Source organism: Pseudomonas sp. IT-P395, assembly GCF_949767675.1.
GTDB lineage: Bacteria > Pseudomonadota > Gammaproteobacteria > Pseudomonadales > Pseudomonadaceae > Aquipseudomonas.
This window is the reverse complement of record NZ_CATKPW010000044.1, coordinates 169,514-227,184: the sequence shown is the minus strand read 5'-3', so window position 1 is coordinate 227,184 and position 57,671 is coordinate 169,514. Positions and strand designations below refer to the sequence as shown.

At 59.7% G+C, this 57,671-nt stretch carries 44 protein-coding genes and 2 tRNA genes (1 of these 46 cut by a window edge); 30 read left to right on the top strand and 16 right to left on the bottom strand.

Annotated elements, in window-relative coordinates; genetic code table 11:
* From ACM6IN_RS21470 to ACM6IN_RS21455, 4 genes are all read left to right on the top strand, one after another.
* Positions 1-57 carry the final stretch of an esterase-like activity of phytase family protein gene (locus ACM6IN_RS21470; RefSeq protein ID WP_007915773.1) on the top strand. 933 nt of this gene lie to the left of the window's left edge, so the window shows 57 of its 990 coding nt (coding positions 934-990); its start codon lies beyond the left edge, outside the window; its stop codon occupies positions 55-57.
* Positions 54-578 carry a TIGR02281 family clan AA aspartic protease gene (locus ACM6IN_RS21465; RefSeq protein ID WP_007915776.1) on the top strand — a complete coding sequence of 175 codons (525 nt, stop codon included), beginning with the start codon at positions 54-56 and terminating at the stop codon, positions 576-578. Before ACM6IN_RS21470 ends, ACM6IN_RS21465 begins: the two co-directional genes overlap by 4 nt.
* A gap of 7 nt (positions 579-585) precedes the next feature.
* Positions 586-2,850 carry a DNA topoisomerase IV subunit A gene (gene parC, locus ACM6IN_RS21460; RefSeq protein ID WP_123376891.1) on the top strand — a complete coding sequence of 755 codons (2,265 nt, stop codon included), beginning with the start codon at positions 586-588 and terminating at the stop codon, positions 2,848-2,850.
* 177 nt (positions 2,851-3,027) lie between these two features.
* Positions 3,028-3,738 (top strand): membrane integrity-associated transporter subunit PqiC, encoded by a 711-nt coding sequence (locus tag ACM6IN_RS21455; protein ID WP_007915780.1) that lies wholly within the window; start codon positions 3,028-3,030, stop codon positions 3,736-3,738.
* Positions 3,739-4,160: 422 nt separating this feature from the next.
* Here the strand turns inward: ACM6IN_RS21455 and ACM6IN_RS21450 are convergent, their stop codons facing one another.
* Positions 4,161-5,666: an AhpA/YtjB family protein gene (locus ACM6IN_RS21450; protein ID WP_007915782.1), complete on the bottom strand. Its 1,506-nt coding sequence runs from the start codon at positions 5,664-5,666 to the stop codon at positions 4,161-4,163.
* 134 nt (positions 5,667-5,800) lie between these two features.
* On the opposite strand from ACM6IN_RS21450, the gene serB reads away from it, so the two are divergent.
* The gene (gene serB / locus ACM6IN_RS21445; protein ID WP_008079219.1) at positions 5,801-7,015 is read left to right on the top strand and encodes a phosphoserine phosphatase SerB; all 1,215 of its coding nucleotides are present in this window, start codon (positions 5,801-5,803) and stop codon (positions 7,013-7,015) included.
* An 89-nt stretch (positions 7,016-7,104) separates the two neighbouring features.
* On the opposite strand, the gene ACM6IN_RS21440 is transcribed toward serB, so the two are convergent.
* From ACM6IN_RS21440 to ACM6IN_RS21425, 4 genes are all read right to left on the bottom strand, one after another.
* A complete protein-coding gene (locus tag ACM6IN_RS21440; RefSeq protein WP_414916669.1) occupies positions 7,105-8,859 on the bottom strand; it encodes a molecular chaperone in 1,755 nt (584 codons plus the stop codon).
* Positions 8,860-8,928: 69 nt separating this feature from the next.
* Complete coding sequence (gene asd / locus ACM6IN_RS21435; protein WP_007915786.1) at positions 8,929-9,789, bottom strand: archaetidylserine decarboxylase; 861 nt, start codon at positions 9,787-9,789, stop codon at positions 8,929-8,931.
* Positions 9,790-9,807: 18 nt separating this feature from the next.
* Entirely contained in the window at positions 9,808-10,623 is an 816-nt protein-coding gene (gene rhdA / locus ACM6IN_RS21430; RefSeq protein WP_007915787.1) for a thiosulfate sulfurtransferase, read from the bottom strand.
* Positions 10,624-10,665: 42 nt separating this feature from the next.
* Complete coding sequence (locus ACM6IN_RS21425) at positions 10,666-12,204, bottom strand: HDOD domain-containing protein (RefSeq protein WP_414916668.1); 1,539 nt, start codon at positions 12,202-12,204, stop codon at positions 10,666-10,668.
* A 166-nt stretch (positions 12,205-12,370) separates the two neighbouring features.
* On the opposite strand from ACM6IN_RS21425, the gene motA reads away from it, so the two are divergent.
* Positions 12,371-13,222 carry a flagellar motor stator protein MotA gene (motA, locus tag ACM6IN_RS21420; protein WP_007915795.1) on the top strand — a complete coding sequence of 284 codons (852 nt, stop codon included), beginning with the start codon at positions 12,371-12,373 and terminating at the stop codon, positions 13,220-13,222.
* Between the two features lie 3 nt (positions 13,223-13,225).
* A complete protein-coding gene (gene motB / locus ACM6IN_RS21415) occupies positions 13,226-14,278 on the top strand; it encodes a flagellar motor protein MotB (protein ID WP_123376894.1) in 1,053 nt (350 codons plus the stop codon).
* Positions 14,279-14,630: 352 nt separating this feature from the next.
* Here the strand turns inward: motB and ACM6IN_RS21410 are convergent, their stop codons facing one another.
* The 4 genes from ACM6IN_RS21410 to rsgA all read right to left on the bottom strand — a co-directional run bounded on the left by ACM6IN_RS21410 (position 14,631) and on the right by rsgA (position 17,728).
* Positions 14,631-15,116 carry a toll/interleukin-1 receptor domain-containing protein gene (locus ACM6IN_RS21410; protein WP_053116761.1) on the bottom strand — a complete coding sequence of 162 codons (486 nt, stop codon included), beginning with the start codon at positions 15,114-15,116 and terminating at the stop codon, positions 14,631-14,633.
* On the bottom strand, positions 15,116-16,075 hold the full coding sequence (locus tag ACM6IN_RS21405) for a caspase family protein (protein ID WP_053116762.1): 960 nt from the start codon (positions 16,073-16,075) through the stop codon (positions 15,116-15,118). The genes ACM6IN_RS21410 and ACM6IN_RS21405 overlap by 1 nt, the downstream gene beginning before the upstream one ends.
* 2 nt (positions 16,076-16,077) lie before the next feature.
* A complete protein-coding gene (locus tag ACM6IN_RS21400) occupies positions 16,078-16,485 on the bottom strand; it encodes a TIR domain-containing protein (protein ID WP_123376895.1) in 408 nt (135 codons plus the stop codon).
* A gap of 211 nt (positions 16,486-16,696) precedes the next feature.
* A complete protein-coding gene (rsgA, locus tag ACM6IN_RS21395) occupies positions 16,697-17,728 on the bottom strand; it encodes a small ribosomal subunit biogenesis GTPase RsgA (protein WP_007915800.1) in 1,032 nt (343 codons plus the stop codon).
* A gap of 107 nt (positions 17,729-17,835) precedes the next feature.
* On the opposite strand from rsgA, the gene orn reads away from it, so the two are divergent.
* From orn to ACM6IN_RS21380, 3 genes are all read left to right on the top strand, one after another.
* Positions 17,836-18,378: an oligoribonuclease gene (gene orn / locus ACM6IN_RS21390; RefSeq protein WP_007915801.1), complete on the top strand. Its 543-nt coding sequence runs from the start codon at positions 17,836-17,838 to the stop codon at positions 18,376-18,378.
* Positions 18,379-18,560: 182 nt separating this feature from the next.
* The gene (locus ACM6IN_RS21385) at positions 18,561-19,172 is read left to right on the top strand and encodes a trimeric intracellular cation channel family protein (protein WP_007915802.1); all 612 of its coding nucleotides are present in this window, start codon (positions 18,561-18,563) and stop codon (positions 19,170-19,172) included.
* Positions 19,173-19,323: 151 nt separating this feature from the next.
* On the top strand, positions 19,324-20,382 hold the full coding sequence (locus ACM6IN_RS21380) for a Fic family protein (protein ID WP_007915803.1): 1,059 nt from the start codon (positions 19,324-19,326) through the stop codon (positions 20,380-20,382).
* Positions 20,383-20,384: 2 nt separating this feature from the next.
* Here the strand turns inward: ACM6IN_RS21380 and queG are convergent, their stop codons facing one another.
* A complete protein-coding gene (gene queG / locus ACM6IN_RS21375; protein ID WP_007915804.1) occupies positions 20,385-21,455 on the bottom strand; it encodes a tRNA epoxyqueuosine(34) reductase QueG in 1,071 nt (356 codons plus the stop codon).
* Positions 21,456-21,518: 63 nt separating this feature from the next.
* Here queG and ACM6IN_RS21370 point away from each other — a divergent pair, with 63 nt between their 5' ends.
* The 12 genes from ACM6IN_RS21370 to ACM6IN_RS21315 all read left to right on the top strand — a co-directional run bounded on the left by ACM6IN_RS21370 (position 21,519) and on the right by ACM6IN_RS21315 (position 36,516).
* A complete protein-coding gene (locus tag ACM6IN_RS21370; RefSeq protein ID WP_414916667.1) occupies positions 21,519-23,018 on the top strand; it encodes an NAD(P)H-hydrate dehydratase in 1,500 nt (499 codons plus the stop codon).
* Positions 23,006-23,476: a tRNA (adenosine(37)-N6)-threonylcarbamoyltransferase complex ATPase subunit type 1 TsaE gene (gene tsaE, locus ACM6IN_RS21365; RefSeq protein ID WP_007915806.1), complete on the top strand. Its 471-nt coding sequence runs from the start codon at positions 23,006-23,008 to the stop codon at positions 23,474-23,476. Before ACM6IN_RS21370 ends, tsaE begins: the two co-directional genes overlap by 13 nt.
* Positions 23,477-23,533: 57 nt before the next feature.
* Positions 23,534-24,907, top strand: coding sequence for an N-acetylmuramoyl-L-alanine amidase (locus ACM6IN_RS21360; protein ID WP_401044867.1), 1,374 nt, complete (start codon positions 23,534-23,536; stop codon positions 24,905-24,907).
* Positions 24,908-24,915: 8 nt separating this feature from the next.
* Positions 24,916-26,817 carry a DNA mismatch repair endonuclease MutL gene (gene mutL / locus ACM6IN_RS21355; protein ID WP_414916703.1) on the top strand — a complete coding sequence of 634 codons (1,902 nt, stop codon included), beginning with the start codon at positions 24,916-24,918 and terminating at the stop codon, positions 26,815-26,817.
* Complete coding sequence (gene miaA / locus ACM6IN_RS21350; RefSeq protein ID WP_007915817.1) at positions 26,817-27,788, top strand: tRNA (adenosine(37)-N6)-dimethylallyltransferase MiaA; 972 nt, start codon at positions 26,817-26,819, stop codon at positions 27,786-27,788. The genes mutL and miaA overlap by 1 nt, the downstream gene beginning before the upstream one ends.
* A gap of 95 nt (positions 27,789-27,883) precedes the next feature.
* Entirely contained in the window at positions 27,884-28,144 is a 261-nt protein-coding gene (hfq, locus tag ACM6IN_RS21345; RefSeq protein WP_007902656.1) for an RNA chaperone Hfq, read from the top strand.
* A gap of 12 nt (positions 28,145-28,156) precedes the next feature.
* Positions 28,157-29,458 carry a ribosome rescue GTPase HflX gene (gene hflX / locus ACM6IN_RS21340; RefSeq protein WP_123376900.1) on the top strand — a complete coding sequence of 434 codons (1,302 nt, stop codon included), beginning with the start codon at positions 28,157-28,159 and terminating at the stop codon, positions 29,456-29,458.
* A gap of 96 nt (positions 29,459-29,554) precedes the next feature.
* Positions 29,555-30,727, top strand: a complete 1,173-nt coding sequence (gene hflK, locus ACM6IN_RS21335; protein WP_007915828.1) for an FtsH protease activity modulator HflK — start codon at positions 29,555-29,557, stop codon at positions 30,725-30,727.
* Positions 30,727-31,596: a protease modulator HflC gene (hflC, locus tag ACM6IN_RS21330; protein ID WP_007915830.1), complete on the top strand. Its 870-nt coding sequence runs from the start codon at positions 30,727-30,729 to the stop codon at positions 31,594-31,596. Before hflK ends, hflC begins: the two co-directional genes overlap by 1 nt.
* Before the next feature lie 313 nt (positions 31,597-31,909).
* Positions 31,910-33,097, top strand: a complete 1,188-nt coding sequence (locus ACM6IN_RS21325; RefSeq protein ID WP_007915833.1) for an ATP phosphoribosyltransferase regulatory subunit — start codon at positions 31,910-31,912, stop codon at positions 33,095-33,097.
* Positions 33,098-33,151: 54 nt separating this feature from the next.
* On the top strand, positions 33,152-34,441 hold the full coding sequence (locus ACM6IN_RS21320) for an adenylosuccinate synthase (protein WP_007915835.1): 1,290 nt from the start codon (positions 33,152-33,154) through the stop codon (positions 34,439-34,441).
* A gap of 140 nt (positions 34,442-34,581) precedes the next feature.
* Positions 34,582-36,516 (top strand): methyl-accepting chemotaxis protein, encoded by a 1,935-nt coding sequence (locus ACM6IN_RS21315; RefSeq protein ID WP_414916666.1) that lies wholly within the window; start codon positions 34,582-34,584, stop codon positions 36,514-36,516.
* Positions 36,517-36,625: 109 nt separating this feature from the next.
* Here ACM6IN_RS21315 and ACM6IN_RS21310 read toward each other — a convergent pair whose 3' ends face one another.
* From ACM6IN_RS21310 to ACM6IN_RS21295, 4 genes are all read right to left on the bottom strand, one after another.
* The gene (locus tag ACM6IN_RS21310; protein WP_095113499.1) at positions 36,626-38,191 is read right to left on the bottom strand and encodes an ABC transporter permease; all 1,566 of its coding nucleotides are present in this window, start codon (positions 38,189-38,191) and stop codon (positions 36,626-36,628) included.
* Positions 38,191-39,201 (bottom strand): extracellular solute-binding protein, encoded by a 1,011-nt coding sequence (locus ACM6IN_RS21305; RefSeq protein WP_007915841.1) that lies wholly within the window; start codon positions 39,199-39,201, stop codon positions 38,191-38,193. Before ACM6IN_RS21305 ends, ACM6IN_RS21310 begins: the two co-directional genes overlap by 1 nt.
* A 288-nt stretch (positions 39,202-39,489) precedes the next feature.
* Positions 39,490-39,576 (bottom strand) — tRNA-Leu (locus ACM6IN_RS21300).
* Positions 39,577-39,756: 180 nt separating this feature from the next.
* Positions 39,757-39,843 (bottom strand) — tRNA-Leu (locus ACM6IN_RS21295).
* Between the two features lie 226 nt (positions 39,844-40,069).
* Here ACM6IN_RS21295 and rnr point away from each other — a divergent pair.
* The 7 genes from rnr to dnaB all read left to right on the top strand — a co-directional run bounded on the left by rnr (position 40,070) and on the right by dnaB (position 47,363).
* Positions 40,070-42,700, top strand: coding sequence for a ribonuclease R (gene rnr / locus ACM6IN_RS21290; RefSeq protein WP_414916665.1), 2,631 nt, complete (start codon positions 40,070-40,072; stop codon positions 42,698-42,700).
* Positions 42,697-43,464, top strand: coding sequence for a 23S rRNA (guanosine(2251)-2'-O)-methyltransferase RlmB (gene rlmB / locus ACM6IN_RS21285; protein ID WP_414916664.1), 768 nt, complete (start codon positions 42,697-42,699; stop codon positions 43,462-43,464). The genes rnr and rlmB overlap by 4 nt, the downstream gene beginning before the upstream one ends.
* Positions 43,465-43,770: 306 nt before the next feature.
* Positions 43,771-44,190, top strand: coding sequence for a 30S ribosomal protein S6 (rpsF, locus tag ACM6IN_RS21280; protein ID WP_007915844.1), 420 nt, complete (start codon positions 43,771-43,773; stop codon positions 44,188-44,190).
* Positions 44,191-44,219: 29 nt separating this feature from the next.
* Positions 44,220-44,450, top strand: coding sequence for a 30S ribosomal protein S18 (gene rpsR, locus ACM6IN_RS21275; protein WP_002551829.1), 231 nt, complete (start codon positions 44,220-44,222; stop codon positions 44,448-44,450).
* 36 nt (positions 44,451-44,486) lie between these two features.
* Positions 44,487-45,380, top strand: coding sequence for a hypothetical protein (locus ACM6IN_RS21270; RefSeq protein ID WP_007915845.1), 894 nt, complete (start codon positions 44,487-44,489; stop codon positions 45,378-45,380).
* A gap of 18 nt (positions 45,381-45,398) precedes the next feature.
* The gene (gene rplI / locus ACM6IN_RS21265) at positions 45,399-45,845 is read left to right on the top strand and encodes a 50S ribosomal protein L9 (RefSeq protein WP_003186385.1); all 447 of its coding nucleotides are present in this window, start codon (positions 45,399-45,401) and stop codon (positions 45,843-45,845) included.
* Between the two features lie 120 nt (positions 45,846-45,965).
* The gene (dnaB, locus tag ACM6IN_RS21260) at positions 45,966-47,363 is read left to right on the top strand and encodes a replicative DNA helicase (RefSeq protein ID WP_007915846.1); all 1,398 of its coding nucleotides are present in this window, start codon (positions 45,966-45,968) and stop codon (positions 47,361-47,363) included.
* Between the two features lie 39 nt (positions 47,364-47,402).
* On the opposite strand, the gene ACM6IN_RS21255 is transcribed toward dnaB, so the two are convergent.
* On the bottom strand, positions 47,403-51,704 hold the full coding sequence (locus ACM6IN_RS21255; RefSeq protein WP_414916663.1) for an NEL-type E3 ubiquitin ligase domain-containing protein: 4,302 nt from the start codon (positions 51,702-51,704) through the stop codon (positions 47,403-47,405).
* Positions 51,705-52,169: 465 nt separating this feature from the next.
* Positions 52,170-54,791 carry a hypothetical protein gene (locus ACM6IN_RS21250; protein WP_414916662.1) on the bottom strand — a complete coding sequence of 874 codons (2,622 nt, stop codon included), beginning with the start codon at positions 54,789-54,791 and terminating at the stop codon, positions 52,170-52,172.
* A gap of 208 nt (positions 54,792-54,999) precedes the next feature.
* On the opposite strand from ACM6IN_RS21250, the gene ACM6IN_RS21245 reads away from it, so the two are divergent.
* Positions 55,000-57,312 (top strand): YgiQ family radical SAM protein, encoded by a 2,313-nt coding sequence (locus ACM6IN_RS21245; RefSeq protein ID WP_007915855.1) that lies wholly within the window; start codon positions 55,000-55,002, stop codon positions 57,310-57,312.
* The last annotated feature ends 359 nt before the right edge of the window (positions 57,313-57,671 follow it).

The window sequence follows — 57,671 nt, the reverse complement described above, 5'->3', positions numbered from 1 at the left end:
CGGCCGATCGTCTGGCGCTTCGCCGCACCTGATGGCGGCTGGAGCGCCAAGCCATGAGTCAACAGCCGCCGGGCAAGCGCGCCGGTCGGGTGCTGATGATTCTGGCGTGGTGCGCGGCGCTGTTTCTGGCCACGCGGTTTTTCGGCCAGTGGGAGCAACGTCAGCAGAATCCGAACGTCGTCGTCAGTTCGGAGCAGGGCGAAGGTTTTATCGAGGTGAAGCTGGCCGGCAACGCCCAAGGGCATTTTGTCGCCAGCGGTCAGATCAACGGTGAGCCGGTGGAGTTCATGCTCGACACCGGCGCGACCGATGTGGCGATCCCGGCGGATCTGGCCAAGCGTTTGAAACTGGAAGAAGGTTTCGGTGTGACCCTGAGCACGGCCAACGGCCTGAGCCAGGGCTACCGGACCAAAATCGACCGCCTGCAACTGGGCGACATCGTGCTGCGCGACGTCCGCGCACTGGTGGCGCCGGGGCTGCATGGCGATCAGGTGTTGCTCGGCATGAGCGCCCTGAACAAACTTGAATTTACTCAGCGCGGTGGCACCATGCTGCTGCGCCAGACAACGAACCGATGAGGCCTGCATGAGCAACCCCCTTGATCTCAGCCTGGACGGTGTAGAACGCCGCTCGCTGGCCGACTTCACCGAAAGTGCCTACCTCAACTACTCCATGTACGTGATCATGGACCGTGCCTTGCCGCATATCGGCGACGGCCTGAAACCGGTGCAGCGGCGCATCATTTATGCGATGAGCGAGTTGGGCCTGGACGCCGATTCCAAGCACAAGAAGTCGGCGCGTACCGTCGGCGACGTGCTCGGTAAATTCCACCCGCACGGTGACTCGGCGTGCTACGAAGCGATGGTGCTGATGGCCCAGCCATTCAGCTATCGCTACACGCTGGTCGACGGTCAAGGTAACTGGGGTGCGCCGGACGATCCGAAGTCCTTCGCCGCCATGCGTTACACCGAAGCGCGTCTGTCGCGTTATTCCGAAGTGCTGCTCAGCGAACTCGGCCAGGGCACTGCCGACTGGGGCCCGAACTTCGACGGCACCCTGCAGGAGCCGCTGGTGCTGCCGGCGCGCCTGCCGAACATTCTGCTCAACGGCACCACCGGTATCGCCGTGGGCATGGCCACCGACGTGCCGCCGCACAACCTGCGCGAAGTCGCCACCGCGTGCGTGCGCCTGCTCGATGAGCCGAAAGCCACGGTCGAGCAACTCTGCGAACACATTCAAGGCCCGGACTATCCGACCGAAGCAGAAATCATCACCCCGCGCGCCGACCTGCTGAAGATGTACGAAACCGGCAAGGGCTCGGTGCGCATGCGCGCCGTCTACCACGTCGAGGACGGCGACATCATCGTCACCGCGCTGCCGCACCAGGTGTCCGGTGCCAAGGTGCTGGAGCAGATCGCCGCGCTGATGCAGGCCAAGCCGTCAAAAGCCCCGCAGATCGCTGACCTGCGCGACGAATCCGACCACGAAAACCCGTGCCGCATCGTGATCATTCCGGTCAACAGCCGCGTCGATCACGAAGCGCTGATGCAGCACCTGTTCGCCAGCACCGAGCTGGAGTCGACCTACCGGGTCAACGTCAACATCATCGGTCTGGACGGCAAGCCGCAGTTGAAAAACCTCCGAGCCTTGCTGGTCGAGTGGCTGGAATTCCGCGTGCTGACCGTGCGTCGCCGCCTGCAATTCCGCCTCGACAAGGTCGAGCGTCGTCTGCACCTGTTGGACGGTTTGTTGATTGCCTACCTCAACCTCGATGAAGTGATCCACATCATCCGCACCGAGGAGCATCCGAAGGCCAAGCTGATCGAGCGTTTCGCCCTCAGCGAAATTCAGGCCGACTACATCCTCGACACCCGTCTACGGCAGTTGGCGCGACTGGAAGAGATGAAGTTGCGCGACGAGCAGGACGAACTGCTCAAGGAACAAGCCAAGCTGCAAGCGCTGCTGGGCAGCGAAGCCAAGCTGAAGAAACTGGTGCGTACCGAGCTGATCAAGGACGCCGAAACCTATGGCGATGACCGCCGTTCGCCAATCGTCGAACGTACCGAAGCCAAAGCGTTGACCGAGCACGATCTGCTGCCGAACGAGAAAGTCACCGTCGTCCTCTCGGAAAAAGGCTGGATCCGTTCGGCCAAAGGTCATGACATTGATGCTACCGGCCTGTCGTACAAGGCCGGCGACGGCTTCAAGACCTCGGCGGCGGGGCGCTCCAACCAGTCTGCCGTGGTGATTGACTCTACCGGCCGCAGCTATTCGGTCGCCGCGCACACGTTGCCGTCGGCGCGTGGTCAGGGTGAACCGTTGACCGGTCGTCTGACGCCGCCGCCGGGCGCCTCGTTCGAGTGTGTGCTGATGCCGGAAGACGATGCGTTGTACGTGATCGCCTCCGACGCCGGTTACGGCTTCGTGGTCAAAGGCGAAGACCTGCAAGCCAAGAACAAGGCCGGTAAAGCCCTGTTGAGCCTGCCGAACAACGCCAAAGTCATCGCGCCGCGTCCGGTAGCTGATCGTGAGCAAAACTGGCTGGCCTCGGTCACGACCGAAGGTCGCCTGCTGATCTTCAAAATCAGCGATCTGCCACAATTAGGTAAGGGCAAAGGCAACAAGATCATCGGTATTTCCGGTGAGCGCGTGGCCAGTCGCGAAGAATATGTCACGGACATCGCGGTCATTCCGGAAGGCGCCACGTTGGTGCTGCAGGCCGGAAAACGCACCCTGTCGCTGAAGGCCGACGACCTCGAACACTACAAAGGTGAACGTGGACGTCGTGGCAACAAGCTTCCAAGGGGCTTCCAGAGAGTGGATGCGCTGCTCGTCGAAAACCTCAATTAGGCGTCCTAGAGGCGTCGATCCACGATTTAACGCGTAGATCGACGCTTTGGCGCTGGAGTCGGAACGCATATTCACGGATGATATGGCCTTTCCAAGCGCCGGCGTGGCTGAGCGTTCTTCATATTTATTGAGTATTTTCACTGTGGTCAGCCTTGTGGCGGCCACCTGGACGGGATGATGACAGCTCTGCGCCCCCTTATTTTCCTGCTCGCCGGCGTTTTGGGCCTGGCGGGTTGCAGCGTTCACCAGCCGGTGTCGCTGTATCAACTGGACAGCGGAAGTCCGGTTCAGCCTGCGCAAAGCGCAGGCATGGCGGTTTTGTTAGGCCCGGTAGTCGTAGCCGATTACCTGCAACGTGAAACATTACTGCAACGTCAACCAGACGGCAGTCTGCAAGCGGCGACCGACGGTCGTTGGGCTGGCAGCCTTTCGTCGGATATCGATCAGTTGCTGATGCGTCAGGTCGCTGGCCATCTGGACAGCCAACGTGTGGTGCTGGCACCGGCCACAACGGGGTTCACTCCGGATGTGCAGGTGTTGTTGACCATTACGCGTCTGGACTCTGGCCAGAAACAACCGGCGATACTTGATGCGCAATGGCGTTTGATCGACCGTCGTGGTCAGGTGCGCGATAACCGCATCGTTCACCTGCAAGAGCTGCATGCCGGCAGTACGGCTTCGCAGGTGCAGGCACAGGGTATTTTGCTGCAGCGTCTGGCCGAGCAATTGTCGGTGGCGCTGAAGCCGTTGGCCAATCAGCCGCCGGTGGCCGAGGCGCCGCGTAAATCGGCACCGAAGCCGGCGGCGCCAGCAGCGGAAGCCGAGAAGCAGCCGAAGATTCCGATGGCCTCGCCGATTCGGACAGATATGGAAGTGTTCCGCTTCTAAGCCTGGACCGAGTCAGAACAGAGCCCGCCTTGTGCGGGCTTTGTTGTGTCTGGGGTTTGGTAGGCAAGATCAAAAGCCCCTCACCCCAGCCCTCTCCCAGAGGGAGAGGGAGCCGACCGAGGTGTCTGGCGCTATGCATCGACCTGAAAGAGCTTGGCGATTATGGATTCGGTAGAGCAGGGGCGACCGTGGTGTCTGGCGTTATATATCGACCTGAAAGATCTTGGCGATTATGGATTCACCGCTGGGCGTTCAAGTCGCTGTAGGTCTTCAGTATTCCCGGATCGGTTCCCTCTCCCTCCGGGAGAGGGCTAGGGTGAGGGGCTTTTCTATTACCTACAAAAAAGCCCGCAGACTATCACTCGTCTGCGAGCCTTATGTTTAGCAGCGAAAAGATCGCAGCCTTCGGCAGCTCCTACAACTTAAGCCCGACGCTCATGCATCCGCGCCAGTTGCCGTTCCAGCATCGACGGATAAGGCTCCATCAACCGCTCTACACAGCAGGCACCCTCAGGGCTGGCAATCGGGCGGATCCGCGCACGCTGGCGAATCAGCGCGTCATCACTGATCTTGCGCTCAACCAGCAGCAGGTTGCGGCTGTGCTGCGACAAGGCCAGTGCGTCCTGCGCCGAATCGGTCAGCAGCAGATCGATCTGGCTCAGGCCGAACAATTCATCGCCCAAGGTCAGACCCAGTTGCAATTGCAGGGTGATGCCGCTGTCCGCGACCTCAATCTGCAGCTGATGGCCCAGCGCGCGCAGCAGCTCGCCGCAGCAGATCGCGTTGGTCAGGTAATCATCGCCACTGTCTTCGGTGTGAAACAGCATCAGCGTGCTGCCGTCGTTCAGGGTTTCGATTTCGCCCTGATACAGCGAAGCGGCTTGGTCGAGGCAGTCGCGATAGCGCTCCTGCAACTCTTCCAGACGTGCCCGTGGCAAGCGGCGCAGTTGCTCCTGCGAGCCCAGTTGCACGGCCAGCACGGCGGTGTGCTGCGGCACGCTTGGCGACGGTTGGCGGACGACAGGTTGCGGCGCGCCATTGAGCGACTCGTCGCGCAGGTCGGCGAATGCGTCATCGTCATCATCGTCTTCGACGGTGCTGACCAGATGTCGCGGTGCAGGCTTCTGCGCGGCCATCGGACGGGTTTCGTCGAAACTCGGATCACGCAAGTTGCGCACCTCGAATTCCGGCTCGTCTTCTTCGTCCTCGAATTCCGGCTCCGGTTCAGGTGCAGGCTCCGGCGCGTAGTTGGCGTGCAGCTGACGCGCCAGATCGCCGATTTCATCCTGACGGTCGATGCCCGGCGTGTGTTCGTCGATGCGGCGCAACCAGACGCGCAGTTGCAGCAACGGCGTCGACAGGTAGCGGCCCATGCGCAGGCTCAGGGCCAGCGACAGCGCCAACAGGATCCCGCTGAGAATGCCCATACTTTGCAGGCTGATGGTCATCGGCTGCTGAAACTGATCCATGTCCAGACTGATGCGCAGTTGCCCGGCAGTGACGTCCTGGAAAGTGATCTTGCTCTCGTACATGCCCTCGGCTTCGCCCAGCAGGCTGTGCTTGGGGCGCTGACCGGACTCGGCGAGGATGCGGTTATCCACGCTGTAGATCGCCGCGTGGGCCACCAGTTTGTTCTTGGTCAGGTTGTTGAGCAGCACGTTGAGGCTGAGGATGTCGTTGGACACCAACAGCTCCGTGGCAGAGGTCGCGGTCTGCGTAGTCAGGCTTTCGCCCAGCGCATCGGCCTGCTGGTGCATGGCCTGCTTGAATTGCAAACCCATCACGCCGGCATAGATCACCAGGGCCAGAGCGACCAGGATCACGTTATGGCTGGCAATGCGCAATGCAATCGGTACACGGCGGTGGCGCAGTGCACGGAAGATCAGCAGGAAGAAGTTATCGGTTTTAACTGGCGTTGGCCGGTTCACTGAGCTCGGCTCTTTTGTCCGTGAAGTTGACGCGCAGTATAGCGACAGGCCCTAGACCGGCAAAGCGCTCGCGGTGCCCGATGGTCACTGAAAGTGGGTAGAATGCGGTTTTTTTCCAGTTGCGGGGGTGCGCGTTGCGCGAAATCGTCCTGATTAACATCACGGGAGTCGACCGTCCGGGTCTGACTGCGGCCATTACCGGCGTTCTGGCACAAGGTGGTGTGAACATTCTCGACATCGGTCAGGCGGTGATCCACGACACCCTGTCGTTCGGCATCCTGGTCGAAATCCCCGATTCCGAGCAGGGTAAATCCGTGCTCAAGGACATCCTGTTCAAGGGCTATGAGCTCGACCAGCAGGTGCGCTTCACCCCGGTGTCCGAAGAGGATTACCAGCAATGGGTGGGCAATCAGGGCAAGAAACGCCACATCGTTACCTTGCTGACCCGCAAAGTCACCGCCGGCCAGTTGCAGGCCGTCAGCTCGATCACCGCCAAATATGGCTTGAACATCGATCACATCGACCGTCTGTCGGGTCGCATGCCGCTGGACACCCCGGCTGATAAGGGCAAGGGCTGCATCGAGTTTTCCGTGCGTGGCGAAGCGGCTGATCCGCAGGCGCTGCGTGCCGAATTCCTCAGCGTTGCCCAAGAGCTGAACGTCGACATCGCCTTCCAGGAAGATTCGCTGTTCCGTCGCAATCGTCGTCTGGCGGTGTTCGACATGGACTCGACGCTGATCGAAGCCGAGGTCATCGACGAGCTGGCCAAGGCCGCCGGCGTGGGCGAGCAGGTGTCCGAAATCACTGAGCGGGCGATGGCCGGCGAGCTGGATTTTCGCGCCAGTTTCAAAGAACGTCTGGCTTTGCTTAAAGGTCTGGATGTCAGCGTGCTCGACTCGATCGGCGCTTCCCTGCGCCTGACCGAGGGCGCCGAAACACTGTTCGCCGAACTCAAGCGTCTGGGCTACAAGACCGCCATCCTGTCCGGTGGCTTCACTTATTTCGCCAAGCAATTGCAAGCCAAACTCGGCATCGACTACGTGTTCGCTAACGAGCTGGAAGTGGTCGACGGCAAGTGCACCGGCGTGGCGATCGAGCCGATTGTCGATGCGCAGCGCAAGGCTGATTTGCTCAAAGAGCTGGCGCACAAGGAAGGTTTGCGTCTGGAGCAGACCATCGCGGTCGGCGACGGCGCGAATGATTTGCCGATGCTGGCGATTGCCGGGCTGGGCGTGGCGTTCCGCGCCAAGCCGCTGGTGAAACAATCGGCGAAGCAGGCAATCTCGACGTTGGGTCTGGATGGCGTGCTGTATCTGCTGGGTTTCCGCGATCGCGACGGGCAGTTGTAATTAAGATCAAAAGATCGCAGCCTGCGGCAGTTCCTACAGAGGAATATGCGTTTTTCTGTAGGAGCTGCCGCAGGCTGCGATCTTTTGCTTCAAAGTGACTTCCACAACGAATCAAAATCCTCCTCGCTCCCGCCATTGCGCGCAGTCTCCAGCGAGCGATAAGCGAACTGATTGAAGCTGTGCGTACTCGCCAACCGCCGATCCAGCCCGGCACGGTGCTCTTCGCCGTGGGTGTTGATCAGCACTTTGCTGCCTTCCTGAAACGGCAATCGCGGCGCCAGCAAGGTTGCCGGTAGATCGATCGCGCTGATCTCCGGTAACAATAATCCGCGCAAATACTGACTGTGATCGTCCCGCGAGCGCACCAGTTGCAGGCCGCAAGGCTGGGCATGTGGCGCCACCAGTTCAATACCCATTTGCGTGCCGCCGCCGCGTACCTGGCGGATCCAGCGAATGACCGCGATGCTCCAGCCCAGACTGACACTGTCCTGGATGCCGAGCATTTCTCCGGCCTGTAACTCGGCGGGCACTTCATTTGGCCACGCCAGACAGTAACCGCCGGGGCTGTGATTGATCACCGGCAGGACATGGGTCGGGTAGTGCGGCGTACTGTCCGTGCCGTTTTCATCCTCGGGCAAATGGTCGTACTGGATTTCCTCGTACGGCAAAAACTCATCAGCCTTGCTCTGCGGTGCCGCGTCGAAGGCCTGGCTCCAACTGTCTTTTTCACCCTTGATCACGGCGCTGCTGAAGTTCGCCGAGCGCGTTCCGGGATGTTTGAGCAGTTCGCTGAAGCTGCGCTCGCCACCGAGATAGAAGTGCAGAGCGCTCATGCCCACACACACGGTCAGATGGCCCTGGCCGACGGTGCGCTGAAAGCTGCGCTCGGCGGCCTGTCCCCAAGTGGCATGCAGGTGCTGCAGGGTATCGAGGCTCAGTCCGGTCGGCACTGGCAGGGGGGGTGAGGTGTGCTGATGCTGCAAATGCGCTTCGATGGCGTTCACCAGCGGCTGCGGATCGAAGCCGAGCAATCCGGCCTGTTCTTCGTTGCGAAACATGTTGCGGTAGCGCGGGCCGGCATCGATTGTCGGGCTGATCGCAAACAGGCCTTCGCTCGTACGGCCGGGATGCAATTTGAGCAGGGCACTCCACGGCTCGATTACTTCGGCCAATCGGGCGATCTGGTTTTGCCGCAATTGATTGCAGCGTGCGCTGCCCAGCAGCAGAGCGGCGATGTAAGTCTGTTCGAAACTGAGTTCGGTGGTGAGGCTGGCGAGGTCGTCATGGACCCGGCGCTGTTGGAGCTGCAGTTCGCAGGCGGTGCGATACAGCTGATGCAGTTCGAACCACACATGCTCCGGCGGCGAGCTATACAGCTGCGTGGCGCGCAGCAACTGGCCTTTGAGTGCATGGGCCGCCCGTTGCAGGGCCGTGCTGACCAATGCCGCGCGATCCTTGCTGTACTTCGGCGCAATCCGCAGCACGATCTGTTTATAGCCGATGGCCAGATGGCTTTGCAGCGCTTGGCACAGATTGCTGATTTTGCGCGAACGTTCGTCGAGCATGATCGCTTGATGCAGGAAGTGTCGTTCCAGATGCTGGCAGACGAAATAAACCTCGGGGCGCAACAGCTCCAGCAGGTTGAGGCGGTTGTCGCTGGGTGTGAGCAATTGGTTGAGTTCGCCCAGGCCTTGATACAGCAGGCGAGCGGTTTCGCCGATGTTGGCCTTGGGCAGGCCGGCGATCCAGCGCTTGAGGTCGCGCGGGGTGGCTTCGCAAAACGACAGGCGCGATTGCGTCGGGATCGAGGCGCGCAACGGTGGGGGAGAGATGGTCTGGCTCATGCCAAAAACCATAGCAGCAAATAGTGGAATCTGCGGGACCAGCACAACGCTGCTCCCGCAAAATCTGCATCAGGCTTTTGGCAGCGCCAGGCCTTGGCCCATCTGCACCGGCGAACCTGCCGCCAGCTCTTCAGCCCATTTCACCTGATCCGGCCCAAACAGCACGATGGCGGTCGAACCCAGTTTGAAGCGCCCCAGTTCCGCGCCTTTTTCCAGATGAATAGGCGCACGCGCAGCTTCGTCGTAGCGGAAGGTTTTCAGTTCGCGCTTCGGTGGCGTGACCAGACCGGCCCACACGGTTTCAATCGAAGCGACAATCATCGCGCCCACCAGCACCACGGCCATCGGCCCGCGCTCGGTGTCGAAGATGCACGCCACACGCTCGTTACGGGCGAACAGTTCCGGGACGTTTTCGGCGGTGGTCTGGTTGACCGAGAAAATCCGGCCCGGGATGTAGACCATTTCGCGCAGGGTGCCGGCCAGCGGCATGTGCACGCGGTGGTAGTCCTTTGGCGACAGGTAGATGGTGGCGAAGTCGCCGCCCATGAACGGCGCCGCATTGGCCGCATCACCGCCGAGCAGTTCCAGCACGCTGAAGCTGTGGCCCTTGGCCTGGAACACGCGACCGTGCTCGATCGGGCCGAGCTGGCTGACCGCACCGTCGGCCGGGCTGAGGATCGCGCCCGGGGTTTCGTCCAGCGGACGCGCGCCGTCTTTCAGAGCGCGGGTGAAGAAGGCATTGAAGTGCTCGTAAGCGGTCAGGTCTTCGACCAGTGCTTGCGACATGTCCACCTGGTAACGCTTGGCGAACCACTGGGTAAAGGCATTCTTGAACCAGCGCACGCGGCACTCGGCAACGCAGCCGGCCAGGCGCGACAGCAGGTGATGAGGCAGCAGGTACTGGCTGAGGATAAACAGACGCTCTTTCATTAGTTGTCCTTAAAAACCTTAAATCTCGACGGGCGTGTCAGGGTGGTTGCCCCATTCGCCCCAGGAACCGGCGTAGCCCTTGACCCGCGGATAACCGAGGGATTTGGCCACCAGATAAGTGAAGCCCGACCGGTGATGGGTCTGGCAGTGGGTAATGATTTCTTTGTCCTTGGTGATCCCGAGGTCTTCGAGGATCTGCGGCATGTCGGTGCGAATGCGCAGCTGACGGGCCTTGTCCATGCCGGCAGTCCATTCGAAATTGACCGCGCCGGGGATGTGCCCAGCCTTGGCGGCCAGCACTTTCTCACCGGAATACTCCAGCGGCCCGCGCGCATCCCAGATCGCCAGATCAGCAGCACCGAGACGGCTTTGCAAATATTCGCGCGTGGCAGTCGGCCCGTCGTGCAAGGTCAACGGCAGCGGGCCACCGACGGCTGCAGGCACCTGGATCGACATCGGCATGCCATCTGCCAGCCATGCCGGCAGACCACCGTCTATATAGTGGTACTTGTCGTGACCGATCACGTCGAGCAACCAGATGAAGCGCCCGGCCCAGCCGCCGCCCTCGTCGTCATAGACCACGTAGACCGCATCTTTGCGGTGGCCCAGTTCACCGAACAGAGCTTCCAGATCGGCTTTGGCCGGCAGCAGACCCGGCGCCGGCGGCTGGCCGAGCTGGGTGCGTTTCGGGTCGACAAAGCGTGCGCCGGGCAGATGACCTTCGGTGTAGCGGGCAGCGCTGGTCAGATCCACCAGAATCAGTTCAGGGGAATCGAGGCGCGGGAGCAGGTCGCTCGGCTCGATGACGAGCGGCAAGCCAGAGAAGTCAGACATGTGAGGTCTCCAGAGCACAAAGGGGGGAATTGTAGCGCAGCCTCATCGGCCACGGCTGCTAAAGCTGTGCAGGGCTTTTTCGATGCACTGCGCGGTTTTGCCAAAGGCCTGCACGGTGATGTCGGCGAACGGCCCGCCGCCCTGATCGGCGACGACGATCATGATCACCCGCCCGTTGTTGACCAGTGAACGCAGGAACAGATGCTCGCCGCGAAACAGCGTGCGCAGGCTCGCTGGCAGCAGGGCGGAGAATTGCGCATCGTTCTCTGGAGTGATGCGTACCTGCGCCTGTTGCGCAAGCAGCCGTTGCAGGACCTTGCTCTGACCGACGACAAAATTCAGCGCCGCCGCTTCTTTCGGCAGCCCGGCGGTTTGATGCACGCGCAGATTGGACTGCGTGCGGTCGGCCATCAGGATCATTACGCGGCGCATGCCGCTGGCGACCAATGCGTCGCGAGCGGCGACCGTCAGGCTCATGGCATTGGTGAAGCGGCTCGGTTCGGCGAGCAGTTCGGCGCATTGCTTGCGCCACTGGCCCAGGTCTTCAGCGGTGGGCGCGGCGGCCGGCAACATGCCGGCCGGCAAACGACGGGTGCCCCACGGCCACAGCAACGAAACCGCCGGGTGCCACAAGTCCGGCATCGCATGATGACGCGCGCTGTTGGCGGCTTGCTGGTGCAACTGTTGTTGTACCTCGTCCATGGAAATCTGCAGATACAGGCTGGTCAGGTACTGCCAGCGTTCGCTGTGCGGACTGTCCCAGGCCTGTTGCGCCGACAGTGCCAGACCGTTGGCCAGCAGCACGGTGTTGGCCGGCTGATTGAGCCAGCGGCGCAGGGTCGGATCATCGTCGAGGCGGTTTTGCTGGCGCAGCGGATGTTCGCTGTCGCGGGCGATGCGCAGGACTTTGACCAGTTCGCGCTGTTCGCTGAGCAGCAGTTTATAGCCCTGCTGCACCCAGATCGGCAGGTGCCAGGTTTGCACCAGTGCCTCGGCGATCTTCAGCAGGCGCACGCCGAACAATTGCTTCTCGACCACGCGCGCCGATTCGCCCTTGTGGATAACCCGCAGTTCCCATTCTTCAAGCAATTGCGGATAGGTCAGCGCCAACGGCCACAGCGGCGACAGAAACAGCAGGCTGCCCCAATGAATGTCCTGCCACAGCCGCGCCAGGCGACTGGCGAAAAAACCGTTGGCCTGTTGCGTCGCGTGCTGGCTGATCATCTGCAATTGGCGCAGGGCCTTGGGGATTTGCATCTGCGGTTCAGCGGGCAGGCGCGCCAGTAGTTCTTCGGTCCGTGCCAGGCCCAGACGATTGATCGCCACCTCGAGATTTTCCGCTGGTGTGGCCATGGTGCCGTGGGTGTGACGATTCGCCTCACGGATGATGCTCAAGGCCAGTGCCGGGCTGTCCTGCATCAGGTCGGCGATGTCGCGCAGCGAGCTGCGATTGTCACGGATCGCCCGGCAGACTTTGTCGTGAGCCTCTTGCGGCACGGGCAGTCGCACGCCATCGAGCAACTTTACCCAGCCGTCGAGCGTGGTCGGTTTTGCGTGTGGGACGTTCGTTTCATTAGCCATGTCTGGACGGGATCTTCACTGACTGTAGACGCGCCCGGCATGGGCTAAATTGGCTTTTCGCCTGAACTGGCTATAGTCTGGCGCAGTTTTGCCGATAAGTAGAAGAAGAGATTTTTTAACTTCCGAATATGACCTTGAACCCGACTTAAGTAAGTACTTTCTACCTATGGCTAAAATTATCGGCATCATCGTCGTATTCGCGAGCGTGCTCGGCGGATACGTGCTCTCCCACGGCAAGATTGCCGCCCTGATCCAGCCCTTTGAGGTGTTGATCATCGGTGGTGCGGCACTGGGTGCATTCCTGCAGGCCAACCCCGGCTACATGACGATGCACGTGCTCAAGAAATCCCTGAGCATGTTCAGTTCGCGCTTCAGCCACACGTTCTATCTGGAAGTGCTCGGGCTGATCTACGAGATCCTCAACAAGAGCCGCCGCGAAGGCATGATGGCCATCGAAGGCGACATCGAAGACGCCGCTGCGAGCCCGATCTTCGCCAAGTACCCGGCGGTGCTCAAAGACGAGCGCATGACCGCGTTCATTTGCGATTACCTGCGCATCATGTCGTCCGGCAACATGGCCCCGCACGAGCTGGAAGGCTTGTTCGACATGGAACTGTACAGCCTCAAGGAAGACCTTGAGCATCCATCCCACGCGGTGAACGGCATCGCCGACGCCATGCCCGGTTTCGGTATCGTCGCGGCGGTACTCGGTATCGTGGTGACCATGGCCTCGCTGGGTGAAGGTGACCAGAAGTCCATCGGTCTGCACGTCGGTGCGGCATTGGTTGGTACCTTCTTCGGTATTCTCGCGGCCTACGGTTTCTTCGGCCCGCTGGCGCATTCGCTGGCGCACGATGCCAAGGAAGAGCTGAACGTCTACGAAGCCATCAAGGCCTCGTTGGTGGCTTCGGCTTCCGGCATGCCGCCATCGCTGGCGGTCGAGTTCGGTCGCAAGGTGCTGTACCCGGCTCACCGTCCAAGCTTTGCCGAGCTGGAACAAGCCGTTCGCGGTCGCTAAGAAATGGAAAATAATCAGCCGATTATCATCAAGCGCGTCAAGCGCATAGCCGGCGGGCATCACGGCGGGGCGTGGAAAATCGCCTTCGCCGACTTCGCCACGGCGATGATGGCGTTCTTCCTGGTGTTGTGGCTGCTGTCTACCGCAACGCCGGAGCAGAAGATCGCCATCGCCGGTTACTTCAAAGACCCGGTCGGCTTCTCTGAAAGCGGTACGCCGTACATCATTGACCTGGGCGGCACGCCGACCCTGGCGCCGGAAAACACCCTCAACCCGGAAGTGAAGTCGCAGCCGCAACCCGACAAGGTCACGGTCGACACCGAGCAGGTTGAAGGCATGGCCGAGCAGGTCGAGAAGGAACGTCTGGAGCTGCTCCTGCAAGAACTGCAGAACAAGGTCGACGAGAACCCGCAACTGCAGAAGTTCAAGGATCAGATTCTCTTCGAGATCACGCCGAACGGCTTGCGCATCCAGATCATGGACGCCGAGAACCGGCCGATGTTCGACTCCGGTTCTGCACGCCTGAAGCCGTACTTCGAAGACATCCTGCTGGCCATGGCTGACACCATCAAAGCCGTGCCGAACAAGATCAGCATCAGCGGCCACACCGATGCCAAGCCGTACACTGGCACTGGCGATTTCGGTAACTGGGAGCTGTCGGCCAACCGCGCCAACGCTGCACGTCGTGCACTGGTGGCGGGGAGCTATCCGGATGCGCAAGTGGCGCGGGTCGTCGGTTATGCCTCGTCGGCGTTGTTCGACCGGGAAAATCCGTTCAACCCGGTCAACCGCCGCATCGACATCGTCGTCTTGACCAAAAAGGCCCAGGAAGCGATCGAGGGTGCGCAAGGTGCGGACGCGGCGAAACCAGTCGATGAAAGCCACAACGGCGCCACCCCGACAACGCCGGTTGATCCGAATGCTTTGCCGGCGGATCAGCAACCGGTGCCGCCGCATGAGTTGCGTGAGCGGCTGAACTTGTTTGATGACGCCGCGCCGAAACCGGCGGAACCGGGGAGTGCGGTGCCAGCGCCGGCTCCTGCGCCGAAGCAGTAAGAGACGAAAAAGCCGACAGAGATGTCGGCTTTTTTTGTGGCTGGCGGTTTGAGATTTGGTGTGGCGCCAAGAGCACCCCCTCACCCCAACCCTCTCCCCCAAGGGGTAGAGGGGAAAGGGAGCCGATCTTCGTGGTTGTCAAAATTTGCGTTTGACTGAAGGAGGGGAGCCGATCTTCATGCTGTTCAGAATTTGCGTTTGACTGCGGAAATGGAGCAGATCTTTGTGCAGTTCAAAACCTGAGTACGACTCAGGAATTTCAGGTCGGCGTACCTCGCACAATCACCGCTGTCAGTCCCCTCTCCCTCCGGGAGAGGGCTAGGGTGAGGGGCTATCAAGCCAAGCCGAACAATCAAAACCCCCGCCGAATCCTGCCCTTCAACTGATCATGAAACTGCTCAGCATTCCTCTTGTAAGTCCCCTTCATCGACTCACTCATCGAATCCAGCATCACCGAACGCTTATTCGTCACTTCCTCACGATAAGCATCAATAAAGAAATCCAGATCTTTATCCGTACTCAATTTCGGCCATTTATCCAGATACAGCGGCAGCTCCGCCGGCCCGGTCTTGAACGAGCAGATCCGCCGGTTGCTGATGGTCGCCTCACCAATCTCGAACGGCACCCACCACGACGAAGCCGTCCGCTCCGACACCACCGCCAGCAAGTGCGTGCACTCGGTGATGTTGCGGGTGATGACGCCGGTGATGTCGTCGGTGGTCTGTGATTCCGGATCGAGCACATCCAGGTAGGTCTTGATGTTCGCCTGTTTCAGGCGACTGTTGATCGCCATGGCCTGCATACGATCCATGTGGCGGTAGCTGATAAACACAGGCATCAGAAGTGTCCTTTGATTGCGAGTTCGCGGTAGTAGGCGCCGAGCGCGGTGAGGCGGCAGCCGGTGGAGTGGAGGGCGGCGTAGTACATGTGCTCGGCGTCGACCGGTTCGATCAGGCTGTGGCGATTGCACTTCTGCAGTTGCGCGAAGACCTCGCCGTGTTCCGGATTGAAGCTGGCCTCGGTCGGTTCGTAGCTGGGGTCGAGCGGGTAGGTCGATTCGGCTTCGGCAAACCATTCGGGCAATTTGCGCAGGATCTCTTTGGGGATCAGCGGCGAGACTTCGCGCAGGGAAATGAACTGCGACACATTGGTCTTGAACACCGGGCGTTGTTCCCAAGCGTCGAGCGCGTTATCGACAAAGGAATAGAGGCTGCCGGGCGTGATCTTGCCGAGAATGTTCGCCGCGCCACCGTGCAAAGCCTGCAGCAGTAAACCGGTAAACACGCCGTGTTGCGCGCCTTCCATGGCCGGTTCTTCCTTTTTGCACGCGGTCAGAATGGTCATGCCTTCGCCGACCACACTGCTTTCGCTGCGCAAGGCGCGCACTTCACCGGCGGCGCCGCTTTGGCAGCAATCGAGGATGATCACTTTGTTCTTGATGCGCGTGGCTTTGCTCGCCCAGTTGAGGATGTCGCTGATGCGGATGCCGTCCTTGGCGTTGCGATAATCCTGGGGCAGCAACATGCCTTCGTCATTGTCGGTATCGAAACCGCCATGCCCGGCGAAATACAGCAGGGCGACATTGCAGTCGCCGGAAAACAGCTCGCGGATCTGGTCTTCGAGCATCTCCCGGCCCAGGTAATCCTCAGCCGACGTCAGCACGACATTCTTGAAGTTGGGGTCGCCGTCGGCGTCGGTTTTCAGCACCGAGGCCATGGCCATGGCGTCATTGCTGCACCCGCTCAGGCGCGAAATATGCGTGTAGTCGTTGATGCCGATAAACAGTCCCTTGCGCATGATCAGGCCGCCGTGTGCAGGCGGATCGCGCCGACGATGCTGTTGGTGTTCCACGCGCATTCGGCGTGTGCGGCGTTACGCACCACCGTGGAAATGCGCTCGGCGCCGAACGGTTTCACCGCGATGATCACCTTGCCCATGCGCTTGGCGATCTCGATTTCCTTGTTGATCCACTTGCTGTAGGTCGAATACATGCCGGCCATGATCAGCACCGCCGAGCACGGACGAATCTTGTTTTCGATGGCTTCTTCGAGCTGTTTTTCGGTCTGCGCGCCCATGATCGGGTTGTGCGGCGGCACCGAAAAATTCTTGTAGGTGAAGTCGGGGTGGGCACTGAGCAGGCGCACCAGATTGTCGTGGGCGTGGGAGTAGTTCCACGAGTGGCTGATGAACAAATGGTAGGTTTGCATGGGGGTTCCTCAGGGGCGCGAACGTGCGACGAGGAACTCAATGTAGGCTCATGAAACGTGCCCACAAGGCTTGGGCGAAGAAAGAGAAATGTCCTGCAAACAGGCGTGCAAAAGTCCTACAGAAAAGACCGGTGTTTAAAAAAGGGAGGAGGGTGTCAGGGGAAAACCGACATCCGGCAGCCCTTGGGGAAAGGGCTGCCGGTGCGACTGTTTAATAGCCGTTTTCGGGCAGGCTGGCGATGATCGAGCGGTAGCTGTTCATGCGCTGCTGCTGCACGCGGCCATCTTCCAGCGCCTTGAGCAACGCACAGCCCGGTTCGCGATCATGCTTGCAGTCGCGGAAACGGCAAGTGCCGAGCAGGTCGTCGAACTCGATGAAACCGGCTTCAACATCGGCGCGGCTGACGTGGCCGAGGCCGAATTCACGGATACCCGGGGAGTCGATCAGCTCACCGCCGCCGGGGAAGTGGAACAGGCGCGCGGTGGTCGTCGTGTGCGTGCCCTGACCGGACAACTCGGACAGCGGCCCGACGCGGGTTTCGACTTCAGGCAGCAAGCTGTTGACCAGCGACGACTTGCCGACACCGGACTGACCGACGAACACGCTGATGCGTCCGTCGAGCTGCTTTTGCAGCTGTTCCATGCCGTCACCGTGGTGCGCCGACACTTCCAGCACCGGATAACCCAGCGTGCGGTACACCGCCAGCAGCGCATTGAGCGCCGGTGCGTTGTGCTCGTCGATCAGGTCGAATTTGTTCAGCAACAGCAACGGGCGGATGCCGGCGTGTTCGGCGGCGACCAGATAGCGGTCGATCAGGTTGGCATGCGGCTCGGGCAGCGGGGCGAAGACGATGACGATCATGTCGACGTTGGCCGCGACCGGCTTCAACTGGCCTCGGCTGTCCGGACGGCAGAGTTCGGTGGTACGCGGCAGTTGCGCGACGATCACACCGATGCCCTGATTGCCGGCACGCCAGACAACCGTGTCGCCGGTCACCAGCGCAGGCAGGTTGGCGCGCAAGTGGCAGCGGAAAACCTGGCCAGCCTGTTCGCCGTCAATGGCCTCGACTTCGACTTGCACGCCGAAGTGAGCGATCACCAGGCCGGTCTGTTCCGGGCCCAGGTCGCCGCCCTCCAGGGCTTCGACAGCCGAGGACTCGCGTTTGGCGGCGCGTGCGGCGCGTTCGCCCTGAATCTTTTCGATGCGCCAGTTTTGACGACGATTGAGTTGGCGTTTGGCCATGGGTGTTCCGTCTGAAGAATGCAGCGATTAGGTAAAACGGCCGCGAGTTTAGCACGCCCGGCAGCCGGCCTAGGCTAAACTGCGCAGCATTGCTCAGGAGCCGAAACATGCAAAACCCGCAGAATCTGATCTGGATCGACCTCGAAATGACCGGCCTTGACCCGGACAACGACGTCATCATCGAAATGGCCACCATCGTCACCGACAGTGATCTCAACACCTTGGCCGAAGGGCCGGTGATCGCCATCCACCACAGCGACGAAGTGCTCGCGCGCATGGACGAGTGGAACACCCGCACCCACGGCAACTCCGGCCTGACTCAGCGCGTGCGCGACAGCCGCATCAGCATGGCCGAAGCCGAAGCGGAAACCATCGCCTTCCTCGAGAAATGGGTGCCGAAGGGCAAGTCGCCGATCTGCGGCAACAGCATCTGCCAGGATCGGCGCTTCCTTTATACCCACATGAAAGCGCTGGAAAGCTACTTCCACTACCGCAACCTCGACGTCTCGACGCTCAAGGAACTGGCGGCACGCTGGGCACCGGACGTACGCGACAGCTTCAAAAAGGGCAGCACCCATTTGGCGCTGGACGATATTCGCGAATCGATCGCCGAGCTGCAGCACTACCGCCAGCACTTCATCAAGTTCTGATGCGATCCCTGTAGGAGCTGCCGAAGGCTGCGATCTTTTGATCTTTCTTTGAACCTGAAAATCAAGATCAAAAGATCGCAGCCTGCGGCAGCTCCTACGGGGTTTTGTGTTTGCTGTGGTGCCCTCTTTTGGTGCCGCACCGAAATGGCTAGACTGCGCGCCTTCCTGACTGGATCGCCACCATGTTGCTGATGCTCTATCTGATTGCCATCACCGCTGAAGCCATGACCGGCGCGCTGTCCGCCGGCCGCCGCGGCATGGATTGGTTTGGTGTAGTGCTGATCGCCTGCGTCACGGCGTTGGGCGGCGGTTCGGTGCGCGACGTACTGCTCGGGCACTACCCGCTGACGTGGGTCAAACACCCGGAATACCTGGTGCTGACCTCGGTCGCAGCAATGTTCACAGTATTCACCGCCCGCTGGATGCGCCACCTGCGCTCACTGTTTCTGGTGCTCGACGCCGTCGGTCTGGTGGCCTTCACCCTGATCGGCTGCATGACCGCACTGGAAATGGGCCACGGCATGCTGGTTGCCTCCGTCAGCGGCGTGATCACCGGCGTCTTCGGCGGCATCCTCCGCGATATTTTCTGCAACGACATCCCGCTGATCTTCCGCCGAGAACTCTACGCCAGCGTCTCGTTCGCGGCGGCGTGGTGCTACATGCTTTGCCTGTATCTGAATGTGCCAAGCGAACAGGCGATTCCGATCACGCTGTTCGGCGGTTTCCTGCTGCGGCTGCTAGCGATCCGCTTCCATTGGGAAATGCCTAAGTTCGTTTACAACGACGCGCCCTGAAATCGGGTGGGCGCTGCGGTCGAAATATTCTGTAGGGATAGTTGAATAGTTTGCGGGGTGTAAATAGGGTAAAAAATGAATTAAATGGGGTATTTGAAACTTTAAATACCCCATTTAGCCATTTCTTCCCCCATTTAAAAGGCATCCTGAAATGCACTCCCTGACTCCTGAGTTTCTCGGTTCCTTGCGCTATAACGGATCGCAGATCGCGACGCTGAGAACACTGGGAGAATTCCGAGGCAAGCAACAGCTATTCATAGCTCAATCCCCTCAGGTTTTAGACGATCTGAAACAGCTTGCTGTAATTGAATCAACGGAGTCGTCCAACCGCTTGGAGGGTGTGACTGTCACGCCCGCGCGCTTGAAATCGCTGATGAGCAAAACCAGCGATCCGCAGAGTCGATCTGAACAGGAAATTGCGGGTTATCGCGATGCGTTATCACTCATCCACGAGGCGGCCGAGGACATGCCCTTTTCTGAGGGTGTCCTGAGGCAGCTACACAGTTTGCTATACCGCTATCTGCCGCAGTCGGGTGGTGACTGGAAAGCGACAAACAACGACATCATCGAACGTAACCCCGACGGAACTTCGCGGATTCGCTTTCAACCAGTGGCCGCGCATCTAACGCCTATTGCAATGGCTGAAATGCTGATGCAATACCATCTGGCAGCTCAGCAAAATCTAGCTGACCCTCTTGTCCTGATACCGCTCACCGTCCTGGATTTTCTATGCATCCATCCTTTCTCGGATGGTAATGGCCGTGTAGCTCGTTTGTTGACGTTACTACTGCTTTACCAGTTCGATTATCGAGTCGGTCGCTTCATCAGTCTTGAGCGGATATTTGAGGAATCAAAGGAAGGCTATTACGAGACGCTGGAGATCAGCTCTAAACGATGGCACGACGGCACGCACGACGTGCAACCCTGGTTGGATTATTTTTGGGGTGCATTACTTCGAGCGTACAAAGAGTTCGAAGAGCGCGTCGGGACTATCGATACGCGCCGTGGCGGAAAAAGTGATCGGGTCAGGGAGATAGCTTTGGGCAGGAATCTGCCTTTTTCTATTACAGAAATTGAGGAGTCTTGCCCCGGAGTGAGCCGAGACACAGTACGTTCAGTTCTGCGCGCCCTGAAGGCCGAAGGGTTGATTGAGCCTACCGGTAAGGGGCGCAGCGCGAAGTGGAGAAAACCAGTCGGAATTCAGCGATGACGTTAGCTGCTGCGTTCAGCATGCTGCCTAAGCGCCCACTCCACATGCTCGCGCACCAGCTCTGACGGATAATCCCGCCGTGCCTTCAACGCTTCCAGCACTGGAATGCTCGACGGCGCGTTACCGAGCCCTACCGCCAGATTGCGCAACCAGCGTTCATACCCGGCGCGGCGCAGCGGTGAGCCTTCGGTGCTGCTGAGGAATTTGTCCTCGTCCCACATAAACAACTCAGCCAGTTCCGCATTGTCCAGATTGTGCCGTGGTTTGAAGTCGCTCTCCCCAGAGGGTTTGGCGAAACGGTTCCACGGGCAGACGATCTGGCAGTCGTCGCAGCCGAACACGCGGTTGCCGATCAGTGGGCGCAGGTCTTCGGGGATCGCATTTTTCAGTTCGATGGTCAGGTACGAAATGCAGCGTCGCGCGTCCAGCACATAGGGGCCGACGAAGGCATTGGTCGGGCAGATGTCGAGGCACGCGGTGCAGCGGCCGCAATGTTCGGTGCTGTGCGGATCATCCACTGGCAACGGCAGATCAACGAACAACTCGCTCAAGAAAAAATAGCTGCCAGCCTTACGGTTCAGCACCAAGGTGTTTTTGCCGATCCAGCCCAGCCCGGCCTGCTCGGCGATGGCTTTTTCCAGCACCGGCGCGCTGTCGACAAAGGCCCGAAAACCGAACGGGCCGATCTCGGATTGAATCTTGTCGGCTAATTGCTGCACACGTTTACGGATCAATTTGTGGTAATCGCGGCCCAAGGCATAACGCGACACGTAGGCTTTTTCCGGTTGGGCCAGGCGTTTGGCCATTTCGGTGTCGCCCGGCAGGTAGTCCATGCGCAACGAAACCACGCGCAATGTGCCCGGCACCAGTTCTTCCGGGTGTGAGCGTTTGCTGCCGTGGGCGCCCATGTAGTCCATTTCGCCGTGGTAGCCGGCCGCGAGCCAGCGCTCCAGATGTTGTTCATGCTCGGCGAGATCCAGGCCGCTGATGCCGACTTGCTGAAAGCCTAGCTCGCGGCCCCAATCCTTGATCGATTGGGCGAGGGCGGGCAGGTCTGTGGTGATGGCGGACATGAGGCGAGAGAAACCGGAGCTGAGGTGCGTATAATTCTGCCAGACATCGGAGCCCGAAGACGCATGCCGCACACGAAAGATGAATTACCCGACGCGCTGTATGGCGCCGCACAGGTGCGCGAACTCGATGCGCGGCTGATTGCCGCCGGTACGCCGGGCTTCGAATTGATGCAGCGCGCGGCGCATGCAACGTGGCGCGCGCTGGTTCGGCAATGGCCGTCGGCGACCGAACTGACGGTGCTGGCCGGGCATGGCAACAATGCTGGCGACGGTTATCTGGTCGCGGCCATGGCACAGCGAGCCGGGTGGCAGGTGCGGGTGTTGGCAGTCGGCGATCCGCAGCGATTGCAGGGCGATGCCGCTCTCGCCCACTCCGAGGCGCGGGCTGAAGGTGTTGCGGTGCAAGGCTGGCAGGCTCGCAGCGAACTGCGCGGCGTCATTCTTGATGCCTTGCTCGGCACCGGTTTGAGCGGTGACGTGCGCGAGCCTTACCTCTCGGCGATCAAAGCCATTAACGCCAGCGGCTTGCCGGTAACGGCCGTCGATATTCCTTCTGGTTTATGTGCAGACACCGGGCATGTGCTCGGCGCCGCCGTGCAGGCCGATCTGACGGTGACCTTTATCGGCCTGAAACTCGGTTTGTTCACAGGTGATGCGGCGGATCACATCGGCTCGTTGCTGTTTAATGATCTGCAAGCCAGCGCCGACATCTATCGTGACATTCCGGTCATCGCCCAACGGCTCACCCCGGCTAATCTTCCGAAACTGGCGGCACGTAGGCCGACTTCGCACAAGGGCCGTTTCGGCCATGTGTTGCTGATCGGTGGCGATCACGGGTTTGGCGGGGCGATCCTGCTCAGCACCGAAAGCGCCTTGCGCAGCGGCGCCGGAATGGTTTCGCTGGCGACGCGACCGGAGCATGTCCCGGCTGCGCTGACTCGTGTGCCGGAGGTGATGACGCTCGGCACATCGTCGTCCAATCAATTGATGGGTTTGCTGGAAAAAGTCTCGACACTGGTGATCGGCCCCGGACTCGGCCAGGCCAGTTGGGGCCGGGCGTTGCTGTCAGCAGCTGCCAATGCGCCGTTGCCGCAAGTGTGGGACGCCGATGCGTTGAACCTGCTGGCGAGCGGTTTAGCGAAGCTGCCCAAGGATTGCGTGATCACCCCGCATCCCGGCGAAGCGGCGCGGTTGCTCGGCATCAGTACCGCCGAAGTGCAGGCTGACCGACCGGCCGCCGCGCGGGCATTGAGCAAAAAATATGCAGCGACTGTAACTCTCAAAGGTGCCGGTACTCTGATCGCACATCCCGATGGGCGTCTGGCGCTGTGTCATCAGGGCCACCCGGCGATGGCGACCGCCGGGTTGGGCGATGTGCTGGCCGGTTTGACCGGCGCGTTGCTGGCGCAGGGAATGCAAAGTTTCGACGCCGCGTGTCTGGCCGTCTGGCTGCACGCCAATGCCGGTAGGCAACAAGGAAAATTCGGCCGTGGGCTGGCGGCCAGTGATCTGATTCCAGCCATTCGTCAGTTGTTGGAGGAGCAAGCACCGTGTCTGAAGTAACCCTGTACTTGGCCGATGAACAGGCCATGAGCGACTTTGGCGCACGGATCGCCCGCGTGACTCAAGGCCATGGCCTGATTTTTCTCGAAGGCAATCTGGGCATGGGCAAAACCACCCTGTCGCGAGGCATCATTCGCGGGCTGGGCCATGTCGGCGCGGTAAAAAGTCCGACCTTCACTTTGGTCGAACCTTACGAAATCGGTGACATCCGCGCCTTCCACTTTGACCTGTATCGCCTGGTCGATCCGGAAGAACTGGAGTTTCTCGGCATCCGCGACTACTTCGAAGACGATGCGATGTGCCTGATCGAATGGCCCGATAAAGGTGCAGGCTTTTTGCCAAAGCCTGACCTGACCATTACCATTAGCCCGCAAGACAGCGGGCGTTCGCTGAAAATTTTATCCCAGGGTTCGCGTGGCGAGGCCTGGTGTGCCGCTTTGGCATTGGAATCCAATTAAATGATGGGGTTAGGTATGCGCTTTCGCGCGTTGGTGGCTGCCGCTGGACTGTTGTTGATGGCAGTAACCGTCAACGCTGTGGCCGATTCAAAGGTCAACAGCGTGCGCCTGTGGCGGGCGCCGGACAACACGCGACTGGTCTTCGACCTGAGTGGCCCGGTGCAGCACAGCGTCTTCACCTTGACCTCACCGGACCGGCTGGTGATCGACATCAACGGTGCCACCCTCGGTGCTCCGTTGAATGTGCAGACCGCAAACACGCCGATCACCGCGATGCGCTCGGCCCAGCGCACGCCGACCGACCTGCGCGTGGTCATCGACCTGAAGAAAGCCGTCACCCCGAAAAGCTTCTCGCTGGCGCCGAACGCGCAGTACGGCAACCGTCTGGTGGTCGACCTGTTCGACAACCCGGCCGACGCCGCACCGCCGCCGGCGCCAACGCCGCAGGTGGCGACCGTGCCAGCGGTGCCGGTAACCCCGACCGAGCCTGCAATCAAGTTGCCGCCAGCCCCGGCCGGCAAGCGCGACATTATTGTGGTGATCGACGCCGGCCACGGTGGCGAAGACCCGGGTGCGTCCGGTTCGCGCGGTCAGCGTGAGAAAGACGTGGTATTGCAGATCGCCCGCGAACTGCAGCGTCAGGTCAACGGCATGAAAGGCTTCCGCGCCGAACTGACCCGTACCGGCGACTACTTCATCCCGTTGCGCGGCCGTACCGAGATCGCCCGCAAGAAGGGCGCCGACCTTTTCGTCTCGATTCACGCCGACGCCGCGCCATCTGCCGCCGCTTTCGGTGCCTCGGTGTTTGCCCTGTCTGATCGTGGTGCAACGTCGGAGACCGCGCGTTGGCTGGCCGACAGCGAAAACCGTTCTGACTTGATCGGTGGTGCCGGCAACGTCAGCCTCGATGATAAGGACCGCATGCTCGCCGGCGTATTGCTCGACCTGTCGATGACCGCCTCGCTGACCTCCAGCCTCAACGTCGGCCAGAAAGTCCTGACCAACATCGGCCGCGTCACGCCACTGCACAAACAGCGGGTGGAACAGGCCGGATTCATGGTGTTGAAGTCGCCGGACATCCCGTCGATCCTGGTCGAAACCGGCTTCATCTCCAATGCCAACGAAGCGAACAAGCTTTCGGCATCGAGCCACCAGCAAGCGCTGGCGCGTTCGATCAGCAGCGGCGTGCGTCAGTTCTTCCAGCAGAATCCGCCACCGGGCACTTACATCGCCTGGCTGCGTGATTCCGGCAAGATCGCCCAAGGCCCGCGCGATCACCGCGTTGGCCCAGGTGAAACCCTGGCGATGATCGGCGTGCGCTATCAGGTATCGCCGGCCACGCTCCGCGCCGCCAACAACCTGAAAAGTGATGAGCTGAAAGTCGGTCAGCACTTGACCATTCCAGGCACCGAACTGGCGTCCAAAGAATGAACGAAGTGTTGAACGCTGCTGCCCGCATCGAACTGCTCAGCCCACGGCTGGCGAACCAGATCGCCGCCGGTGAGGTGGTTGAGCGTCCGGCTTCGGTGATCAAGGAACTGCTGGAAAACAGCCTCGACTCCGGCGCCAAACGCATTGATGTCGACGTCGAGCAGGGCGGGGTCAAGCTGCTGCGTGTGCGCGACGATGGTAGCGGTATCTCTGCCGATGACCTGCCACTGGCCCTGGCTCGTCACGCCACCAGCAAGATCCGCAACCTCGAAGACCTTGAACAGGTGATGAGCCTCGGTTTCCGTGGTGAAGCACTGGCGTCGATCAGTTCCGTGGCACGCTTGACCCTGACCTCGCGCACCCGCGACGCCGATCAGGCCTGGCAGGTGGAAACCGAAGGCCGCGACATGGCACCCCGGGTGCAACCAGCGGCGCATCCGGTCGGCACTTCGGTGGAAGTTCGCGACCTGTTCTTCAATACCCCGGCGCGACGCAAATTCCTCAAGACCGAAAAAACCGAATTCGATCACCTGCAAGAAGTGATCAAACGTCTGGCGCTGGCGCGTTTCGACGTCGCGTTTCATCTGCGCCACAACGGCAAGACCATCCTCAGCCTGCACGAAGCCCACGATGATGCGGCCCGCGCCCGGCGTGTGGCAGCGATCTGCGGCTCGGGTTTCCTTGAGCAGGCGCTGCCGATCGAGATCGAGCGCAATGGCTTGCATTTGTGGGGCTGGGTTGGATTGCCGACGTTCAACCGCAGTCAGGCAGATTTGCAGTATTTCTTTGTGAACGGCCGCGCGGTGCGCGACAAACTGGTCGCCCACGCTGTGCGTCAGGCCTATCGCGACGTGCTGTTCAACGGCCGTCACCCGACCTTTGCACTGTTTTTCGAAGTCGATCCGGCGGCGGTCGACGTCAACGTGCACCCAACCAAACACGAAGTGCGCTTCCGTGACGGGCGTATGGTGCATGACTTTCTTTATGGCACCTTGCATCGCGCGTTGGGCGATGTGCGTCCGGAAGATCAGCTTGCCGGTTCTGTCACCACCGCGATCGTCCGTCCGACAGGACTTGATGCCGGGGAATTCGGCCCACAGGGCGAGATGCGTCTGGCGGCCAATGCGCTGCTGGAGCAACCGCAGGCGCAACCGGCGTTCAATACCTCGTCCGGTGCCAGTGCTGGCGGGGCTTATCAGTATCAATACACGCCACGTCCGCAATCGGCCGTGCCGCCGGCTGCCGAGGCTCAGGCTGCGTATCGTGAGTTTTTCGCACCGCTGCCGGAAGCCAATGCCAACGCATTGCCGGCCGGTCAGGAAGACATTCCGCCGCTGGGCTACGCACTGGCGCAACTCAAGGGCATCTACATTCTGTCCGAGAACGCTCAGGGTCTGGTGCTGGTGGATATGCACGCTGCGCACGAGCGGATCATGTACGAACGCCTGAAGATCGCCATGGCCAGCGAAGGACTCAGTGGTCAGCCATTGCTGGTGCCGGAATCGCTGGCGGTTAGTCAGCGCGAGGCCGATTGCGCTGAAGAGCACGCGGCATGGTTTCAGCGTCTGGGCTTCGAATTACAGCGTCTGGGCCCGGAAACCCTGGCGATTCGTCAGATTCCGGCCTTGTTGAAGCAGGCCGAAGCCAACCGTCTGGTCGGTGACGTGTTGTCGGACCTGATGGAGTACGGCACCAGCGACCGGATTCAGGCGCACCTCAACGAATTGCTCGGCACCATGGCCTGTCACGGCGCGATCCGCGCCAATCGGCGCCTGGCCCTGCCGGAAATGAACGGTCTGCTGCGTGATATGGAAAACACCGAACGCAGCGGTCAATGCAACCATGGCCGACCGACCTGGACCCAACTGGGCCTGGACGATCTGGACAAACTGTTCCTGCGCGGTCGTTGATGAGCCAGCTTCCTCCAGCGATTTTCCTGATGGGCCCGACCGCTGCGGGCAAGACCGATCTGGCTATCGAGCTGACCAAGGTGCTGCCGTGTGAGTTGATCAGTGTCGATTCGGCGTTGGTCTATCGCGGCATGGACATCGGCACGGCCAAGCCTTCGAAAGAATTGCTGGCCGAATATCCGCACCGTCTGATCGATATTCTCGACCCGGCTGAGGCTTATTCGGCTGCGGATTTCCGTCGCGATGCGCTGCAAGCCATGGCCGAGATCACCGCGCGCGGAAAAATTCCGCTGTTGGTGGGCGGCACGATGCTCTATTACAAGGCTTTGGTCGAAGGCCTGGCAGACATGCCGGCCGCCGATCCCGAGGTCCGTGCGCAGATCGAAGAAGAGGCTGCACGCCTTGGCTGGCAAGCCCTGCACGACCAATTAACGATCATCGATCCGGTATCGGCGGCGCGGATTCACCCGAACGATCCACAGCGCCTGAGTCGCGCACTGGAAGTTTATCGGGTCAGTGGTCAGAGCATGACCGAGCTGCGTCAGCAACAATCTGCGCAAAGTGCTGAAGCAGCCGCTTCGGGACTGCAACAATTGCCCTATACTGTCGCGAACTTGGCCATTGCCCCGGCGAATCGTCAGGTACTGCACGAGCGCATTAAACAAAGATTCACAATTATGTTGGAACAGGGGTTCATCGACGAGGTCGTAGCCCTGCGTAAAAGAAGTGACCTGCATTCGGGGTTGCCGTCTATACGTGCGGTAGGCTACCGCCAAGTCTGGGACTACCTGGATGGCAAGCTGACGTTGGCCGAAATGCAGGAGCGCGGCATCATCGCCACGCGCCAATTGGCCAAACGCCAGTTCACCTGGCTGCGCAGCTGGGAAGATATACACTGGCTGGACAGTCTTGATTGCGACAATCTGCCACGCGCCTTGAAATACCTTGGGACCATCTCCATATTGAGCTGAGTCCTTGCAATTGCCGTCTATCCTTGGGGGTGTGACGGCCAAAGCCATCTGAATTACCTATTTTTTATTATTGAATCCTTAAAGGAGTGCGGCACATGTCAAAAGGGCATTCGCTACAAGACCCTTACTTGAATACTTTACGTAAAGAGAAAGTTGGGGTTTCCATCTATCTGGTCAACGGTATCAAACTGCAAGGCACGATCGAGTCGTTCGACCAGTTCGTGATCCTGCTGAAAAACACCGTGAGCCAAATGGTTTACAAACACGCTATCTCGACAGTAGTGCCGGTTCGTCCAATTCGTCTGCCTAGCGCAACCGAATCCGAAGCAGGTGACGCTGAGCCAGGTAACGCCTGATAGGAGTCTCCTTTGTTCTTTGAGCGCCACGGTGGTGGTGAACGAGTCATCCTCGTTCACTTGGATGGACAGGACCCTGAGGCGCGCGAAGATCCGCAGGAGTTTCAGGAATTGGCTAATTCGGCCGGCGCCGAGACCGTTGCGTTTTTTAACGTGCCGCGTCATCGGCCAACCGCCAAATACCTGATCGGCAGCGGCAAGGTCGAGGAACTGCGCGACCTGGTCAAGGCTGAAGAAGCTGATCTGGTGATTTTCAATCACATCCTCACGCCGAGTCAGGAACGTAACCTCGAACGTGTTTTCGAGTGTCGCGTGATCGACCGTACCGGCCTGATTCTCGATATTTTCGCCCAACGCGCCCGTACCCATGAAGGCAAGCTCCAGGTCGAACTGGCCCAGCTTGACCACATGAGCACCCGCCTGGTTCGTGGCTGGACTCACCTTGAGCGTCAGGGTGGCGGCATCGGTATGCGCGGCCCAGGTGAAACCCAGCTGGAAACCGACCGCCGTTTGCTGCGGGTTCGCCTGCGTCAGATCAAGGGGCGGCTGGAGAAGGTGCGCAGCCAGCGCGAGCAATCGCGACGTGGTCGTTCCCGTGCCGATATTCCGACCGTGTCTCTGGTGGGATATACCAACGCCGGTAAGTCCACGCTCTTCAACAACGTGACGAAATCCGATGTCTACGCGGCCGACCAATTGTTCGCCACGCTGGACCCGACCCTGCGTCGTCTGGAACTGGACGATCTGGGGCCGATTGTTCTGGCAGACACGGTGGGCTTCATTCGTCACTTGCCGCACAAGCTGGTCGAGGCATTTCGGTCTACCCTCGAAGAGTCGAGCAATTCCGATCTGTTGTTGCACGTGATCGATGCGGCCGAACCGGATCGCATGTTGCAGATCGAGCAGGTGATGGTGGTACTGGGCGAGATTGGTGCCCAGGACTTGCCGATCCTCGAGGTCTATAACAAACTCGATTTGCTTGAAGGCGTTGAGCCACAAATCCAGCGCGACGAAAACGGCAAGCCCCAGCGGGTCTGGCTGTCGGCGCGAGATGGCAGTGGTCTGGAGTTGCTTGAACAAGCCATTGCCGAATTACTTGGCAGTGATTTGTTTGTCGGTACCCTGCGTTTGCCGCAACGATTCGCGCGACTGCGTGCGCAGTTTTTCGAACTCGGTGCGGTGCAGAAAGAAGAGCACGACGAAGAAGGCATCAGTTTGCTGGCCGTTCGTTTGCCCCGTGTCGAGTTGAATCGACTGGTAAGCCGCGAAGGATTGCAGCCGATGGAATTCATCGAGCAACACACTTTGCAATAAAAGCCTGACAAAGCGGTTGTGCCGCAACGGCAGGCATTCTGTAGCATTGGTCGGCGCGCCGTGGGTGCGTCTTTGCTTTATCAGATGGAGAGCGCTATGGCTTGGAATGAGCCGGGTGGCAACTCGAATAATCAGGATCCTTGGGGTGGCAAACGCCGCAATAATGGCGACCGCAAGGGGCCACCGGATCTCGACGAGGCCTTCCGAAAGCTGCAGGAAAGCCTGAACGGGTTGTTCGGTGGTGGTAAGAAACGTGGTGATGACGGCGGTGGTTCGGGCAAGAGCAGTGGGGGCTTCGGCGGTCTGCTCGGCATCGGCCTCGTTGTGCTGGCGGCTGTCTGGCTGTACAGCGCGGTCTACGTGGTCGACGAGCAGGAGCAAGCCGTGGTGCTGCGCTTCGGCAAGTACTACGAGACTGTCGGCCCGGGCCTGAACATCTATTTCCCGCCGATCGATAAAAAGTACATGGAAAACGTCACGCGTGAGCGTGCCTACACCAAGCAGGGCCAGATGCTGACCGAAGACGAGAACATCGTCGAAGTGCCGCTGACCGTGCAGTACAAGATCAGCAACCTGCAGGACTTCGTGCTGAACGTCGATCAGCCGGAAATCAGCCTGCAGCATGCGACCGACAGTGCCCTGCGCCACGTGGTGGGTTCCACCGCCATGGACCAGGTGCTGACCGAAGGTCGTGAATTGATGGCCAGCGAAATCAAGGAGCGTCTGCAACGCTTCCTCGATACCTATCGCACCGGTATCACCGTCACTCAGGTCAACGTACAGAGCGCAGCGGCACCGCGTGAAGTGCAGGAAGCCTTCGATGACGTGATCCGCGCCCGTGAAGACGAGCAGCGTTCGCGCAACCAGGCTGAAACCTACGCCAACGGCGTCGTGCCGGAAGCCCGTGGTCAGGCCCAGCGTATCCTTGAGGATGCCAACGGTTACCGTGACGAGACGGTCTCGCGCGCCAAGGGTGAAGCCGACCGCTTTACCAAACTGGTCGCCGAGTATCGCAAGGCACCTGAGGTGACCCGCCAGCGTCTGTACCTGGACACCATGCAGGAAGTCTTCAGCAACACCAGCAAGGTACTCGTGACCGGCAACAAGAACGGCCAGAGCAACCTGCTTTACCTGCCGTTGGACAAAATGATTCAGAACAGTTCGGGCAGCAATGCACCGGTCACCGGTTCGGCTGCCGCCAGTAACAACACGGACGTCACGCCGCATGTCACTGACCTGCCGCAATCGCGCACAAGGGAGACCCGCTGATGAGCAATAAATCGCTGATCGCCCTTATTGTTGGCGTCGTTGTCGTGCTGGTGGGCTGGAACTGCTTCTACATCGTCGCTCAGACCGAGCGTGCGGTGCTGCTGCAATTCGGTCGTGTGGTTCAGGCGGATGTTCAGCCAGGCCTGCATGTGAAAGTGCCTTACGTTAACCAGGTGCGTAAATTCGACGCACGTCTGATGACGCTGGATGCACCGACACAGCGTTTCCTGACCCTGGAAAAGAAAGCCGTGATGGTCGACGCTTATGCCAAGTGGCGCGTGAAAGATGCCGAGCGCTTCTACACCGCGACTTCCGGTCTGAAGCAAATCGCCGACGAGCGTCTGTCCCGTCGTCTGGAATCCGGTCTGCGTGACCAGTTCGGTAAGCGCACCCTGCACGAAGTGGTGTCGGGTGAGCGTGATGCACTGATGGCTGACATCACCGCATCGCTGAACAAAATGGCGGAAAAAGAGCTGGGTATCGAAGTGGTCGATGTCCGGGTCAAGACCATCGATCTGCCTAAAGAAGTGAACCGCAGCGTGTTCGAACGTATGAGCACCGAGCGTGAGCGTGAAGCTCGCGAGCACCGCGCCAAGGGTAACGAACTGGCTGAAGGCATCCGTGCTGACGCCGATCGTCAACGCCGCGTGCTGCTGGCTGAAGCCTATCGTGAATCCGAAGAGGTTCGCGGTGACGGTGATGCCCAGGCCGCTGCGATCTACTCCAAGGCCTACGGCCAGGATCAGGAGTTCTACAGTTTCTACCGTAGCCTGCGCGCCTACCGTGAAAGCTTCGCGAACAAATCCGACGTATTGGTCCTCGACCCAAGCAGCGACTTTTTCCACTACCTGGAAAAGGCCAAGCCTTGATGCGCCGTTGACCTGAATCATTCCGCCCGGCGGCTAATACCTCGGGCGGGGTGATCCTTTGGGAAAACGTGTGTATGATGCGGCAGCCGGGAAATTCCCGGCTTTTTTGCGTCTGCACGTTTGATTGCTGTTTTTTGTTGCAGGCATCGGGTTGAATGGCCCGAGAGTATTTCGAGGAAAGTGATGGGCGAAGCCGGTAACAGGCCTTTCGCCGCGTCGTTCATGCGCGTGCGTTTTGAACGGACCGGTCATTTTCTGCTTCACTCAAGGCTCGCCCGCAGGCTGGCCGCCCGGATCAAAGGGGAATGGCGTAATGGCAACGGTAGACCGCTGGCTGCTGCCAGATGGCATCGAAGAAGTACTGCCACCGGAAGCGGCGCGCATTGAAGTCGCGCGTCGTCAGGTGTTGGATCTGTTCCAGAGCTGGGGTTACGAGTTTGTCGTGACTCCCCATATCGAGTACCTGGAATCCCTGCTGACCGGCGCGGGCCAGGACCTGGATCTGCGTACCTTCAAGGTCATCGACCCGCAGTCGGGCCGGCAGATGGGTTTCCGTGCCGACATCACGCCGCAAGTGGCGCGCATCGATGCGCACACCCTGCGTCGCGAAGGCCCGAGCCGTCTGTGCTACGCCGGTAGCGTGCTGCATGCGCAGCCGCGGGCATTGTCGTCCTCGCGCAGCCCGATCCAGTTGGGCGCCGAGTTGTACGGCGACGCCAGCCCGAGCAGCGACGTTGAAGTGATCAGCCTGATGCTGGCCATGCTGCAACTGGCCGACGTGCCGGATGTGCACATGGATCTTGGTCATGTCGGCATCTACCGTGGTCTGGCGCGTGCCGCCGGTCTGTCCGGTGAAGTCGAGCAGCAGTTGTTCGACGCGCTGCAACGCAAAGCCATCGACGAGGTCATTACCTTGACCGAAGGCCTGCCGGCCGACCTGTCCGGCATGCTGCGTGCGCTGGTTGATCTGTGCGGCGGCCGTGAAGTGTTAAGCGCTGCCCGTGAGCGTCTGGCCAATGCGCCGGCGCCGGTTCTGGCAGCACTGGAAGATTTGCTGGCGATCGCTGAGCGTCTGTCGGCGCGCTTCCCGGAGCTGCCGTTGTACTTCGATCTGGGCGAGCTGCGTGGCTACCACTACCACACCGGTGTGGTGTTTGCGGTGTTCGTACCGGGCGTTGGCCAGTCCATCGCTCAGGGCGGTCGTTACGATGACATCGGCGCAGATTTTGGCCGCGCCCGTCCAGCGACAGGCTTCTCCACCGATTTGAAAACCCTGGTGACCCTGGGGCGTGCTGAGATCGAGCTACCGTCTGGCGGTATCTGGATGCCTGACAGTACGGATGCGGCACTCTGGCAGCAGGTTTGCCAGTTGCGCAGTGAGGGTCAGCGTGTCGTTCAGGCGTTGCCTGGACAACCTTTGGCCGCCGCCCGTGATGCGGACTGCGACCGGCAATTGATTCAGCAGAACGGGCTTTGGCAAGTATCGCCACTGGCTTCTTGAGTTTTCCTGCCGGCCATCGCCGGCACCAAGTTTGCGCGAATGAGGACAAGTGTTATGGGTAAGAATGTCGTAGTCCTGGGCACCCAATGGGGTGATGAGGGCAAAGGCAAGATCGTTGATCTGCTGACCGAACATGCTGCAGCCGTAGTGCGCTACCAAGGTGGCCACAACGCTGGCCACACACTGGTGATCGACGGCGAGAAAACCGTCCTGCACCTGATTCCGTCGGGTGTGCTGCGCGAAGGCGTGCAGTGCCTGATCGGCAACGGCGTGGTGGTTGCACCTGACGCCCTGCTGCGCGAGATCACCAAGCTGGAAGAGAAAGGCGTACCGGTGCGCGAGCGCCTGCGTATCAGCCCGTCCTGCCCGCTGATCCTGTCTTTCCACGTGGCGCTGGACCAGGCCCGTGAAAAGGCCCGTGGCGAGTTGAAGATCGGTACCACCGGTCGCGGCATCGGCCCGGCGTACGAAGACAAGGTCGCTCGTCGTGGCCTGCGTGTTGGCGACCTGCTGAACATGCCGCGCTTCGAAGACAAGCTGCGTGAACTGGTGGATTACCACAACTTCATGCTGGTCGGTTACTACAAAGAGCCGGCCATCGAGTTCGAAAAGACCCTGGCTGAGTGCAAGGAATACGCTGAGCTGCTGAAGCCGCTGATGCTCGACGTCACCGCCGAGCTGCACGACCTGCGTCGCGCCGGCAAAGACATCATGTTCGAAGGTGCTCAGGGTTCGTTGCTCGACATCGACCACGGTACCTACCCGTACGTGACCAGCTCCAACACCACCGCTGGTGGCGTGGCGACCGGTTCCGGCGTTGGCCCGATGTTCCTGGATTACATCCTGGGCATCACCAAGGCTTACACCACTCGCGTTGGTTCGGGTCCATTCCCGACTGAGCTGTTCGACGACGTCGGCGCGCATCTGGCCAAACAAGGTCACGAGTTCGGTGCGACCACCGGCCGTGCCCGTCGTTGCGGCTGGTTCGATGCGGTTATCCTGCGTCGCGCGATCGATGTGAACAGCATCTCGGGCATCTGCCTGACCAAGCTGGACGTGCTCGACGGTCTGGAAACCATCAACATCTGCGTTGGCTACAAAGATGCCGAAGGCAATGCTGTTGCGCCGACCGACGCTGACAGCTACGTAGGCCTGCAGCCTGTGTACGAAGAAGTGCCGGGCTGGACCGAATCGACCGTGGGCGCCAAGACCCTGGAAGAGCTGCCAGCTAACGCTCGTGCCTACATCAAACGCGTTGAAGAGCTGATCGGCGCGCCGATCGACATTATTTCGACGGGCCCGGACCGCAACGAAACCATCGTTCTGCGTCATCCGTTTGCTTGATAAGTTGTTGATGTAAAAACACAAAGGCCCCTTCATCGGGGCCTTTGTCGTTTATGCCTGTTGGACGGCATGACCTTTGCTGTGAATCTGTCTACAAGAGTGCCATCAAATTAATGGCGTCAGAAGTAGAGGGATTCACAGTGTCGGCCGTTCTCTCACTGTTACAAAGCCGTTTGTTGCGGCCCGTGTTCGTTACCCTTGGTATCGCCCTTTTGGTGCAGGTGTTGGTGGCGGTTGCCCTGACGCGGAGCACCGTCACCGCGCTGGAAGCTGATTTGGCGGTGCGCTTGGGCGCCGACAGCCAGAAACTCTCCGGTGAGCTGGAGCAGGCCGGGCGTGAAGTCACGTCGAGCCTCGATGCCTTGTCTGCCAGCACCCGCCAGCGGCTGACTGCCGGTCTGTCTTTGCGACTGAAAGACGAGCAGGCGCAGTTGCGTGCGACGTTGGAAAAGGATCTAAAGGATTCGGCCAATGACATGGCGCAATTGCTCGCCTCCGTTGCGCCGCGTGCCATGTGGGACAGCGACGTTCCGACCCTGTCCGAGTTCGCCCGTCGCGCCCAGCGCAATCCCAACGTGCTGTTCGTGGTCTACGACGACGCTACCGGCCAGCACCTGACCCGTTATCTCAACCGCGAAAACCCGATCAATAAGGCTTTACTGGAAAAAGGCCAGGGTGAACGTGCGCTGGATAAAGTGCTGGATGCGGCGAAAAACGATCCGTCGGTTTATTACCTCGAGGCCTCGATCAATCCCAATGGCGTGGAAATCGGCAAGGTGCTGATGGGCGTTTCCACTGCGTCGGTGGAAACCGATCTGGCGGCACTGGACAAGCGCTTCTCCGCGCTGATCGCGAGCAGTGATCAACTGGTCGGCGATAGCCTCAAAGGCGCCGCTGCCGACAGTGCCAAAGCCATGCAGGCGCGCCTGCAATCGGCGCAGTCAACGGCCGTCGAGATGAAAGCCAATACCGCCAATACTGTTCAAGAGGCGGCTGCGACCCTGCGCTGGCGGATCGGCATGGGCCTGGCGTTGGTCGGTTGCGGCGTGTTGCTGTTGCTGGCAGTCGTGCTCGGCCATCGCGTCGTCAATCGCCTGAAGATGCTCAACGCCGCGATGGATGATCTGGCGGCGGGTGAGGGCGACCTGACCAAGCGTGTGCAGATCAACAGCAACGATGAAATTGGCGACATGGCCTCGGCGGTCAATCGCTTTGTGGATAAGTTGCAACCGATCGTGCGTGAGGCGGGTGATGTGGCGCAGCGTACCGGCGTCGAGATTGGTGCGATGACCCTGCGCAATGCCGGTGCAGATGCGGCGGCGGGCATGCAGCGTGATGAAGTGGCGGAGAGTTTGCGCGCACTTTCGCAAATGGCGGATGAAGCGCAATCGGAAAGCCATGCGATGCAAGCGGCGTTGAAGCAGGTTGTGGAAATTCGCCAGGCCACTGATGAAAACACCCGCACCTCCGCCAAGGTCGGCAGCTTGATCGAGGCGCTGGCCGGACAAGTCGATACCGGTGCAAAAGTGATCGAGCGACTGGCGCAGCAGAGCGAGCAGATTGAAGTGGTGCTGACGGTAATTCACGGGATCGCCGAGCAGACCAACCTGCTGGCGCTAAACGCTGCCATTGAAGCTGCGCGCGCTGGCGAGACCGGGCGTGGTTTTGCGGTGGTAGCGGACGAAGTTCGGGCGCTGGCCAGCAAGACACAAAGTTCTACCGGCGACATTCAGGCGCATATCGTCGCGTTGCAACAGGGCGCACGTGAGGCGGTCGAGGCAATCGGCCAGGCCGGGCGTCAGGCCAGCGAAGGTTTGCTGGTGTTGCGTGACAGCGCGCGGTTGCAGCAGTCGGTACAAACGTCTGTCGAGCAGGTGCACGCGGCGATTGGTCTGGCAACCCAGGCAGCGGCGCATCAGGCGCAAGGTGCGCAGGCGGTGCGTGGGCGCGTCGAGACGATTCATGCGCAGGCCGAGAAAGCGGCGCAGGCGGTGGTGGAGACCACGGCGAGTGGCAAGGTGCTGGATGGCTTGGCTGCGCAGTTGAAGGCGAGTCTGGGGCAGTTCAGGGCTTGAGGTCGTCTGGGCGGGCCTCTTCGCGAGCGGGCTCGCTCCCACATTAGATCGCGTTCCTCTGATGGAACTCGGTCAACATGTGGGAGTGAGCCTGCTCGCGATAGCGGTATCAGCGACTCAGATACATTCGAGTCGTCAGTAAATAAACCGGCAACCCCGATACCAAAATCAACAACGCCGCATAAGGCGCCGCCGCCGCAAATTCGACATTCGCGGTATGCGCCCACACTTCGGTCGCCAGCGTATTGAGCCCGGTCGGACTCAACAGCAGCGTCGCCGTCAATTCCTTCATCGCATCCAGAAACACCAGCGCAAACGCCGCGCCCAATGCCGGGAAGATAATCGGCAACGTCACCCGGCAAAACGCGGTGAACGACGAAGCGCCCAGCGTCCGCGCAGCTTCTTCCAGCTGTGGCGCAGCCTTGTTCAGGGCCGTGCGGATCGGCGCCTGCGCCAGTGGCAGAAACAGCAGCGCATAAGCGATCAGCAGCAGCCCCGACGTCTGGTACAGCGCCGGCACGTAATGCAGAGCGAAATACACCAGCGTCAACGCAATCACCAATCCTGGCAGTGCATGCAGCAGATACGGCAAGCGTTCGGCCCAGATCGCCAGTTGGCCTTTGTAGCGCACTACCAGCAATCCGACTGGCACTGCCAGCACCAGGCACAATGCCGCCCCGCCAAGAGAAAGCGCCAAAGACGAGAGCAGGGCTTCAGTAATCGCGGCCACCGGAAAAGCCGCCGACGAACCGACCGCCAGCCAATACGCCAACATCCCCAGCGGAATTCCGCTGCCAACAATCGCCAGCATCAGGCAATACAACTGACCGACCGCTGCCCATGGTCCTAGCCGAACCTGCTCAGCCTGACGCGCCGCGCCTTGCCCGGTGCGCACATGCCGGCCTTTGCCGCGTACGCGCAGTTCCAGCCACAGCAACACCAAGCACAGCGCCAGCAATACGGCCGACAGCATCGCCGCGTTGGCGTTGCTGAATTCCAGTTCGAATTGCTGATAGATCGCTGTGGTGAAGGTTTGCAGGCCGATGATCGACAACGCGCCGAATTCCACCAGCATGTGCAGGGCGATCAGCAACGAACCCGCTAGCAGTGAAGGCCAGAGCAGCGGTAGGGTGACACGGAAAAACACGCCCCAGCGATTCTGCCCAAGGGTGCGCGCCGATTCTTCAAGGGATGGATCAAGATTGCGCAGGGTTGCCGCCACGGGCAGGAAGATCAGTGGATACTTCGACAGGCTCATGACCAGAATCGCCCCGCCAAGGCCTTCGAACTGCGCGCTCAACGACACCCAGGTGAAGCTGCTGACAAACGCCGGCACTGCGAACGGCAGGCACAGAATCACACCCCACAGGCGTCGTCCCGGCAGATTGCTGCGCTCCAGCAGCCAGGCCAGCGACAGACCGATCACGCCGCACGTAAGGGTTACGCCAACCATTAACGCCAAGGTGTTGCGCAGCAGGCCGAACACATATGGGCGCCACAACAAGTGCAGCGCTTCGGCCCAACCGGCCTGCCAGGCTTTGAGCCCGACATAGGCGAGCGGCAACAGACTCAGTATCACCAGCAACAAAACTGGCAATACCAGCCAGATTGAAGGCCGCTTGCGTTTTGGCACGTAACCCCCGCGCGCGGCGGGGGCGGATAACGATGCGGCCATCAGTTCAAGCCAACTTCACGTTCCAGTTCCAAGGCTTCTTCGGCATTGCCCAGATCGGCCGGGGTTACGTTCGGCGCTTCCAGTTCGCTGAACGGCTTGAGCCCGCGATCCGATTCCATGCCTTTGTGCAGCGGGTATTCGGCGGTGGTTTGGGTGATCACGCGCTGGCCTTCTTCGCTGGCCATATAGGCAAGGAATTGCTGGGCTTCTTTTGGATGTTTGCTGGATTTCAGTACGGCAGCACTGGACACGGTGATCAAGCCGCCGGCGTCGCCACCGGTGAAGTAATGCAGTTTCGAATCCAGTTTGCCTTTCTCGCGTTGCAGTGCGAACCAGTAGTAGTTGTTCACCAGTACGGTAGCGACTTCGCCGTTTTCCACAGCTTTGAGGGCGACCATGTTGTTGCTGTAGGTCTTGCCGAACGCGCGCAGGCCGGTCAGCCATTCCTCGGCGGCATCGCGACCGTGCATTTTGATGATGGCGACGGCTTGTTCCTGAAAGGCGCCGCTGGTCGGTACGAAACCGACTTTGCCTTGCCACTGTGGGTCGGAGAATTCCATTACCGATTTCGGCAGGTCTTTTTCGTCGACCAGTTTCGGGTTGTAGGCGACCACACGAACGCGCGCCGTCACGCCGATCCAGGTGCCGTTGCCAGCCACGTATTTTTCCGGAAGCACGGCCAGCGTGGCGTCATCGGTCTTGGCCAGCAGGCCCAGTTCGCCGAGATTGTTCAGCGGTGGCGATTCTTCGGTGTAGATCACGTCGGCGGGGGAGCGGTCGCCTTCTTCGATGATCTGGCTGGCGAGTTGATTGCTGCTGCCTTTGCGCACGTTGACGTGAATGCCGGTCTTGGCTTCGAAGGCTTTGGCGATCGCGTCGCCGACTTCTTTATGCTGGCCGTTATAGAGAGTCAGGGAAACCGCATCGGCAGCCTGGGTGAGGGGAGTGGCGAGCGCCAGGCCGAGGAGGGTGAAGGTCAGGCCTCGGCGCAGGGTATTTCGAAACGTCATTCGCAGGGTTCCTCACTGTCGCATTGCAAAAACTTGCAACAATGATAAACGATATTGTTTCTCAAGTGCGCCTTGCGAGAGGCTGCCAGCTCTGGTACGGCCTCTACGTTGAACTGTAGGAGCTGCCGAAGGCTGCGATCTTTTGATCTTGCTTTAAAAACAGGATCAAAGGATCGCAGCCTTCGGCAGCTCCTGCAGGGGGGATTCTGGATTTCTGGAAGCCAGAAACGCAAAAACCCGCTTTCGCGGGTTTCTGTGAAATCCAAGGTCGTGACCTTGAATTTGAATTGGTGCCCAGAAGAAGACTCGAACTTCCACGACCGTAAGGTCACCAGCACCTGAAGCTGGCGTGTCTACCAATTTCACCATCTGGGCAATCATCGCTAGCGTTGCCGCTGTTGATGTGGCGCACTATACGGAGCGACTTTTGATCTGTAAACCCCTGATTTAATTTTAATAAATCAGTTTTAAGAAAACCTGGGCTTAGAATGCAAAAAACCCGCTTTCGCGGGTTTTGTGTGAGCCTTGAAACTGATCTAGTCTCAAGCTCGAAATTGGTGCCCAGAAGAAGACTCGAACTTCCACGACCGTAAGGTCACCAGCACCTGAAGCTGGCGTGTCTACCAATTTCACCATCTGGGCAGTATCGGCAACGCTTGTGCGTCGTCGATGGCGCGCACTATACGGAGCGTCTTTTTAACTGTAAACCCCTCTCAGCAAAAAATATGATTTTTTTTACCGGCGGTGTGCAAAACGGCTTTCAAGTGACGCTACAGCCCTTGATAAGGGCCTTATAGAGTCGGAAATTTCCCGTTTCATGGCGCCTATGCCAAACTAACCCGCATATAGACAAGGTGAAAACTCTCTAATGGCCGATTGGCAGTCCCTCGATCCCGAGGCCGCTCGTGAAGCGGAAAAATATGAAAACCCTATTCCTAGCCGCGAACTGATCCTGGCGCACCTCGCCGATCGGGGTTCGCCTGCTGCCCGCGAGCAACTGGTCGAAGAGTTTGGTCTGACCACAGAAGACCAGATCGAAGCCCTGCGCCGTCGCCTGCGCGCCATGGAGCGCGACGCTCAACTGATCTATACCCGTCGTGGCACGTACGCGCCGGTCGACAAGCTTGACCTGATCCTTGGTCGCATCAGCGGTCACCGTGACGGTTTCGGCTTCCTGGTGCCGGACGATGGCAGCGACGATCTGTTCATGAGCCCGGCGCAGATGCGTCTGGTGTTCGATGGCGACCGTGCACTGGCGCGTGTTTCCGGTCTTGACCGTCGCGGTCGCCGCGAAGGCGTGATCGTCGAAGTGGTGTCGCGTGCTCACGAAACCATCGTTGGTCGCTACTTCGAAGAAGGCGGCATCGGTTTTGTCGTCGCAGACAATCCGAAGATCCAGCAAGAAGTGCTGGTCACGCCGGGCCGTAACGCCAACGCGCAGATCGGTCAGTTCGTTGAGGTGAAAATCACCCACTGGCCAACGCCGCGCTTCCAGCCGCAAGGTGACGTGGTCGAAGTGGTCGGCAACTACATGGCGCCGGGCATGGAAATCGATGTCGCCCTGCGCACCTACGACATTCCGCATGTCTGGCCTGAAGCCGTTCTGAAAGAAGCGGCCAAGCTCAAGCCGGAAGTCGAAGAAAAAGACAAAGAGAAGCGCGTCGACCTGCGCCATCTGCCGTTCGTCACCATCGACGGTGAAGATGCCCGCGACTTCGACGATGCTGTTTATTGTGAAGCCAAACCGGGCAAGCTGCGCCTGTTCTCCGGCGGCTGGAAGTTGTACGTGGCGATTGCCGACGTTTCCAGCTACGTGAAGATCGGCTCGGCGCTGGACAACGAAGCACAAGTGCGCGGCAACTCGGTGTACTTCCCCGAGCGTGTAGTGCCGATGCTGCCTGAGCAACTGTCCAACGGTCTGTGCTCGCTGAACCCGCACGTCGATCGTCTGGCCATGGTTTGCGAGATGACCATCTCCAAGTCCGGCGAAATGACCGACTACTGCTTCTATGAAGCGGTGATCCATTCCCATGCTCGTCTGACGTACAACAAAGTCAGTGCGATGCTGGAAACGCCGAAAATCACCGAGGCGCGTCAGCTTCGCGGTGAGTACAACGATGTTCTGCCGCACCTCAAGCAGCTTTATGCGCTGTACAAGGTTCTGCTGGCTGCCCGTCACGTCCGTGGCGCGATCGATTTCGAAACGCAGGAAACCCGAATCATCTTCGGTACCGAGCGCAAGATTGCCGAAATCCGTCCGACCACCCGTAACGACGCGCACAAGCTGATCGAAGAATGCATGCTGGCGGCCAACGTGGCTACCGCCGAATTCCTCAAGAAGCACGAAATTCCTGCGCTGTACCGCGTCCACGACGGTCCGCCACCGGAGCGTCTGGAAAAACTGCGCGCGTTCCTTGGCGAACTCGGTTTGTCCCTGCACAAAGGCAAGGACGGTCCATCGCCGAAGGACTATCAGGCATTGCTGGCGAGCATCAAGGATCGTCCGGATTTCCACCTGATCCAGACCGTGATGTTGCGTTCGCTGAGCCAGGCGGTGTACAGCGCTGACAACCAGGGCCACTTCGGCCTGAATTACGAAGCCTATACCCACTTCACTTCGCCGATCCGTCGTTACCCGGATTTGCTCACGCACCGCGCGATCCGCAGCGTGATCCATTCGAAACAGGACACCCCGCACGTTCGCCGTGCCGGTGCGATGACCATTCCGAAGGCGCGCATCTATCCGTACGACGAAGCAGCGCTGGAGCAGCTCGGCGAGCAATGCTCGATGAGCGAACGCCGTGCCGACGAAGCGACGCGCGATGTCGTGAACTGGCTCAAGTGCGAGTTCATGAAGGATCGCGTGGGCGAATCGTTCCCGGGCGTGATCACCGCAGTGACCGGTTTTGGTCTGTTCGTCGAGCTGACCGATATCTACGTCGAAGGCCTGGTGCACGTCACCGCGCTGCCGGGCGATTACTACCACTTCGATCCTGTGCATCACCGCCTGGCGGGCGAGCGCACCGGTCGTAGCTTCCGTCTGGGCGATACCGTTGAGGTGCGCGTCATGCGTGTCGACCTCGACGAGCGCAAGATCGACTTCGAGATGGCGGAAAAAACCATCAGCGCGCCGATCGGTCGCAAAAAGCGTGGTGCTGAAACTGCCGCGCCAGCCGCCAAGGAAAAAGCCGAAGCGGCTCCTGCGAAAAGCGCTGGTCGTCGTCCAGCCAAAGAGAAAGCTGCCGAAGCCTATCGCCCAAGTGACGCCGTAGCGAAGAACGCCGAGCTGCGCAAAAGCCGTGAAATGAAGAAAGCTCTGCTTTCCGACGCCAAAAACGGTGGTAAAGCGGCGTCCGGGGGAAAGACCGGACGGTCGGCGCCTGAAAAGGCCTCCGGCGGCAAGCCAGCAAAACCGAGCAAACACCGTAAAGGCCCGCCAAAAGCGGGTTCTGCTCCAGCCAAAAGTGGCGCGGCACGTAAACCGAAGGCGAAGTCATGAGTCAGTTGGAAAAAATCTACGGCGTTCACGCGGTAGAAGCGTTGCTGCGTCACCACCCGAAACGCGTCAAGCAGATCTGGTTGGCGGAAAGCCGCAACGATCCGCGCGTGCAGACCCTGGTTGAGCTGGCCAACGAAAATCGTGTCCAGGTCGTGCAGGCCGAGCGCCGCGAAATGGACGCCTGGGTTGAAGGTGTTCACCAAGGCGTAGTCGCGGAAGTCAGCCCGAGCCAGGTCTGGGGTGAAGCGATGCTCGACGAGCTGCTCGACCGCACCGAAGGCGCGCCACTGTTGCTGGTGCTCGACGGCGTGACCGATCCGCACAACCTCGGCGCCTGCCTGCGCTCGGCCGATGCGGCCGGCGCGCTGGCGGTGATCGTGCCGAAAGACAAATCGGCAACTTTGACGCCGGTCGTGCGTAAAGTCGCTTGCGGCGCGGCGGAAGTGATTCCGCTGGTTGCGGTGACCAACCTCGCGCGCACTCTGGAAAAGCTCCAGCAGCGCGGTCTGTGGATTGTCGGTACGGCGGGTGAGGCTGAGGTCAGCATTTATGACCAGGACCTGACCGGCCCGACCATCCTGATCATGGGCGCCGAAGGCAAAGGCATGCGTCGCTTGACTCGCGAACACTGCGACTATCTGGTGAAGCTACCGATGGCCGGTAGTGTCAGCAGTCTGAACGTGTCCGTGGCAACTGGCGTGTGCCTGTTCGAAGCGCAGCGTCAGCGCGGTGCCAAAGCCAAGGCTGCCACCAAGAAATCCTGATCTGCTGCAAATCCCCTGTAGCAGTGAGCCTGCTCGCGATAGCGGTGCAACATTCAGCATCAAAGTTGAATGTTACCCCCTCATCGCGAGCAGGCTCACTCCTACATTGTTTTGTGGGAAGGCGAAGATCGTTGGTTGTTCAAATAATCACCAATTGCCTTGCACCTCTTCTGTCCCTTCTCTACAATTGCGCCCCTTGCTGTGACGGCAGGCACGCATGTGCCCCGCGCCAGCAAGTCCATAAGTGTCATTCACTCCTTGTCTGACCGTTTTTGAGCGGCAGGCTACAACCCGTAAGGAGCATTCATGCGTCATTACGAAATCATCTTTTTGGTCCACCCGGATCAAAGCGAGCAAGTCGGCGGCATGGTTGAGCGTTACACCAAGCTGATCGAAGAAGACGGCGGCAAAATCCACCGTCTGGAAGATTGGGGCCGTCGTCAACTGGCCTACGCAATCAACAATGTTCACAAGGCTCACTACGTGATGCTGAACGTTGAGTGCACTGGCAAGGCCCTGGCCGAGCTGGAAGACAACTTCCGCTACAACGATGCAGTGATCCGTAACCTGGTCATCCGTCGCGACGAAGCCGTTACCGGCCAGTCCGAGATGCTCAAGGCTGAAGAAAACCGCAGTGAGCGCCGTGAGCGTCGCGATCGTCCTGAGCACGAAGGCGCTGAAAGCGCTGAAGGCGAAGAGAACGACAGCGATAACGCTGACGAGTAATCCACGGACCTTATTAAGGAGCCTATCAAATGGCACGTTTCTTCCGTCGTCGTAAATTCTGCCGTTTCACCGCTGAAGACGTGAAAGAGATCGATTACAAAGATCTCAACACTCTGAAAGCCTACGTATCCGAGACCGGCAAAATCGTTCCAAGCCGCATCACCGGTACCAAAGCTCGTTATCAGCGTCAGCTGGCCACCGCTATCAAGCGCGCCCGCTTCCTGGCCCTGCTGGCCTACACCGACAGCCACGGCCGCTGAGACCGGGCAGTCGACAAGTAGCAAAGGATTGAATGCATGCGTGCCTTAGCTGAGTTCATCATGCGAGGCCGTATGCAGGCCACTCTCGTGGTGGCCGGATGTGCAACATTGCCGTTGTTGTATTGGTTGGGCGCTGCCGCCGGGAGCCTTGTGCTGCTGCGGCGCGGACTGACGGACGCCCTGGGTGTTCTGTCTCTGGGGCTGCTGCCGGCATTGATCTGGTGGCTGTATGCCGATGATCCACGCGCACTTCTGGTGCTGCTGGGGTCTTCGGGACTTGCGTTGGTTTTGCGCGCAAGTGAGTCCTGGGTTCGCACGCTGCTGGTCAGCGTAGTGATTGGAGTGGTGTTTTCGGTGGTGCTCGGGGCCGCGTTTGCGGCCCAGATCGAGATGCTCGCGCAGGCCTTGATAAAGGTCATGCCGGCGCTTCTCGGTGAGACCTACAAGCAATTGTCGGTCGATGAGCAAGCGCGTTTCGCGTCCCTGATTGCACCAGTCCTGACCGGACTGATTGCGGCGCTGTTGCAAATCGTCAGCGTGCTGAGCCTGATTGTCGGGCGGCATTGGCAGGCGTTGTTGTACAACCCGGGTGGTTTTGGTCGCGAGTTTCGCGCCATCCGGATCCCGCTGGGGCCGGCGATGTTGCTGCTGGCGTTGATGCTTCTGGGCCCGAATCTCGGTGCACAGATGGCCATGTTGACGCCGTTGTGCAGTGTACCGCTGGTGTTCGCCGGACTTGCCCTGATTCATGGGCTGGTCGGGCAGAAGCGACTGGCCGGTTTCTGGCTGGTGGGGTTGTACGTCACGCTGCTGTTGTTCATGCAGCTGATCTATCCGTTGCTCGTGGTCCTGGCCATTGTCGACAGCCTGATTGATTTTCGCGGTCGTCACGTGTCGAAAGACACCGACAGCGCGAACGGTGAAGGTTAAAAGTTAGAGGATTTTCACATGCAACTGATCCTTCTGGAAAAAATCGCCAACCTGGGCAACCTGGGCGACAAAGTAAACGTTAAGGCCGGTTACGGCCGTAACTACCTGCTGCCTTTCGGCAAAGCTACCGCTGCGACCGCTGCCAACCTGGCTGCGTTCGAAGAGCGTCGTGCTGAGCTGGAAAAAGCTGCCGCAGACCGTAAAGCATCGGCTGAAAGCCGTGCTGCCCAACTGGCCGAGCTGGAAGTGACCATCACTGCCACCGCTGGCGACGAAGGCAAGCTGTTCGGTTCGATCGGTACTCACGACATCGCTGACGCACTGACCGCCTCCGGCGTTGAAGTTGCGAAAAGCGAAGTTCGTCTGCCGAACGGCACCATCCGCAACGTGGGTGAATTCGACGTGGCTGTGCACCTGCACGCCGAAGTTGAAGCCACCGTACGCGTTGTCGTGGTAGCAGCTTAAGCAACACTGATCGGCTGGCGGCTTGTCCGTCAGACGGTTAACATCGGGCACGATCCTGTTATACAGGTCGTGCCCTTTGTCTTTCTGAATTCCCTGTTTTTCCAAACAACACAAGTGGCCATGAACGATATCTCCGCTCCCGAGCAATACGATCTGCAAACCGCTGCCCTGAAGGTGCCGCCGCATTCCATCGAAGCCGAACAGGCTGTACTCGGTGGTCTGATGCTGGACAACAACGCCTGGGAACGCGTGCTCGATCAAGTCTCCGACGGCGATTTCTATCGACATGACCACCGTCTGATCTTCCGTGCGATCGCCAAATTGGCCGATCAGAACATGCCGATCGACGTCGTGACCCTGTCCGAGCAATTGGACAAGGAAGGTCAGACCTCGCAAGTCGGCGGCCTCGGTTACCTCGGCGAGCTGGCGAAAAACACGCCATCCGTCGCCAACATCAAGGCCTATGCGCAGATCGTTCGCGAACGAGCGACCTTGCGCCAGTTGATCGGCATCAGTACCGAGATCGCTGATAGCGCCTTCAACCCTGAAGGTCGTACTGCCGCCGAGATTCTTGACGAAGCCGAACGGCAGATCTTCCAGATTGCCGAGGCCCGGCCTAAAACCGGCGGCCCGGTGGGTGTGAACGATTTGCTGACCAAGGCCATCGACAGGATCGACACCTTGTTCAACACTGACAACGCCATCACTGGCTTGTCCACCGGATACACCGATCTCGACGAGAAGACCAGCGGCCTGCAGCCGTCCGACTTGATCATCGTCGCCGGCCGTCCGTCGATGGGTAAAACCACCTTTGCGATGAACCTGGTGGAAAACGCCGTGTTGCGCAGCGAGAAGGCGGTTCTGGTTTACTCCCTCGAGATGCCAGGCGAATCGCTGATCATGCGTATGCTCTCCTCGCTGGGGCGCATCGACCAGACCAAAGTGCGTTCCGGTCAACTCGAAGACGATGACTGGCCGCGCCTGACCTCGGCGGTCAACCTGCTCAACGATCGCAAACTGTTCATCGATGACACTGCCGGTATCAGCCCGTCGGAAATGCGTGCGCGGACCCGGCGTCTGGTGCGTGAACACGGCGACGTCGGCCTGATCATGATCGACTACCTGCAACTGATGCAGATCCCCGGTTCCAGCGGTGACAACCGTACCAACGAAATTTCCGAGATCTCGCGATCCCTGAAAGCGCTGGCCAAGGAATTCAACTGCCCGGTGGTGGCGCTGTCGCAGCTCAACCGTTCCCTCGAACAGCGTCCCAACAAGCGCCCGGTAAACTCCGACTTGCGCGAATCCGGAGCGATCGAGCAGGACGCCGACGTGATCATGTTCGTGTACCGCGACGAGGTGTATCACCCGGAAACCGAACACAAGGGCATCGCCGAAATCATCATCGGCAAGCAGCGTAACGGCCCGATCGGTTTTATCCGCCTGGCGTTTATCGGCAAGTACACCCGTTTCGAAAACCTTGCCCCAGGCAGTTACAACTTCGACGACGACGAGTGACAGCAGGCCGAAGTCCATCGGCCTGCTGCGACGTATCGATTACAGCATTGCACCACTCGTTCCGGGGGTTTCCTGCGCAGGCGTGACGTCGGCAGGAGGCGCCTCGATCATTGTTCGAGGCTGCAATTCCTGCCGCGTCAGCGTCTGGATCAATGTCGCTTCGACAATCGCCAACTGCGCCGTCACATCATCGGTTTGCATGTTGTATTGAGCCTCGCTCAGCAGGCCTTGTGATGACTGGCTGTCGAGAATTTCCTGGCGATTCTGAAACGGCTGGCGACTCGCATCGAATTGCGCCTGGTATTTGTGAATGATGAAGTCCTGCCAGAAATCCATCGACACCAACGCCTGAAACTCTTCAGGCGAACCATTCAGCGTCGAGACTTTGCGATACGCCGCATCCATCATTGCCGGGGTAACGCCAGCCATGCCGATAAACGTGAGTGCCTGTGGCTGAAACGGCAATTGCAGCCGATCCTTGAGACCAAAGCGGTAGGCCATGGTCATTTCATGGGGATCGCGTATGCGCAGGTGGTGGCTGTTTCGCAGCTCCCGGGAGGTTGCCGGATCGTCAATGATTGCCCTGCTTGAAGCGATCTCTGCCGCGGCGATGTCGTCGACCTGTTTGAGCCGGAACAATCCTTTGGACAACGCCACCAAGGGGGCGCCATTCAAATCGAGCCTGGCCTGAACGCGCGCCTTGTAAGTCATGGCCAGGACTTGCAGGTCGGTGAAGGTGGCTGCGGCAAGGTCAGTGCAACCTGCTTCGCACGCGCGATCGAACAGTTCTCGACGCAAGGTTCGCGACTGTGGATCGTCTTGGCTGATGACATCGATCACATCCCAGACCTGACGCCGGAAATCGGCATGGTGCGCACGGCTTGCGAGGATGTTGAAGAAGCCGTCTGAGCCTGGCTGCTCGCGCAACGTGCGCCATTGAGTGTTTCTGGCGAACGCTTGATCAGTGGGTAGTCCGGTGGTCCAGATCGGGGTGGGCTCTGCGGCGGTCCTTGCAATGGGGCGTTGAGCCAAAGGAAATGACGTTGTGAACAGGTTGAATCTGTTGTGAAGCCCGGTTTGCGCTTCGTCCAGTTGCATGCGATAGACGCCCATTTGTATCCGCGTCTCATCAGTAATCGGATTATTCGTCAGTAACGTGCCACTGTTCACTTGGACCGAATGCGCCAGGCGCTCCGGGGGCGGAGCAGTGACAAAGTCGGGAATCGTGGTGATCTGGTTATTGCTCAGATCGATCCGGGTCAGCAGGGGTTGATCAAACAGTCCGGTTGGCCAATGCGTGATGCCGGTGTTCGCCAGGCTGACCTCGCGCATATCGGTGATCAGGCTGAAGTCCGGGATCACACCGAGCTGGGGATTGTTGTCGATCCAGAGTGCTCTGAGTGTTGTGCGTCCGGCCAGTATCCGCGCCGTTTCTGCATTGAGCTCAAGTTGGTTGTGCTGCAGAAACAGGCGCGTCATCCCGTGCATTTCTCCTACCGCCGGGGGCAAGTCCCTGAGGCGATTGTTCGACATGTCCAGCCAGCGCACATGACGAAAACGGGTGAGGAAGCCTTCCGGTGACTCCGTCAGGTTCATGCCGCTCAATCTGAGTGAACCAACATGGCTGAAGTCGATGCTCAGATCCGGCAGGGTCGGCAAGGTCAGGCCGCTCAAGTCCAGTTCCAGACCGATCGGCGTGCCGTCGAATGCATGTTTTTGCGCTGTTTCGCGGCGCCAGCAACTGATGATCCGATCCCGCGCTGCGGTGCGGTCATTGCGGGTGGTGGCGTTGATTTGCAGTTGATTGGCACGCACGTAACGCAGGCGGTTGCCACCCCCGGAAAAGACCCAGTCGTCGAGCTGGGTTTTCAAAAGATCGAATTCTTGTTCCAGCCCGAGCAAGCGTGGTGCAACGGTGCCTTTGTCATGATTCCAGATGAACTCTCTGCACTCCTTGATGGTTTTGCTCGGGAACAGGTTTCGATAACGCTGCGCCCTGGAGTCTTCGCTATCGAATACGGCGGGATGGGCCGGCTCCATCAGCTCGGGGTGAGACTCTTTAAGGCGTCGCCAGTAGCCGTCGAATTTTCGCCAGTACGCAGAGGGGAAGTCGTTGCCTTCAAGCCGCGTGACGTTGTTGATCCGCGCGACGACAGCCAGCGTCTCGGGTGTCGGGTTGAGGTTGGCCTGGGGAACCTCGCTCAAGCGATTGTCGCGCAGGTCCAGGTGGTTCAAAGCGGTTTTGTCGAGCAGCCCGGCAGGCCACTGACTGAGGCCCGTGTTTTTCAGGTTCAAGGCTTGCAACCCGGACATGGTGCTGAAGTCGGGCACTGCCCGCAGTTGATTGTTGGACAGATCGATCTGTTTCAACTGGTGCAGTGCACCGAGTGCCAAAGCGCTTTGCTCATCCAGTTTTATCTGGTTTGAACTCAGGTCCAGATAGTTGAGTTTGTCCATCTCGGCGATTTTTTGCGGCAGTTTATCGATGCCGGAGTTAACGATGCTCAGGCTTTCCAGATTGGGGCAATTGGACAGAAGCGTATTGGCGGTGTCCGACCAGATGACCGAGTCGAGACTGAGGGATTTGATGTGGCTGAAATCCACGGTCAGCAGGGGTAATGGACCGTACAGCGGTGGCAGTTTCAGTACGCCGTCCGATTCGCCTAGCCAGCAGCCTCTGATGATCCTTGCCAGGCGGGTGGCGTTGACTCTTTCCGGGCCCCTGGCATAGGCCGGGCCGGGTTGACTGTCGGCGATGTAGGCCTGCAGTTGCGTTTCCAGTAACGCGAAACCGGCAAGGCGTCGCGCGATCTGCTCTTCGGCGCCATCACCCAGGGCGAGCAGATATTCCCTGGCGGCTTGCGGATCCTTGTCTGGATACATATGCCGCACCATCGCCACTTCGGGAATGTCGCCATCCAGTCTGAACGCGTCGGCGCGGGGGCCGGTGCGCATCGCCGGATAGTCGGCCACTACGCGACGCCAATAGACCTCAAGCGTTCGCCAGTAGCCGGCCGGGAAGGGATTGCCTTCAATCAGGGTGACCGAGTTGATACGGGCGATCGCCAGTAGTTCATTGCTTGACGGGGCAAGGTTCGCCTGTGGAATTTCGCGCAGTTGGTTATTGCGCAAGTCGACCACGTCCAGTGCCACCTGATCGCGTAAACCGCTGGGCCAGTGATCCAGTCCAGTGTTGCTCAGGTTCAATGACCGAAGTTGCGACATGCCGCGAAAGTCCGGGATTCTGCCAAGCGGGTTGCTCGACAGGTCGAGGTGTTCAAGCTGTTCGAGTGCGCCCAGTTTTACTGCTGTCTGCTCATCGAGCTGGATTCGGTTCGAGTTCAGCTCCAGAGCCTTGAGAACGGTCATCGGCGCGATATCGGTCGGCAGCTTATCCAGAGTGGAGTGAGTCACCGACAGTTTCTCGAGGTTGGGAAAACTGCCAAGGAAGGTATCGGCGGTGTCCGACCAGGCGACCGCTTTCAGCTCCAGAGTTCGTACATGGCTGAAATCAGCCGTCAGTGGCGCAAGGATTGCCTCTGCCAAATCAAGTTTCAGCGTCGTCCCCGTCTGCCGCTTCCAGCAACGTTTTATTTCTTCGACAGCACGCTCCACCGCGGGATGTGCAGCTTCGGTGGGGGCCTGCGAGGATGTCTTCCTGATCCAGGAAGCGAGATCCGCCTTGAGCGCCCGGTAACTGGCCTCGCGTTGGGACAGATAGCCGCGGACGTCATCCCCGTGCGAATGCAGAAGCCGGGTGATCTCCTCGTTGTTGAGGGCCGGGAAGAGTTTTCGAGCGCGGGACTCTGGCGTGCGCAAATGATTGATCGCGGTGGCAAACCGTTGCAGCAAGCCGGGCTGCGCGGGGCTGCCTGGCTCCCTGCGGAACATGCCGCCGACACCGCCGACCGGCGTCCCCAGCCAGCCGTCGCGAGCATCGAAAATGATCGGCTCCGAGCGCCCGGGACGTGTGGCGATGTAAGTGTTGGTGCTGTCGCCGGCAACCGGATCTTGCGCGCGGACGATACGCATCACCGGTGTCGACGGGGTAGAGGCATCGGTGTCGTGTAGAACCTGATAACTGTGCTTGTCGATCACCGCATAGAGCTTGCCGTTGAGCCGGTGGAGGCCATCGCTGCCCCTTTGAACGTCACTGAAATCCAGTGGCGTACGGAAAGCTTCCAGGCGGGTGCTCGATAATGGCACCCCGATGGGCTCGAAGTGTTCCAGTTCATGCCAGAGTCCCGCGCTGGAGTCTCGCAGCAGCACGGGCCCGGAGGGGCTGGACTCGCTGGGCAGCCTGGCGCGATACAGTCCTGTTTGCGCATCTTTGCTGACCATCACGATGCCTCCAGGTACATCGGCATACTGGCGGCCCTTGTGCGTTCTCAAGCCGTCAGCGTTGCGATCCGACAAACCTGTGGCCGCAGGCACCCAGTAATGTTCCAGGGACTGGCTAGGCGCACGCGGATTTTCAAACGGCAACGCGGGTCGATGAATCGTGATGCGCGGAGCCGGCTCGATCGCATCGATATCGGCTGGCGTTGGTAAGCGGCCCGGTCGTGGCGTTTGCCCACCGGGTATCGAGATATCTAAATCTGCGCGCGCTGGCAAGTCGAGGCGCGGGGTGTCCACGTCTGCCCCAGCGTTTTGGCGAACCGGGGGATTGCCGGAATTGTTGCCTCTGGGAGGCGATTTAACGGGCATGTCTTTCTATCCTTGCAGGTTTGCGCATCAGCTCGCCTGAGCGGGAGCTGATGGCAGGGGCGGCGTCATTGCCTGATTGATCGTATGGCCTTGAGTTCTTTACTCAGGCTTGGAAGGCACGCCAGCCGGGCTGGCCAGTGCAAATATTTTGCGCGCGGTCTTGCCATCGAAGGTCTGGCGCCAGATGGCCACGTGCGGCAAGCCAGCCTGTTCATCGCGGCGCTGAGCGTCGATGCCGCGTCGGCTCTGTTCGAGGGTTTTGAGGTGACCGCCTCGTGTAGTGAAACTCAGCGGCGCGGTGTTGTGCTGGTCATAGTGGAAATGTGCCTCCCATAACGGTGTGCCGTCGGTGCGATCAGTGATCGAATAAACATCGAGAAACGACTTGTCCCTGCCTTTGCCCGATTGCTTGCGCTCAACGGTTTTGCTCACGCTGACTTCTTTGGCATCCATCAGGTAGTTCAAACGCATGATGTCGAGCACGTCCCTGTTCTTGTACATGCGCACCAGAACACTTTGGCCATGCGCATCCAGTGACTCGGCAGCGCTGCGCAATCGCGCAGCCAGGGCGAGGATCTCGGCGTCATTGGTCGCGTCTTCATGGCTTTCCAGGCGCCTTGCCTGCTCGTTGAGGCTTTCCGCCTCTTTGCCCAAGCCTTCAAGAATCTCGGTCGGATTGGTTTTTTTCGCTTCGTCCACCTTGGCCTTGGCGACGTGTTGTTCAACGTCGACCAGTAACCGTTTTGCCTCGGCGACCAGTTGTGGTCTGGGTGTACTGACGATGGGTGGCCGCACTGGCAACCATTCGCCCTGTCTTTTTTCGTAGCGGGCGGATGGCGAACCGGGACGCAACGGGTCCGGCACCTTGACGATGACGTTGCCGTCCAGCGCCGTTTCCGTTTCGCCGACCAGAACCCGGTACGTGCCGTGCTGGCGGACCCGGAAAATCTTTCTGGGGGCTGACGGGCGGGGGCTTTCGGAAGGGTCAGGCAGTGCTGGAAGGAAATCGAAATCGATATCGTGGTCGATGTTGGGCAGCTCGCGATCGCGCCCGATCGACTCCAGAATGTCGCTCAGCCGGTTTTCGATTCGCTTCTCGAATGGATCAATCAGATCGAGGATTTCCCTCAGATACCCGGCCCTCAAAGCATCGGTGTCAGCGTTGGCGGCCAGTTGCATTTCAAATCGGGACTTGTCCGCCCTGATCTGATCAAGGCTCAAAAGCAGCGCCATCGGATGCTCATGTTGCGGAATGTTTTTCAGGTCTGCGGTGACCAGGTCGACGGCTGAAAGCGAGGGCATGGTGGTATTGGGCGAATGGTCAGGTGTGCCCGCAAACAGGTGTATATAGAGGGTCAGCTTGTTGAAGTTGATGCGCTCGGCCGACGGAACTTGCTGCCTGATTTCTTCGAGTATCGGCGCCGCTCCGGGGTCGGCTTTTCTGATTTCTGCCAGCACCACTTCACGTTCTTCGATAAACCTCAGCTTCTTGTTCAGGTGAGGGATGATTCGCTTGCAACTGTCGGCATCGAGACTGGAGATCGTTGGCTTCACCCGCAGATCCATGGCTGCCATGAGGCGGTTCAGGAACTCGGCGCGCTCTATGCGGAAGGTGTGCAGTTCCTGCTTGAACAGCCCGCTGGCTTTCGCAAGGACCAGCCATTTCCTGTTGAGCACCAGCGACTCCACGAAATCCGCCTGTTTCTGCACATGCTTGAGCAAATGCACTTCGAGACTCAGCAGTTTTGCGATTCGCTCTGCGCTGCCTTCCGCCAGTTTCTGGGTTTGCGCCCAGAGGGTGTTATGCCGGTCCGACGAGTTCGTCAACTCCGTGTGGGCCTTGTGAAAAGGCTCATACATCTGCATCAACGTGTCTTTACTCAGGCGGACAATCTCCGCGTCCTGAATACCTCCCTTCAGATCTGGCAAATGATAGACCCAGCGATTGCCCTCATCACGCCTGACCGACCGCGTTTCGCCGCTGCGGCTGGCCCGGAAGATATTTGCGCTGTCGATTGCCACGGGGTCTTTCGGATTGACGATGCGCCACGCTTTGTGTGTCGCCGTGGATGCACTCACATCGTGCATGACCTGATAAACCTGATTGTGCAGGGGCAGGTACAGCCGACCCTCGTGGCGCAACAACCCGTCGCTGTCGGCCTTGGCACGTGTGAGTTCGAGATTGGTGTGCAACGTCTGCAGGTGAGTGTCGATCAAGGTAACGGCGTCACCGTCCTCGAGCGAATGCCACAGACCGCTGTCGCTGTCGCGCAGCAGTAGCGGACCAGAGGCCACGCGCTCGGCCGCGAGTTGGGCGCGGTAGAGGCCGGTCTGCGGATCGACCCCGACCATCACGATGCTGTCGTGCGCGACATCGACGTATTCGCGGCCCTTGTACATCCTCAAGCCCTCGGTATTGGCCCGGGGCAAACGGTCAGGTGCGAGGATACGGTAACTCTCCAGCGATTTTGGTCCCGTTGCGCCTGTTTTCACCGAGGCGGTTGTCGTGTGCGTGATGACGACGGGCGGTGGTCTTGTTACCTCAGGGCTGTCAGTGCCGTGAGCGCCGTGAGTGCCACCCGGCCGCGTTGCAGGGTGGACAGACAGGGACGGTTCAGGCCCCGTCCGTGGCGCTCGCCCGGTATTGCCTTGCTGCGGCGCATCCGGGCTGGTTGGTGTGTTGACTTTAATGCTGCCCTTGGCGGGCTGTTTGGGTGACATTGCTTCATCCTTGAAGGGTTGCCATATCAGTTGGCGCAGGCACCGGACTGATGAATGTTAAGTTTGAACGATGATTTTTTGCCGGTTACGGGTTATCGGGCAGGCTCGACGCCGGTTGTAAGAGAAACCGACCATTGCCGTCGGAATTGGTTATTTTTTGTGCTATATTCCGCGCCCGCGAATTTTCACTTCAACACCGGTCGTCGACATGCAAGCAGCCAAGCCGTTATTTGACTATCCAAAATATTGGGCCGAATGTTTCGGGCCAGCGCCATTCCTGCCGATGAGCAGGGAGGAGATGGATCAGCTTGGCTGGGATTCGTGCGACATCATCATTGTTACCGGTGATGCCTACGTCGATCACCCGTCGTTCGGCATGGCGATCATTGGCCGGCTGCTGGAGTCTCAGGGCTTTCGCGTCGGGATCATTGCGCAGCCGAACTGGCAGTCCAAAGACGACTTCATGAAGCTCGGCGAGCCGAACCTGTTCTTCGGCGTTGCGGCGGGCAACATGGACTCGATGATCAACCGCTACACCGCGGACAAGAAAATCCGTTCCGACGACGCTTACACGCCTGGCGGCATGGCCGGCAAGCGTCCGGACCGCGCGAGCCTGGTTTATAGCCAGCGCTGCAAAGAAGCCTACAAGCATGTGCCGATCGTCCTCGGCGGTATCGAAGCCTCGCTGCGTCGCATCGCCCACTACGATTACTGGCAGGATCGCGTGCGTAACTCGATCCTGATCGACGCCAGCGCCGACATCCTGCTTTACGGCAACGCCGAACGCGCAATTGTCGAAGTCGCTCAGCGTCTGTCTTATGGCCACAAGATCGAAGACATCACCGATGTGCGCGGCACCGCGTTCATTCGTCGCGATACGCCGAAAGACTGGTACGAAGTCGACTCGACGCGTATTGACCGTCCGGGCAAGGTCGACAAGATCATCAACCCGTACGTGAATACCCAGGACACCCAGGCCTGCGCCATCGAGCAGGAAAAAGGTCCGGTTGAAGATCCGCAGGAAGCCAAGGTCGTACAGATTCTGGCCAGCCCGCGCATGACCCGTGACAAGACCGTGATTCGTCTGCCATCGGTTGAAAAGGTCCGTGGCGACGCCGTTCTGTATGCCCACGCCAACCGCGTGCTGCACCTCGAAACCAACCCGGGCAACGCCCGCGCGCTGGTGCAGAAGCATGGCGAAGTCGACGTCTGGTTCAACCCGCCGCCGATTCCGATGACCACTGAAGAAATGGACTACGTGTTCGGCATGCCCTACGCGCGCGTTCCGCACCCGGCGTATGGCAAGGAGAAGATCCCGGCCTACGACATGATCCGTTTCTCGGTGAATATCATGCGTGGCTGCTTCGGTGGCTGCACCTTCTGCTCGATCACCGAGCACGAAGGCCGGATCATCCAGAACCGTTCCGAAGAGTCGATCATTCGCGAAATCGAAGAGATCCGCGACAAGGTTCCAGGCTTCACCGGCGTCATTTCCGACCTCGGCGGCCCGACCGCGAACATGTACCGCATCGCCTGCAAAACGCCGGAAATCGAATCCGCGTGCCGCAAGCCGTCCTGCGTGTTCCCGGGCATTTGCCCGAACCTCAACACCGACCACTCTTCGCTGATTCAGCTGTACCGCAGCGCCCGTGCATTGCCGGGTGTGAAGAAGATTCTGATCGCTTCCGGCCTGCGCTACGACCTCGCGGTCGAGTCGCCGGAGTACGTCAAAGAGCTGGTGACCCACCACGTTGGTGGTTACCTGAAGATCGCCCCGGAACACACCGAGGAAGGTCCGCTCAACCAGATGATGAAACCGGGCATTGGCAGCTATGACAAGTTCAAGCGCATGTTCGAGAAGTACACCAAGGAAGCGGGCAAAGAGCAGTACCTGATTCCGTACTTCATCGCCGCCCACCCGGGCACCACCGACGAAGACATGATGAACCTGGCCCTGTGGCTCAAGGGCAATGGCTTCCGCGCTGACCAGGTGCAAGCGTTCTACCCGTCGCCGATGGCCACCGCCACCGCGATGTACCACTCGGGCAAGAACCCGCTGCGCAAGGTCACTTACAAGAGCGACGGCGTGACCATCGTCAAGAGCGAAGAGCAGCGTCGTCTGCACAAGGCGTTCTTGCGTTATCACGACCCGAAAGGCTGGCCGATGCTGCGTGAAGCGCTGATCCGCATGGGCCGTGGTGACTTGATCGGTTCGGGCAAGGATCAGTTGATCCCGACTCATCAGCCGGCGACTGACAGCTACCAGAGCGCCCGTCGCAAGAACTCGACGCCGGCCGGCAGCCATAAAGTGGCGAAGGAAGGCAAAGAGAAGACCACCAAGATCCTCACTCAGCACACTGGTTTGCCGCCACGTGCCAGTGATGGTGGTAATCCTTGGGACAAGCGGGAACAGGCCAAGGCGGCGGCGTTTGCCCGCAATCAGCAGGCAGCCAAGGAACGTAAAGACGCTGCGAAAGGCAAAGGGCCGAAACCGACCCGCAAGCCGGTCGTACCGCGCTAAACATCGCTTAAGCTGAACAGAACGCCAACCTTCGGGTTGGCGTTGTGCATTTCTGGGGCTGGATATTGCGTTGTCCGGGAGATCCATCCCCCTCACCCCAGCCCTCTCCCCCATGGGGGGCGAGGGGGAAGGGAGCCGATCGCTGTGCTTTTCAAAATCGAAGTTCGACTCAGGACTTTCACGTCGGCGTATCTCCAACAACCACGTCGGTCAGTTCCCTCTCCCTATGGGCGGTCCGACGTTTCGGGAGGGCTAGGGTAAGGGGCTCTTCGCAACATTTACGTGCAATCAGCCCAAACCATTTCCCCGCATCGCCCGATTTTGGTGCTGTACTGCCCTAAGCATTCCGGGAAAGCGCC

Excerpts from the sequence above, each read along its gene's own strand:
- ACM6IN_RS21465 (WP_007915776.1), top strand. The coding sequence starts at position 54 with ATGAGTCAACAGCCGCCGGGCAAGCGCGCCGGTCGGGTGCTGATGATT.
- parC (WP_123376891.1), top strand. The coding sequence starts at position 586 with ATGAGCAACCCCCTTGATCTCAGCCTGGACGGTGTAGAACGCCGCTCG.
- ACM6IN_RS21455 (WP_007915780.1), top strand. The coding sequence starts at position 3,028 with ATGACAGCTCTGCGCCCCCTTATTTTCCTGCTCGCCGGCGTTTTGGGC.
- ACM6IN_RS21440 (WP_414916669.1), bottom strand. The coding sequence starts at position 8,859 with ATGAGCCAGACCATCTCTCCCCCACCGTTGCGCGCCTCGATCCCGACG.
- asd (WP_007915786.1), bottom strand. The coding sequence starts at position 9,789 with ATGAAAGAGCGTCTGTTTATCCTCAGCCAGTACCTGCTGCCTCATCAC.
- rhdA (WP_007915787.1), bottom strand. The coding sequence starts at position 10,623 with ATGTCTGACTTCTCTGGCTTGCCGCTCGTCATCGAGCCGAGCGACCTG.
- ACM6IN_RS21425 (WP_414916668.1), bottom strand. The coding sequence starts at position 12,204 with ATGGCTAATGAAACGAACGTCCCACACGCAAAACCGACCACGCTCGAC.
- motA (WP_007915795.1), top strand. The coding sequence starts at position 12,371 with ATGGCTAAAATTATCGGCATCATCGTCGTATTCGCGAGCGTGCTCGGC.
- motB (WP_123376894.1), top strand. The coding sequence starts at position 13,226 with ATGGAAAATAATCAGCCGATTATCATCAAGCGCGTCAAGCGCATAGCC.
- ACM6IN_RS21410 (WP_053116761.1), bottom strand. The coding sequence starts at position 15,116 with ATGCCTGTGTTTATCAGCTACCGCCACATGGATCGTATGCAGGCCATG.
- ACM6IN_RS21405 (WP_053116762.1), bottom strand. The coding sequence starts at position 16,075 with ATGCGCAAGGGACTGTTTATCGGCATCAACGACTACACGCATATTTCG.
- ACM6IN_RS21400 (WP_123376895.1), bottom strand. The coding sequence starts at position 16,485 with ATGCAAACCTACCATTTGTTCATCAGCCACTCGTGGAACTACTCCCAC.
- rsgA (WP_007915800.1), bottom strand. The coding sequence starts at position 17,728 with ATGGCCAAACGCCAACTCAATCGTCGTCAAAACTGGCGCATCGAAAAG.
- orn (WP_007915801.1), top strand. The coding sequence starts at position 17,836 with ATGCAAAACCCGCAGAATCTGATCTGGATCGACCTCGAAATGACCGGC.
- ACM6IN_RS21385 (WP_007915802.1), top strand. The coding sequence starts at position 18,561 with ATGTTGCTGATGCTCTATCTGATTGCCATCACCGCTGAAGCCATGACC.
- ACM6IN_RS21380 (WP_007915803.1), top strand. The coding sequence starts at position 19,324 with ATGCACTCCCTGACTCCTGAGTTTCTCGGTTCCTTGCGCTATAACGGA.
- queG (WP_007915804.1), bottom strand. The coding sequence starts at position 21,455 with ATGTCCGCCATCACCACAGACCTGCCCGCCCTCGCCCAATCGATCAAG.
- ACM6IN_RS21370 (WP_414916667.1), top strand. The coding sequence starts at position 21,519 with ATGCCGCACACGAAAGATGAATTACCCGACGCGCTGTATGGCGCCGCA.
- ACM6IN_RS21360 (WP_401044867.1), top strand. The coding sequence starts at position 23,534 with ATGGCAGTAACCGTCAACGCTGTGGCCGATTCAAAGGTCAACAGCGTG.
- miaA (WP_007915817.1), top strand. The coding sequence starts at position 26,817 with ATGAGCCAGCTTCCTCCAGCGATTTTCCTGATGGGCCCGACCGCTGCG.
- hfq (WP_007902656.1), top strand. The coding sequence starts at position 27,884 with ATGTCAAAAGGGCATTCGCTACAAGACCCTTACTTGAATACTTTACGT.
- hflK (WP_007915828.1), top strand. The coding sequence starts at position 29,555 with ATGGCTTGGAATGAGCCGGGTGGCAACTCGAATAATCAGGATCCTTGG.
- hflC (WP_007915830.1), top strand. The coding sequence starts at position 30,727 with ATGAGCAATAAATCGCTGATCGCCCTTATTGTTGGCGTCGTTGTCGTG.
- ACM6IN_RS21325 (WP_007915833.1), top strand. The coding sequence starts at position 31,910 with ATGGCAACGGTAGACCGCTGGCTGCTGCCAGATGGCATCGAAGAAGTA.
- ACM6IN_RS21320 (WP_007915835.1), top strand. The coding sequence starts at position 33,152 with ATGGGTAAGAATGTCGTAGTCCTGGGCACCCAATGGGGTGATGAGGGC.
- ACM6IN_RS21310 (WP_095113499.1), bottom strand. The coding sequence starts at position 38,191 with ATGGCCGCATCGTTATCCGCCCCCGCCGCGCGCGGGGGTTACGTGCCA.
- ACM6IN_RS21305 (WP_007915841.1), bottom strand. The coding sequence starts at position 39,201 with ATGACGTTTCGAAATACCCTGCGCCGAGGCCTGACCTTCACCCTCCTC.
- rnr (WP_414916665.1), top strand. The coding sequence starts at position 40,070 with ATGGCCGATTGGCAGTCCCTCGATCCCGAGGCCGCTCGTGAAGCGGAA.
- rlmB (WP_414916664.1), top strand. The coding sequence starts at position 42,697 with ATGAGTCAGTTGGAAAAAATCTACGGCGTTCACGCGGTAGAAGCGTTG.
- rpsF (WP_007915844.1), top strand. The coding sequence starts at position 43,771 with ATGCGTCATTACGAAATCATCTTTTTGGTCCACCCGGATCAAAGCGAG.
- rpsR (WP_002551829.1), top strand. The coding sequence starts at position 44,220 with ATGGCACGTTTCTTCCGTCGTCGTAAATTCTGCCGTTTCACCGCTGAA.
- ACM6IN_RS21270 (WP_007915845.1), top strand. The coding sequence starts at position 44,487 with ATGCGTGCCTTAGCTGAGTTCATCATGCGAGGCCGTATGCAGGCCACT.
- rplI (WP_003186385.1), top strand. The coding sequence starts at position 45,399 with ATGCAACTGATCCTTCTGGAAAAAATCGCCAACCTGGGCAACCTGGGC.
- dnaB (WP_007915846.1), top strand. The coding sequence starts at position 45,966 with ATGAACGATATCTCCGCTCCCGAGCAATACGATCTGCAAACCGCTGCC.
- ACM6IN_RS21255 (WP_414916663.1), bottom strand. The coding sequence starts at position 51,704 with ATGGTCAGCAAAGATGCGCAAACAGGACTGTATCGCGCCAGGCTGCCC.
- ACM6IN_RS21250 (WP_414916662.1), bottom strand. The coding sequence starts at position 54,791 with ATGTCACCCAAACAGCCCGCCAAGGGCAGCATTAAAGTCAACACACCA.
- ACM6IN_RS21245 (WP_007915855.1), top strand. The coding sequence starts at position 55,000 with ATGCAAGCAGCCAAGCCGTTATTTGACTATCCAAAATATTGGGCCGAA.